Source organism: Maribacter arcticus, assembly GCF_900167935.1.
GTDB classification, from domain to species: Bacteria; Bacteroidota; Bacteroidia; order Flavobacteriales; family Flavobacteriaceae; genus Maribacter; species Maribacter arcticus.
The window spans coordinates 576,716-617,470 of sequence record NZ_FUYL01000001.1 but is presented as its reverse complement, the minus strand read 5'-3'; the positions used below and the strand labels follow the sequence as shown (position 1 = coordinate 617,470).

The 40,755-nt window shown below is 34.4% G+C and carries 34 protein-coding genes and 2 tRNA genes (1 of these 36 running past the window's edge); 13 read left to right on the top strand and 23 right to left on the bottom strand.

Translation table 11 applies throughout. From position 1 onward, the window contains the following. The first annotated feature begins 1,116 nt into the window (after positions 1-1,116). From thrS to rplT, 4 genes are all read left to right on the top strand, one after another. Positions 1,117-3,063 (top strand): threonine--tRNA ligase, encoded by a 1,947-nt coding sequence (thrS, locus tag B5X55_RS02850; protein WP_079511058.1) that lies wholly within the window; start codon positions 1,117-1,119, stop codon positions 3,061-3,063. Positions 3,064-3,086: 23 nt separating this feature from the next. Then, complete coding sequence (infC, locus tag B5X55_RS02845; protein ID WP_079511057.1) at positions 3,087-3,644, top strand: translation initiation factor IF-3; 558 nt, start codon at positions 3,087-3,089, stop codon at positions 3,642-3,644. A 109-nt stretch (positions 3,645-3,753) separates the two neighbouring features. Beyond that, a complete protein-coding gene (rpmI, locus tag B5X55_RS02840; RefSeq protein ID WP_027064530.1) occupies positions 3,754-3,951 on the top strand; it encodes a 50S ribosomal protein L35 in 198 nt (65 codons plus the stop codon). 96 nt (positions 3,952-4,047) lie between these two features. Continuing rightward, on the top strand, positions 4,048-4,392 hold the full coding sequence (rplT, locus tag B5X55_RS02835) for a 50S ribosomal protein L20 (RefSeq protein ID WP_073247486.1): 345 nt from the start codon (positions 4,048-4,050) through the stop codon (positions 4,390-4,392). Positions 4,393-4,427: 35 nt separating this feature from the next. On the opposite strand, the gene B5X55_RS02830 is transcribed toward rplT, so the two are convergent. Further along, positions 4,428-4,706: an EF-hand domain-containing protein gene (locus tag B5X55_RS02830; RefSeq protein WP_079511056.1), complete on the bottom strand. Its 279-nt coding sequence runs from the start codon at positions 4,704-4,706 to the stop codon at positions 4,428-4,430. 41 nt (positions 4,707-4,747) lie between these two features. Beyond that, positions 4,748-5,170: a secondary thiamine-phosphate synthase enzyme YjbQ gene (locus B5X55_RS02825; RefSeq protein WP_079511055.1), complete on the bottom strand. Its 423-nt coding sequence runs from the start codon at positions 5,168-5,170 to the stop codon at positions 4,748-4,750. Positions 5,171-5,261: 91 nt separating this feature from the next. On the opposite strand from B5X55_RS02825, the gene B5X55_RS02820 reads away from it, so the two are divergent. After that, on the top strand, positions 5,262-6,062 hold the full coding sequence (locus B5X55_RS02820) for an HAD family hydrolase (RefSeq protein WP_079511054.1): 801 nt from the start codon (positions 5,262-5,264) through the stop codon (positions 6,060-6,062). Positions 6,063-6,081: 19 nt separating this feature from the next. Here B5X55_RS02820 and B5X55_RS02815 read toward each other — a convergent pair whose 3' ends face one another. From B5X55_RS02815 to tgt, 10 genes are all read right to left on the bottom strand, one after another. Then, positions 6,082-6,612: a hypothetical protein gene (locus B5X55_RS02815; protein ID WP_143814385.1), complete on the bottom strand. Its 531-nt coding sequence runs from the start codon at positions 6,610-6,612 to the stop codon at positions 6,082-6,084. 150 nt (positions 6,613-6,762) lie between these two features. Beyond that, complete coding sequence (locus B5X55_RS02810; protein WP_159447516.1) at positions 6,763-8,763, bottom strand: thiol-activated cytolysin family protein; 2,001 nt, start codon at positions 8,761-8,763, stop codon at positions 6,763-6,765. Between the two features lie 131 nt (positions 8,764-8,894). Then, entirely contained in the window at positions 8,895-9,539 is a 645-nt protein-coding gene (locus B5X55_RS02805) for a response regulator (RefSeq protein ID WP_079511051.1), read from the bottom strand. Beyond that, entirely contained in the window at positions 9,540-11,702 is a 2,163-nt protein-coding gene (locus B5X55_RS02800) for a tetratricopeptide repeat-containing sensor histidine kinase (RefSeq protein WP_079511050.1), read from the bottom strand. Between the two features lie 353 nt (positions 11,703-12,055). After that, positions 12,056-13,318: an asparagine synthetase B gene (locus tag B5X55_RS02795; protein ID WP_079511049.1), complete on the bottom strand. Its 1,263-nt coding sequence runs from the start codon at positions 13,316-13,318 to the stop codon at positions 12,056-12,058. 173 nt (positions 13,319-13,491) lie between these two features. Further along, on the bottom strand, positions 13,492-15,042 hold the full coding sequence (gene dnaB, locus B5X55_RS02790; RefSeq protein WP_079511048.1) for a replicative DNA helicase: 1,551 nt from the start codon (positions 15,040-15,042) through the stop codon (positions 13,492-13,494). Positions 15,043-15,207: 165 nt separating this feature from the next. Beyond that, complete coding sequence (locus tag B5X55_RS02785; protein WP_079511047.1) at positions 15,208-16,161, bottom strand: acetyl-CoA carboxylase carboxyltransferase subunit alpha; 954 nt, start codon at positions 16,159-16,161, stop codon at positions 15,208-15,210. 49 nt (positions 16,162-16,210) lie between these two features. Beyond that, entirely contained in the window at positions 16,211-17,110 is a 900-nt protein-coding gene (locus tag B5X55_RS02780; protein WP_079511100.1) for a DMT family transporter, read from the bottom strand. Beyond that, entirely contained in the window at positions 17,097-18,179 is a 1,083-nt protein-coding gene (locus tag B5X55_RS02775; protein WP_079511046.1) for an LptF/LptG family permease, read from the bottom strand. The genes B5X55_RS02780 and B5X55_RS02775 overlap by 14 nt, the downstream gene beginning before the upstream one ends. Continuing rightward, a complete protein-coding gene (tgt, locus tag B5X55_RS02770; RefSeq protein ID WP_079511099.1) occupies positions 18,179-19,309 on the bottom strand; it encodes a tRNA guanosine(34) transglycosylase Tgt in 1,131 nt (376 codons plus the stop codon). Before tgt ends, B5X55_RS02775 begins: the two co-directional genes overlap by 1 nt. A 239-nt stretch (positions 19,310-19,548) precedes the next feature. Between tgt and B5X55_RS02765 the strand changes: the two genes are divergently transcribed. Further along, entirely contained in the window at positions 19,549-20,139 is a 591-nt protein-coding gene (locus tag B5X55_RS02765; RefSeq protein WP_079511045.1) for a porin family protein, read from the top strand. Between the two features lie 71 nt (positions 20,140-20,210). Here the strand turns inward: B5X55_RS02765 and B5X55_RS02760 are convergent, their stop codons facing one another. Beyond that, complete coding sequence (locus tag B5X55_RS02760; RefSeq protein WP_079511044.1) at positions 20,211-21,167, bottom strand: FKBP-type peptidyl-prolyl cis-trans isomerase; 957 nt, start codon at positions 21,165-21,167, stop codon at positions 20,211-20,213. Between the two features lie 77 nt (positions 21,168-21,244). Between B5X55_RS02760 and B5X55_RS02755 the strand changes: the two genes are divergently transcribed. Further along, entirely contained in the window at positions 21,245-21,670 is a 426-nt protein-coding gene (locus tag B5X55_RS02755; protein ID WP_079511043.1) for an Hsp15 family ribosome-associated heat shock protein, read from the top strand. Between the two features lie 48 nt (positions 21,671-21,718). Then, the gene (locus tag B5X55_RS02750; RefSeq protein WP_079511042.1) at positions 21,719-22,216 is read left to right on the top strand and encodes a phosphoribosyltransferase family protein; all 498 of its coding nucleotides are present in this window, start codon (positions 21,719-21,721) and stop codon (positions 22,214-22,216) included. On the opposite strand, the gene B5X55_RS02745 is transcribed toward B5X55_RS02750, so the two are convergent. Further along, positions 22,208-22,732, bottom strand: coding sequence for a shikimate kinase (locus B5X55_RS02745; protein ID WP_234999648.1), 525 nt, complete (start codon positions 22,730-22,732; stop codon positions 22,208-22,210). The two genes, B5X55_RS02750 and B5X55_RS02745, sit on opposite strands and share 9 nt — an antisense overlap. 132 nt (positions 22,733-22,864) lie before the next feature. Between B5X55_RS02745 and B5X55_RS02740 the strand changes: the two genes are divergently transcribed. Together B5X55_RS02740 and B5X55_RS02735 are read left to right on the top strand one after the other, a co-directional pair. Further along, positions 22,865-22,940 (top strand) — tRNA-Lys (locus B5X55_RS02740). A 101-nt stretch (positions 22,941-23,041) separates the two neighbouring features. Next, a tRNA-Lys gene (locus B5X55_RS02735) sits at positions 23,042-23,114 on the top strand. A gap of 61 nt (positions 23,115-23,175) precedes the next feature. Here B5X55_RS02735 and B5X55_RS02730 read toward each other — a convergent pair. The 3 genes from B5X55_RS02730 to B5X55_RS02720 all read right to left on the bottom strand — a co-directional run bounded on the left by B5X55_RS02730 (position 23,176) and on the right by B5X55_RS02720 (position 27,885). Next, positions 23,176-24,018 (bottom strand): universal stress protein, encoded by an 843-nt coding sequence (locus B5X55_RS02730; RefSeq protein WP_079511041.1) that lies wholly within the window; start codon positions 24,016-24,018, stop codon positions 23,176-23,178. 329 nt (positions 24,019-24,347) lie between these two features. Continuing rightward, positions 24,348-26,576, bottom strand: coding sequence for an FUSC family protein (locus B5X55_RS02725; RefSeq protein WP_079511040.1), 2,229 nt, complete (start codon positions 26,574-26,576; stop codon positions 24,348-24,350). Positions 26,577-26,718: 142 nt separating this feature from the next. Beyond that, positions 26,719-27,885: a glycosyltransferase gene (locus tag B5X55_RS02720; protein ID WP_079511039.1), complete on the bottom strand. Its 1,167-nt coding sequence runs from the start codon at positions 27,883-27,885 to the stop codon at positions 26,719-26,721. Positions 27,886-28,279: 394 nt separating this feature from the next. On the opposite strand from B5X55_RS02720, the gene B5X55_RS02715 reads away from it, so the two are divergent. Genes B5X55_RS02715 through B5X55_RS02705 form a run of 3 tightly spaced genes read left to right on the top strand, consistent with a single transcriptional unit; the run spans position 28,280 to position 34,149 of the window. Then, entirely contained in the window at positions 28,280-31,369 is a 3,090-nt protein-coding gene (locus tag B5X55_RS02715) for a putative glycosyltransferase family protein (protein WP_079511038.1), read from the top strand. A gap of 1 nt (position 31,370) precedes the next feature. Next, complete coding sequence (locus tag B5X55_RS02710) at positions 31,371-32,618, top strand: hypothetical protein (RefSeq protein ID WP_079511037.1); 1,248 nt, start codon at positions 31,371-31,373, stop codon at positions 32,616-32,618. Continuing rightward, a complete protein-coding gene (locus B5X55_RS02705) occupies positions 32,599-34,149 on the top strand; it encodes a cellulase family glycosylhydrolase (RefSeq protein ID WP_079511036.1) in 1,551 nt (516 codons plus the stop codon). The genes B5X55_RS02710 and B5X55_RS02705 overlap by 20 nt, the downstream gene beginning before the upstream one ends. 181 nt (positions 34,150-34,330) lie before the next feature. Here B5X55_RS02705 and B5X55_RS02700 read toward each other — a convergent pair whose 3' ends face one another. The 6 genes from B5X55_RS02700 to B5X55_RS19185 all read right to left on the bottom strand — a co-directional run. Further along, a complete protein-coding gene (locus tag B5X55_RS02700) occupies positions 34,331-35,560 on the bottom strand; it encodes a glycosyltransferase (protein WP_079511035.1) in 1,230 nt (409 codons plus the stop codon). 34 nt (positions 35,561-35,594) lie between these two features. After that, positions 35,595-36,878 carry an MATE family efflux transporter gene (locus tag B5X55_RS02695; protein ID WP_079511034.1) on the bottom strand — a complete coding sequence of 428 codons (1,284 nt, stop codon included), beginning with the start codon at positions 36,876-36,878 and terminating at the stop codon, positions 35,595-35,597. A gap of 37 nt (positions 36,879-36,915) precedes the next feature. Next, the gene (locus B5X55_RS02690; RefSeq protein WP_079511033.1) at positions 36,916-38,055 is read right to left on the bottom strand and encodes a response regulator; all 1,140 of its coding nucleotides are present in this window, start codon (positions 38,053-38,055) and stop codon (positions 36,916-36,918) included. A gap of 286 nt (positions 38,056-38,341) precedes the next feature. Beyond that, entirely contained in the window at positions 38,342-39,571 is a 1,230-nt protein-coding gene (locus B5X55_RS02685; RefSeq protein WP_079511032.1) for a glycosyltransferase, read from the bottom strand. A 264-nt stretch (positions 39,572-39,835) separates the two neighbouring features. Continuing rightward, complete coding sequence (locus B5X55_RS19190) at positions 39,836-40,612, bottom strand: oligosaccharide flippase family protein (RefSeq protein WP_317042667.1); 777 nt, start codon at positions 40,610-40,612, stop codon at positions 39,836-39,838. A 36-nt stretch (positions 40,613-40,648) separates the two neighbouring features. Continuing rightward, a protein-coding gene (locus tag B5X55_RS19185; RefSeq protein ID WP_317042666.1) for an MATE family efflux transporter crosses the window boundary here: on the bottom strand, positions 40,649-40,755 show its end. 328 nt of this gene lie beyond the right edge of the window; only the last 107 of its 435 coding nucleotides appear in the window; the start codon falls outside the window, past its right edge; the stop codon is at positions 40,649-40,651.

The following is a 40,755-nucleotide window of genomic DNA, read 5'->3' as shown; positions in this document are numbered from 1 at the left end:
AGCGTTCATCCTGAGCCAGGATCAAACTCTTCATCGTTGTTTTGTAAATATTCGTCCCAACGAAGTCTTAATTTCTCCCGGCCCCGACTCTCGATTCAATTCCTTATATATAATGACCGAATCACTCCAGTCAAATATTAAATTGTATGTTTCCTTAATTCTTGTTCCTCTCAAACAGGTCCTCACCTATTCTCGATTCTTATCTCCACAATATTTCAATGAACTTCTAAAAAAGTACCTAAATCTTACGACTTCCGGCCCTTCGTTTCCCCTAGGTGTTTCCCTAAGCGGCTGCAAATATACAACTGTTTTTTAACCTGACAACTTTTTAAGAAAAATAAATATTTCTTTTTTTAATCCGGTAAATCAACATCTATATGAACTTGCTCCCGACCCACGATTCCAATAACATCTTCCTCGTTTGCGGGGTGCAAATGTACACCCTATTTCTAAATACACAAACCCTTTACATAAAAAAAATACAATACTTTTTACAACATATCATACAACCCTGATTTTACGGAAGTTAACAAAGAGTAACTCGCGATTAAACAACAATTATATTTAACTATCAATAAATCAGTAGATTACGTGATTTTAAATAGCACTGAATATAGCAAAATACACATTACCAGTAACTTATATTTGACCTAGGAAAAGAAATTCCAGACTAATTAAATATAAAACACCTATAACATACCTTCATTACTACCCTCAATTATCAACTAAAAAAAATACAGTACATATCTTTAATACATCCATCCACATTTATAGCAAATTAAAAATCAATAGCCCAATTTTCAATTAGTAGAATATCGAACCCAACAGGCAATAAACAACTCACATAAACTTCTTCAAAATCAACAAGCATCATTGCGCAATACCGTAGCAGCATAGATACAACTACCAATCAGAATCTGCTCCCATTTTTACACCTATATATGTATTAACAAATCATTCAATAATTAACTCATAAGTTTTCGCTTATTAAAATATAAGAATCAATAGATAGCATCTTAGCTATACTTATCGAAACTATCGCTAAAACATAACACTATACTATTGCGGACATGAATACAACATAGTATCTTTGGCACCCGATAAGATTTACAGCATATGATCAAGATTACATTACCAGACGGCTCGATTAAGGAATTTGAGAAAGGGACAACACCTATAATGGTTGCAAAAAGCATTAGTGAAGGTTTAGCCCGAAATGTTATATCGGCAAAATTCAACAAAACAACTGTTGAAACTGTCACCCCTTTAGAGACCGATGGAAGTTTAATTCTTTATACATGGAATGACAAGGAAGGAAAAACAGCCTTTTGGCATTCTACCTCACATATTGTCGCTCAAGCTATAGAGGAACTTTATCCTGGTGTTAAATTAACGATAGGTCCTGCAATAGATAATGGATTCTATTATGATGTTGAATTGCCTGATGGTTCTATTTCTGATAAAGATTTTCCAACTATAGAAAAGAGAGCTTTAGAAATTGCTAGAGGCAAACATGATTATAAGCTTAGAGATGTATCAAAAGCAGATGCATTAAAATTTTATAAGGACCAAGGCAATGAATATAAGGTTGAGTTAATAGAAAATCTTGAAGATGGCACGATAACATTTTGTGACCATGACACGTTTACAGATCTTTGCCGTGGCGGACATATACCAAATACGGGAATCGTTAAGGCAATTAAAATATTAAGTGTTGCAGGTGCTTATTGGCGAGGAAACGAAAACAATGCACAACTAACCCGTGTTTATGGCATTTCATTTCCAAAGCAAAAAGAATTAACTGAATACTTAGAACTTTTAGAAGAAGCTAAGAAGCGTGACCATAGAAAATTAGGAAAAGAATTAGAATTATTTACTTTTTCCCAGAAAGTAGGTCAAGGCTTACCTCTGTGGCTACCTAAAGGAGCTGCACTGAGAGAACGTTTGGAACAATTTCTAAAAAAAGCCCAAAAGAAAGCTGGTTATGAAATGGTGATAACACCACATATTGGCCAAAAAGAATTGTACGTTACTTCTGGACATTACGAAAAGTATGGTGCAGATAGTTTTCAACCTATACATACACCTAAGGAGGGCGAGGAGTTTTTATTAAAGCCCATGAACTGCCCCCACCACTGTGAAATATATAATGCAAAACCGTTTAGCTACCGCGAGCTACCTAAACGATTTGCAGAGTTTGGTACCGTATATAGATATGAGCAAAGTGGTGAGCTACATGGACTAACTAGAGTACGGGGTTTTACGCAAGATGATGCGCACATATTTTGTACACCGGATCAACTCGACGAAGAGTTTAAAAACGTAATTGACCTATCACTATATGTATTAAGTTCATTAGGTTTCGATAATTTCACAGCACAAGTATCTGTTCGTGATTTAGAGAATCCTGATAAATATATTGGATCTGTAGAAAATTGGGAGAAAGCCGAGCAAGCTATTATAAATGCTGCTGAAGAAAAAGGTTTGGATTATGTTATAGAAAGTGGCGAAGCTGCATTTTATGGGCCTAAGTTAGATTTTATGGTAAAAGATGCTCTTGGAAGACAATGGCAACTAGGCACCATACAGGTAGATTACAATCTACCTGAACGCTTTGACTTAACATATAAAGGCAGTGATAACGAGCTACATAGACCAGTAATGATTCACCGTGCACCCTTTGGTAGTATGGAACGATTTATAGCTTTGTTACTAGAACATACAGGTGGTAATTTCCCCTTATGGCTTACCCCAGAACAGGTCATAATACTTCCAGTTAGTGAGAAACATGAAAAATATGCTGAAAAAGTTTTAAAATCCCTAGAAAATAACGAAATTCGCGCCCTTATCGATAGTAGAAACGAGACTATAGGTAAAAAAATACGTGAAGCGGAAATGAGCAAAATACCGTTCATGCTAATCGTAGGGGAAAGCGACGAAGCTGCTAACACCATTTCTGTGCGTAAACACGGAGGTGAAGATTTAGGAGCGATAAGCGTTACAACGTTTACGGACTTGGTCAACAAAGAAATAAATAGTACCTTAAAGTCGTTTAAAGAATAAAGTTTAACATAAAATATTAAGTCATAGCAATACGTAAAAGATTTAGACCACAACCTAGAAGGGAAAATAAGAATCCCCATAATATCAATGAAAAGATAACAGCCCCAAATGTTAGGTTGGTAGGTGACAATGTTGAAGTAGGTGTATATCCTTTTCCTCAGGCTCTTGAGAAAGCAGAAGAATTAGGTTTGGATTTGGTGGAGATTTCCCCAAAGGCAGACCCTCCTGTTTGTAAAATAATGGAGTATAAAAAGTTTTTATACGAACAGAAGAAAAGGGACAAGGCTATGAAAGCGAAAGCTTCCAAAGTCGTAGTTAAGGAAATTAGGTTTGGGCCTAATACCGATGATCATGATTATGATTTTAAAAAGAAACATGCTGAAAAGTTCCTTCAAGAAGGTGCGAAATTAAAAGCATATGTATTTTTTAAAGGACGGTCAATAGTTTACAAAGATCAAGGAGAAATTTTATTATTAAAATTAGCTTCAGAATTGGAGGAACTAGGAAAAGTAGAACAAATGCCTAAGTTGGAAGGAAAACGGATGACAATGTTCATTGCGCCTAAAACTAAAGGGAAATAACGATTTGGCTTCGTTCAGCGACCAATTCGTTTTATAAAATACTAAACGCTGCTTACAAATGTAAGCAGCGTTTAGCATGCAAAGTGAGATAATTAAATAAATTAGGAAAATGCCTAAACAGAAAACAAAATCCAGTGCCAAAAAGCGTTTTAAGCTTACAGGTACAGGTAAAATTAAAAGAAAGCACGCTTTTAAGAGTCACATCTTGACTAAAAAGTCTAAAAAGCGTAAGCTTAAGTTAACACATGATGGTTTAGTTCATCAAGCAGATGTTAACAGTATTAAAGAGCAGTTACGTTTAAAGTAACCTACTCTTTAACAAGGTAAAATTATTAACCATGGAGTTAGGCCAAAAAAGTTCCTTAAATTAAATAGGGCGCCTACTACAAAAAATTAGAAAAAAATGCCAAGATCAGTAAATGCAGTAGCTTCCAGAGCCAGAAGAAAAAAGGTGATGAAGCAAGCCAAAGGTTACTTTGGAAGACGTAAAAACGTTTGGACAGTAGCCAAGAATGCGGTTGAAAAAGCAATGTTATATGCTTATAGAGACCGTAGAAACAAGAAAAGAACTTTCCGTTCATTATGGATTACCCGTATTAATGCAGGTGCCAGACAACACGGAATGTCCTACTCTCAATTTATGGGTAAAGTAAAAGCTAAAAACATAGAACTTAATAGAAAAGTACTTGCAGATTTAGCAATGAACCACCCAGATGCCTTTAAGGCGGTTGTAGATCAGGTAAAATAAATTAATAACAATCTCACTTTTGAAAAATCCGATTCTTACGAATCGGATTTTTTAATTTTAGAAATTGCCAGTTTAAATTCTTCCCAATCAATTAGTTCATCAGCATTCTTATCATAACCTTCAATTAGCTTAGAAGAGACTACACCTCGAATAAAACCACTTATTTCAGCCTCTTTCAAAAGCTTAACTATTTCTGATTTTGTCAACTTTTGATCATGGTCTTCATCGAAAAAATTAAATGCCTTTTTAGGTGTTTCAAAATGATTTGTAATTAGTATCTGTATTTTATTTAAAATAGATTCTTCTGCAGTCATACTTTTTAAATTTATCAGTTATCTAAATTTAAATATAATATTTAAATTCCCCACGCAGTCAAAACCAGGTCTCTACCGGACGCGCAATTTCTATGTTCACATAGGTAAATTCCCTGCCAAATACCCATATTTAATTTGCCATTTGTAATCGGCACTTGAACGGATGCTCCCATTAAAGAAGCCTTTATATGAGCTGGCATATCATCTGCCCCTTCGTAATCATGCTTGTAATAGGGTTCGTTTTCAGGCACTAGGATATTCATGTGCGATTCAAAATCTTCCCTAACGGTGGGGTCCGCATTTTCATTAATGGTTAAACTGGCCGATGTATGCTTTATAAATACCTGTAGAAAGCCGTGTTGAACTTCCCTTATTTCAGGAATCATTCTTAAGATATGATCTGTAATTAAATGATAACCGCGTTTATACGATGGCAATGTCAATTCGGTTTGATACAATTTCATTTTCAGCAATTATTAATTAAAGGTAAAACTTTAGCGTTTACCGGTATAATTAAAGCCCATTGGAATACCTTTGTCGATTCAAAAATAGATTATGGATTTATCTAAAATAAAAATGGTAGTTACCGATATGGACGGAACTTTACTAAACTCCAACCATGAAGTAAGCAATCGTTTTTTTGAGCTTTTCAAAGAATTAAAAAAACGCAATATTCTTTTTGTTGCCGCAAGCGGAAGACAGTACAACAGCATTATAAATAAACTCCACTCCATTAAAGATGATATTCTTGTGATAGCCGAAAACGGAGGCTACGTGGTTCAGAAAGATGAAGAATTATTATCTACTCCCTTAGACATAAAAAATCGCCTCAAGGTACTTGATACGCTTAAAGGTGTTCCAAATATTCATACGGTGCTATGCGGAAAGAGGAATGCTTATCTCACCAACCAATCAGATAGGTTTATTGACCTATTAAAACAATATTATTCTGAATTTGAAATCGTAGCTGATTTAAATCAAGTTAATTCTGAAATCTTAAAAGTAGCCATTTATCATTTTGAGAGTTCTGAGCAATTCACTTATCCGGCCGTAAAGCATTTGGAAGACGATTTGAAGGTAAAAATCTCTGGTGCCAATTGGGTAGATATTTCAAGCCCCAACGCCAATAAAGGGTTTGCCTTAGAAAAAATGCAAGAACGCTTTGGTATTTCTTTTGAAGAAACTATGGTTTTTGGAGATTATAATAATGATTTAGAAATGCTAGGTAAGGCTAAATACAGTTTTGCCATGGCAAATGCGCATGCCAATGTTTTAGAAGTGGCCAACTACAAAACCACTAGTAATGATGATTTTGGGGTAGAACGAATTTTAGAGCAACTATTAAAAGTTAATTAGGTCTTGCTTTACTAAGCGTTTAAAATTGATAGGAAGCCCCCAATTGTGCCATGCCTTTATACCCAAAACCTAATTCTGCATAAGCCGCCAATTTTTTACCCACCCGAAAACCGAGTGCATTTATTTGAAAACTAAGATTGGTATCATATTGATCACTCGTAAAATAAGCCACCCCTATTCCAGAATACATTTGAAAGCTAGGCTTTGAAACATAACGGTAATCTGTTTCTACGGCAAAGGTGATATTCGTAAATTCGCGTTCTGTATCTTCTGCACCAAAAGCGACTAAAACATCATTTGTGTGTCCTGTAAGCGCTTCGTAACTAATAGCTGCACCAACCATAAAGCGGTCTTTAACCGCATATTTGTAGTTTAAACTAGCAATACCTTTACTCTCAATATCTTCAAAAAACATGGAGGCGTATTCGTATACGCTAAAGGCACCATAGCTCATGCTAATTTGATTACTACCTTTGGTTTGGGCCTGTATAGAATGTATACAAAAGGCCATAAACAAAAATAGTAAGCTAGTGATTTTTAGTATTTTCATGATTTTTTTGTTCGTTAAATAGGATAATTTCTTTGTTGAAGAAGTGCTCTAAAAAGAACCTTAGCTATAACACTAAGGCTCTTTATATAATATGCAAATAGTTCCCCCGAAAATTTACATACTAGTTTTAATCTAATTACGCTATATGCGTTAGTTTATAAAATAGGGGCCAGACCAAGCACCAGCCTTTTTAATGGCCATTTGATCACCAGCTACACTAAAATAAATATCACTTCTTGTATTCGCACCTGAGACAACAGTTGTTGCAGCGCCTACATTTGGAAGAATGGTTAACTCGTAATCTACTATTGATTCAGGATTACCCCAAAGCCATTGTGGTAGGTAATCGGCATTTTCGATTCTATCCCTAAGTGTAGCAGTATCGGTACCTCCATTTGAAAAATACCGTTGATCTGAAAGTTCATTGCTACTATGAGTATATTGAACTGCGGCCTCTACCCCATTTGCATCGAAAGGAAAGGAACCAACAAAAATTGTTGCATCTCCATAATAAAGGTTGGTAAAGAAAACTTTTGGCTTGCCATCAGAATCAAGTTCAATATCTCCAAATGAACCGGTTGGTGTGGTCAGGTTAGAATTTTCAGGGTCGTATCTAAATTTTAAAAATGAATTACCTTCCGTATTGAATAAATGTATTCTACCGTCCCTCCACCTGACTGCTGCCCCAATAGTGCCAGTTGTACTTACAATTGAAGCTATCGGTCCAAACGGGTCAGATACGTAATACTTAAACGGAGCATTTCCACCGCCAACTGTATAAAGGGCATATCTATCACCGGCTTTATTATAAACTACAATTGTAGTACCCTCTAACTGAAAAGCTGCTCCTATTCCGTCTTCAAAAACATCAACTAAACCTCTATAATTTGTAGGTGCTAATTCTCCTTTAAGTACACAAGTAACCTTGTCATACTCAGTAGCCAGTTTAACCCCAACCAAGATGGCCGGATCTTCTAAACTTCTAACCGTATAAGATAAAGGCACTCCAAGTGTTATATTTTTTGTTTCTTCTAACCGCTTTGTAATTTCGTTTGTAGTCCTTAAACCAGACATACCCTCTGAACCATCACCGCCATATGCAATAATTTTAACTTTTGTTTCTTTAAGTTGGTTAAAACTATTGATATGTCCTTCTGCCTCAACATTCGTTAATGCACCATTGTATTCTCCTTTTAATTTCAAATCCATTTCCGTTTTACTTGAAGTAGATTCAATTAACATATAGAAGATACGACCATAACTAACCGATGATATAAAAGTAGCTGGGTTATCTGGCTGTATGTATTTAGCCAGTTGTTCTGCAGTAACACTATCATCAAATACTTCTTCATAACTGTTTGGGAAATCGTATGTCATTGTGTAGAAAACTTGCTGTAATTTAACCAGCTTTCTATTATAGGTTTTATCAGTACTAAATGAAAAATTACCTTTCGTTTTAGTAGCAAAGGTTTCAACAGAAATCCCTATTTCTATAGCTAAGTGACTTTCTGAATCGATGTCAATTACTTCCATAGTCAGATTATCTGGAAATTCTAAATCTACTGCCTGAGCAATTATTTGGTTCATTCCATCGGTTATAGAACTTTTTTTCACTTCTTCAACATTATAGAACGATGTTGTATTTGCATTAACGAGGTCATAAGAAATTGTTCCGCCACCACGTTTTACGACTATTGGGAGAGGTGGAGCTTGATTAAGAGTTTTACCTTGAAGCAGATTACCTGGGTAAATTACTTCAGGATTAGAATTCAAAAGGTTAAAATCAGCAGTTCCGTCAAGGAGACTAACTCTTTGATTTGTACATATATATCGTTGTGTAATAATATCGGCCCCATCTTCTGAGGCAGTAGTTACATCATCTGATTTATCAACAGAGGTTCCTATTAGTTCTTCATTAAAAATTAACTCAGATTTTTTTTGCAATAAATTCTTGTTTCCACCATTGACGACTTCTGAAATGGTTAGTGCTATAGGTTCTTCTGGTGTATCAGCAATAGGATCTGTTGCTATAGGGTCATCTTTACCACAGGAAGCAATCAAGAGAAGGACCAAAAAGGCCCCAAAAAACAAAACTGACCTCATTCCCCAATTGGACGTAAATTTATTGCGTAAATTCTGTAACGTTTTCATATTTTTTTTGGTTGAATTCATATTCTTGCTTGTTACTATTAGTAACTAGTGCAAGGTATTTAACAACCGGCCATGCCAAAATACGTAGCATTATACAATTCTGCGTAAGGGTACGTAGTGGAAGGCAAGACCTATAGATTGGAAAGAAACTCTTTGTATTCTTTGGTCCAAATGACTAGGGCATCTGTTTCTGGAGAAAGATCTAGCTTGGCAATAATGTTAGAACGGTGTTTTTCTACCGTTCTGCTAGAGATACTTAAAAGCTCCCCTATCTCTTTTGAAGAGTTGCCCTGTGCCACCAAACGCAAAATGGTCCGCTCTGATGGGGAAAGCAATTTTATTTTCTGTAACTCTGGGGTAATCTCATTATCTATAACCTCATTAAAAACCGCACTAAAATAAGGCACCCCTTTACTTACACTCTGTATACAATGATGCAACTCTTTAAAAGGTTCGTCCTTTATAATGTAGCCCATAATATTCAAGAGCTTGGCTTTATGGATAAATCCTTTTTCCTTATAGGAGGTGAGGATAATAAATTTAGTTTCCATTTGCCTTTCTTTTACTTTTTGTATGACCTCAAGACCTGTCAACATGGGCATTTCCATATCTAAAATAGCAATAGAAGGATCTAATGCCATAATTTGCTCTAAGGCACTTGCACCGTTTACAGCGGTTCCGACTACCTTATAATTATACGTTTTTAATTCATCTAACAATCCTTTTAAAAGCATAGGATGATCATCTGCAACAAATAGGGTTATACTGTTACTCATTTATATGGGGATTTTAACCAAAATAGTGGTGCCTAGTTCTTTTGTACTCTGAATGGACAGTTTACCTTTTAAAATACGTACGCGTTCTGCCATGGTTTTTAAACCCAGGCTATTTTGTAAAATGCCTTTGTTCGTTTGAAATCCGCGACCATTATCTTTTATCAAAACTTCAACAACTTTTTCACGTTTGAGAATGTTCACAATCAAGGTTTTCGCATCAGCATGTTTTAGCGCATTATTCACCGATTCTTGAATTAACCTATAAAAATTCAAGGTATCTGCCTCATTAAAATTGGTGTTGATATCTTCTAATTCTACAGAAAAAAACATATCTGATTCACCATCTAAATCAAATAAAAGCTGCTCGATACTTGCCGTTAGCCCTAATTGCTTTAGCGTTGCAGGGTATAAGTCTCTTGAGATACTCCTCACTTCTTCTAAGGCCGCATTGGCGAGTGCTGATAATTCTTTTTGATCTAAATTTTGCGCTTTCTTTTTGATAAAAGTCAACTGTTGCCCAACACTATCATGGAGATCTTTGGACACCCGAGTACGCTCATTCTCTTGTGCTTCAATTAAGCCCTGGGTAAAAAGTTCTTGTTGTTTTATATCCTTTCTTGCCTTTTGCCTTGATTTAAGTGCTAAAACTAAACCAAATACAGCTAAAAGACCAATGCCGCCAAACCATAATATCTCGGTTTTTAGTTTATTCTGAGTACCTAAAAATACGATATCTCTTTCTTGTTCTTTAATTTGATAATCGCGCTTTTCAGTATCATATTGTATTTGCAATTCATTGAATCCAATAGCTTTTTGAATAGTAAATATGCTATCTTTTAAAGTATTATAAATCTGAAAATTATCTGCCGAACTTTTATAATTTTGAAGTGCATAATCACATTTCGATAGTAAAGAATAGGCCCATAGCTCTTTATTGACACTTTCATTCTTGGCTAAGCGAGCACCTTCTAAAGCAAATACTCTTGCCTTAGCGTAATCATTCATTCTAATATAGGTCTCCGCAATATCATTACAGGTATGCGCTGTGCTTCTATTTCTTTTCAGGGCTTTTTTAATTGCTAAAGCTTTGAATAGAAATTTTAAGGATTCTTTGTAATTCTTATCCTCTCTTAGGGTAGAGCCTATATTGCCTAATAAAATGGCTTGACTATCTTTTAAATCTATGATGTCAACATCAGTAGTGGAAAACTCTTCTATTTTTTTTAGACCAGAATGAAAATAACTAAGTGCTTTATTATATACTTTTTGTTTTTGATAGAGTGCTCCAAGATTTAAATAGGTAAGCACTAGCCCTTTATTATCTTTGTTTTTTTCTTGTAGCTTAAGCGCACGTTTAAAATTGTATTCAGCTACTTTGTAATCACCGGTTATCAAATAAATAGCACCTATCCTGGTTGATACTTCTATTATGCCATGTTCATCATTTAGTTCTTCATTTAATTTTAAAGCTTTAAAGTAGTACCCTAAACCCTTTTCAAAATCAGAAATACTTTTAAAAATATTTCCTAATTTAGAATAGCACTTTAAAATATAGGTGTTTAGGCCTTGTTTTTCAAATCTGTTTAGTGCCTCCTTCATAAATAGTATGGCTTGAGGAATATCATTTATTTGAAAGTAGTAATCACCTAAATGGTAATTGCCCAATGCAATTAAATAGGCTTCATCGAATTCATTTGCTAATTCGTACCCTTTCTTGAAATAAGTGTAAGCACTATCATTTTTCTTATTCTTTAAGAAAATACTGCCTGCGTCATAATATTCTTTTGTAGTTGTGGACGTTTGAGGTGGTTCATTTGTAATAACCAATACCTTATCAAAGTTTACCATTACAGTATCGCAATTCTCCTTAAAATAATCTACTATTCCAATAAGGCCATACCCATCTTCCACTCCCTTTTCTGTAAATCTTTTAATTTCTATAGCTAAGGTTTTGGCTATTTGTTTTTTAGCTAGGGTAGGGCTTGATGGTGTATCCTGAATGTTTAACTCATTAAACACTTTTACTTGTATCGTATTATGTGACTCAGCTTTTTCGCTAAGTTTAAAAATATTTTCTATTTTATCAATATATTGACTGATCTGACTATCATCAGATGGGAAACAACGTAATAGCAATAATGTAAAAAAAAGAAATTTTAACATAAGGCAAATTGCTTTCTTTTATTTTTGAAAATAAAATACTAAACTACTTTTTAATAGGTTAAATTTTCACCTTAAAGGCAATACAGAATCTGTGGACCCCAGAAAGTCAACTAGTTATAATTAGGTTTCTTATTTTGTGAAAATTGAGGTATTAAATCTAAAAGGCGATATCTACTTTAGAATACCCATTGGCTCTGATAAAGGTAAAGGAAATATTATGTATACCCGTATCAACTACAATGCAAATTGACATCATAATCCCTTCAGTTTTAATTTGAACTAATCACACCAAGGAAATAGACTAGAGCTATTGAGGATATTCTATAAATTAAAGTTAGTTTACGATATAGAATTTAGGTCTTTTGTTTCTTCTTTCTAGCAGCCGGAAAGAGTACATTGTTCAATATCAATCGATATCCAGGTGAGGTTGGGTGCAATTCCAATTCCGTTTTGGGGTCCCCTACTCTATGCTGATAATCTTCAGGGTCATGACCACCATAGAATGTAAAGAATCCTTTTCCTTTTATACCGTGTATATATCTAGCTTCTTCGTTGATTTTATTTTCACCTAATATCAAGACTGTCGGTTTAATTTCAGAGCGTGTAAAGGCTGTGGTCTGCCCCATGAAACCTTTTACTAATGACGTATGGTTTTGACATAACATAGTAGGCACAGGATCCCATTTTGCAGAAAAATCCATAAGAGAAAAGTAATCTGATTCTTTAGGTATATTGCCTCTTTTATTAGTCATATCAATGGAAGAAAACTCATATTTTAAAGGATTTCTTTCTAAAACAAAATCAGTAAAGGCAAAAGTTTTTCCGAAATCTAAACTTGCTTGATAATTAGGGTCAGAGGCATCTCCATCAAACATGGGTTCTACGATATCTACTCCATCAGCAGCTAAGGCAATATCAAAACTATCTGTTGCAGAACACATAGCAAACATAAACCCACCCCCTATCACATAATTCCTGATTTTTAATGCTACAGCTCTCTTTTCTTCTGATACTTTGTCAAAACCTAGTTTCTTAGCCAGTTTCTCTGCATTTTTCTTTCCTTCTATATACCAAGGTGCGGCTCTGTATGCGCCATAGAACTTTCCGTATTGACCTGTAAAATCTTCATGATGCAAATGCAACCAATCATATAATGCTAACTTATCACCTAAAACCTCTTCATCATATATAGTGGTATACGGAATCTCTGCATATGTTAATGCCATTGTTACGGCATCATCCCAAGGCTGGTTGTCTTTTGGTGAATAAACTGCAATTCTTGGAGCTTTCTCTAATATTACGGCATCTTGATTTTTAGAGGGACTACTTATGTCATCTAAAATTGAGTTTGCCTGTGCATCTGATAATATTTCAAAACTCACCCCTCTTATCTGACATTCTTTTCGAATACTTTCTCCATCTGGAAGTAAAAATGAGCCCCCACGATAATTAAGAAGCCATTGAACCTTTTGTTGTTTTGCTAAAACCCAATAGGTCATTCCGTATGCTTTCAAATGATTCTTTTGAGTATCTGCATCCATAGGTATAAGAATAGAAGATGCAAACATTTGTATTGAGCAAAAGAGAAAAAAGAATGATTTTATTATTTTAGACATATATAATATTCAAGGTATTGAATCAAAGATAGAGTAAAATCTTTGGTGTATAATTTGAGTAATCGTTAAAGCTATTGTAAAGTGAATAACGGTAAACAGGGGAAACCAATTCTTTTTAAACAAAAAAAAGTCCCCTTAAAAGGAGACTTTTAAATATTGATATTCATTGTATTTTAAAAAGGTACATCATTATCCTCCTCAAAATCTGGACTATTATTCATGCTACTGCCAAAGGCATCATCTGCGCTAGGTAAATTTTTAGTAGCAAAAGGGTTTTCTTCATTAGCGTTCATTTTCGACTGAAATTCGAATGGAGAATCGAAATCATCTAAGTTATCGAACTTACCTTGGTTACCGATAAACTTCAATCGTATATTTTCTAAACCACCATTTCTATGCTTTGCAACAATAAACTCTGCTTGACCTTGAGTTGGTGTGCGTTCTTCATCATCCCATTCCTCAATCTTATAATACTCTGGTCTATAGATAAATGATACAATATCTGCATCTTGCTCAATTGCTCCAGATTCCCTTAAATCCGAAAGAATAGGTCGCTTACTACCTCCACGGGTTTCAACCGCACGAGAAAGCTGAGATAATGCAATTACAGGTACACCTAATTCTTTTGCCAAGGCCTTTAGGTTTCTCGAAATTGTAGAAATCTCTTGTTCCCTGTTACCTCCTTTTTGACTACCACCTGCTGTCATCAACTGCAAATAATCAATCATAATCATTTTAATACCATGCTGTGAAGCAAGTCTTCTTGCTTTTGCACGTAAATCAAAAATAGAAAGTGACGGCGTATCATCTATGAACAAAGGTGCTTTCTCTAAAGATTTCACTTTAACGTTCAACTGCTCCCATTCATGTTTTTCAAGCTTACCTGTTCTTAATTTCTCAGAAGACAAACCGGTTTCTGATGAAATTAATCTTGTTATCAATTGAACTGATGACATCTCTAATGAAAAGAATGCCACAGGAATATTAGAATTTACAGCCATGTTTCTGGCCATAGACAAGGTTAAAGCTGTTTTACCCATACCAGGACGAGCTGCAACAATAATTAAATCACTAGGCTGCCAACCGGAGGTAAGTTTATCGACCTTATCAAATCCGGAAGGAATACCACTCATACCCTCTTTACCGGCAATTTCTTCAATTCGTTTTTTAGCCTGAATCACCAAATCTTGAGCTGTCTCCGCAGAACGTTTTAGGTTTCCTTGCGTTACATCATATAATTTTGCTTCAGCGGCATCTAGCAAGTCAAATACATCGGTTGCATCATCATAGGCATCCTCAATAATTTCACCTGAAATTTTGATTAAACTACGTTGAATATATTTTTGAAGAATAATACGTGCGTGAAACTCAATATGGGCAGATGACGCAACTTTTTGGGTAAGTTTTATTAAATAAAAATCACCTCCACAAACCTCTAATTTACCAGCTTTCTTTAATTGTGACGAAACGGTTAATAAATCCACTGGTTGCGACTCTTCGAAAAGAATAAAAATCGCTTCATAAATGAACCTATGGGCATCCTTATAAAAAACATCTGGATGCAAAATATCGATGACTTCATCTACACCCTTCTTATCTATCATCATTGCACCCAACACAACCTCTTCTAAATCAGTTGCTTGAGGTGGTATTTTACCTCTCTCAAGGTTTATAATAGTAGATTTATCAATCTTACGACCGACAAAAGGTTTCGTGTTCTCCATAGTACGAAAGTATACAATTAACCTTTAGTTAACCTCAAAAACATCGTTTACGATGTTCACAGTTGACTAAAATTACTTGTTAATAAATTACAAATTTCTGTTGATAACATAAAAAAAACCGAGAAAAAAATTCTCGGTATATTTTGAAATTGCCTAAAACGTAGATTAACCGTTGAATACACCCATTTGAGCATACTTATCCATACGTTGATTTACTAGTTCTTTTGGTGATAACTTTTGTAAATCCTCAAAATGAGAGGTAATTTTATTTTTAACGATTTCGAAGGTCTTCTCTCTATTGGCATGAGCACCACCCGCAGGTTCACGAACGATTTCATCGATAAGTTTTAACTTCTTCATATCGGTAGCTGTTAATTTAAGCGCCTCAGCAGCTTTTTCTTTATACTCCCAACTTCTCCATAAAATAGATGAACAAGATTCAGGAGATATTACAGAATACCATGTATTTTCTAACATTAGAACCTTATCACCTACACCTATGCCCAATGCACCGCCTGATGCACCTTCACCGATGATTACTACAATAATAGGCACTTTAAGACGAGTCATTTCTAGTATATTTCGAGCAATCGCTTCACCTTGTCCACGTTCCTCAGCCTCAATACCTGGGTATGCACCTGGTGTGTCAATTAAACAAACCACAGGCACTTGAAATTTTTCTGCAGATTTCATTAATCGCAAAGCCTTTCTATACCCCTCTGGGTTGGCCATACCAAAATTTCTATACTGCCTAGTCTTCGTATTGTAACCCTTTTGTTGACCAATGAACATATAGCTCTGATCTCCAATTTTACCCAAACCACCAATCATGGCTTTATCATCTTTTACCGTACGATCCCCATGTAGCTCTAAAAAAGTATCACCACATATGGCTTTAATATAGTCTAAGGTATAAGGTCTATTCGGATGTCTTGAAAGCTGAACTCTCTGCCAAGCGGTAAGGTTCTTATAAATTTCCTTTCTAGTATCGGTAAGTTTTTTCTCAATCTGCTTACAAGTCTCTGTAACGTCTACATCACTTTCCTCTCCAATTACCATACACTTGTCCAATTGCTCTTCCAATTCTTTAATAGGAAGTTCAAAATCCAAATATTCCATATTTCAATAAAGTTTCATTAGTTGCGGCTCAAAGATAAAACTTTAATACCTAAATCTTGGGTACCCTTTTTTTAATATTCTCTCTTTGTTTTAAAATACCGTTTGCAATGACCGTTGTGAGTATAATTAAAGCTCCCACATAAAACATAGGTTTCATTTTTTCTTCTGAACCGAATATGAACCAAGCTAATAGAATACCATAAACTGGCTCTAAATTGGTAGTAAGCATAACAGTATAAGGAGTTAAAACACGCATTATTTTAACCGAAGCAATAAATGCGTAGGCTGTACAAACTATTGCCAAAATTAACAAATAAACCCAGTCCATATTAGGTAGTGTAACCAAAGACATATTCCAATCCCCTTTTAAGATTAAAATAATCGATAAAAAAATCACTCCTACACCTAGTTCATAAAAAGAAATAATTGATGGCCTATGATTTTGTACTAGTTTACCATTAATCAAAGAAAATACAGCTGCTAAAAAAGCAGATATTAATGCTATACCCATACCAAATACATATTGGGTTTCTACTTTAAAAATTAGATATAGACCTGCAACCACTAATAAACCGAAAACTATTTCATAACCAATTACTTTGCGACCATACCAAAATGGCTCCATCAAAGCAGTAAAAAATGCACCCGTAGACATCATAGCCAAAGCCACAGAAACCGTAGATACCTTAATAGCCAAGAAAAAGGTAACCCAATGTAACGCTACCACTATACCGCCACCCAAAAGCCAGAAAAAAGTTTTTTTAGAAACCTTTAAACTGAATTTCGCAAAATAGATATACATAGAAATGAATACTGTTGCCAAACCCATTCGTATCCAAACCAATGGTAAAGAATCTATGGTTATCAGTTTTCCTAAAATAGCCGTAAAGCCCCAAATAAATACTATAAAATGCAAGTGTAGTAAATTGAGGATTCTATCTTTTTGCATTTTGAAGTAGATAAAATGCCAAACATCCAAAAACAACATTTGGAATAATTACTGCAAGCAAAGGAGAAAAACCGGATTGCTCTGCCAACGTACCAAATACCCTATCAAAAAAGATGAATACAAAAGCAATTAAAATACCAAAAGCTAAATTTGCTCCCATACCTCCTCTTCTTTTTACTGATGAAACAGAGACTGCTATAATGGTCAAAATAAAGGCAGTTAACGGCAACGCCCAACGCTTATACTTTACCAAAATATAGGTGTTAATATTAGATGCACCTTTTCTTTTTTGATCTTTAATAAAAGTGTCCAATTCAAAAAGGTTCTTCGTCTCAGCTACATAAGAAACAGGTGTTAAATCACTAATATCAAAGGCGAAAATAGTATCTAATCTTCTTTTACTTTCTATAATGGCAGTATCGCCAATTATTTTGCGCTTCTTATAAGAAGTTAACCTATAATTAGAATCCTTTTCAACCCAACGAATATTTGCTGCAGAGATTTTAAAGTCTAATTCATTATTCTCGTTAAATCTTTCGAAGGTGAAATTATGTCCCAATTGTCTTGCTGGATCAAAACTGCTAACGTAAATGAAATCGGTTTCATTAAGTTGATTGAATATATTATTGGTAACCCTATCTTGCTTTCCTTTCTTTAAGTATTTATACTTGAATTCATTAAAGCCTACACTAGCATTGGGAACAACAAACATGGTCATAAAAAACATCAGAACAGCAATCATTGTTGCTCCAATAATATATGGCCTTAGAAATCTACCATAAGAAACTCCCGAGCTCAAAATAGCCACAATTTCAGTGTTATTAGCCAATTTGGAGGTGAAGAATATTACAGATAAAAAAAGAAAAATAGGAAATAACAGGTTGCCTATGTAAATCGTAAAATTCACATAATACAATACTATTTCATTTAACGGCGCCTCGTTGTCAATCATCTTGCCAATCTGCTCTGCTAAATTCACCATGATCCCTATGGGAATAAATAGCAAAAGCATTAACGAAAATGTCGCTAGATACCGTTTTAATATGTATTTATCTATTATCGAAAGCATTATAGCCTTTTATCCATTTGTTTAACCATGATATCTTTCCATTGCCTAAAATCTCCAGCTAAAATATGCTTTCGTGCCTCACGAACAAGCCACATGTAAAACCCTAAGTTATGAATTGTAGCAATTTGTTTACCCAAATACTCATTGGCTGCAAATAAGTGTCTTAAATATGCTTTAGAATATTCACGATCTACAAAAGTAGTTCCCATTTCATCTAACTGCGAAAAATCGTCTTCCCACTTTTTATTCTTAATATTAATAGTACCATGGGCCGTAAACAACATTCCGTTTCTAGCATTTCTAGTAGGCATTACGCAATCGAACATATCGATACCTAAGGCAATATTCTCTAAAATATTAATCGGCGTACCAACACCCATTAAATATCTCGGTTTGTCTTCAGGTAAAATTTCACAAACTACTTCGGTCATCCCATACATTTCTTCTGCTGGCTCACCTACTGAGAGTCCTCCTATGGCATTACCTTCTGCACCAGTATTTGCAATGTATTCTGCTGATTGTCTTCTTAAATCTTTATAAGTAGACCCTTGAACAATTGGAAAAAAAGTTTGTTCAAAATCATATGTAAAAGGTGTTTTTTCTAGATGAGTAATACATCTATCTAACCATCTATGAGTCATATGCATTGACCTTTTCGCATAGTTATAATCACATGGGTAAGGTGTACATTCATCAAAAGCCATAATGATATCAGCACCAATAACACGCTGTATTTCCATTACATTCTCGGGTGTAAATAAATGCATAGAACCATCGATATGAGATTTGAACTTAACACCCTCTTCTTTTATCTTTCTATTTGCCGATAAGGAATACACCTGATAACCACCACTATCGGTAAGAATATTTCTATCCCATCCCATAAATTTATGGAGTCCGCCTGCTTTTCTTAATATTTCGGTTTTTGGCCGAAGAAAGAGATGGTAAGTATTCCCTAAAATAATATCAGGATTAATTTCTTCTTTCAATTCTTTCTGATGCACTCCTTTAACGGAGGCCACAGTGCCCACGGGCATAAAAATCGGAGTTTCTATAACTCCATGGTCAGTAACCACAGTTCCTGCTCTAGCTTTTGATTGTGCGTCTGTTGTATGTAATGTAAACTTCAAATTTTCTAAATCTAGTTGCAAATATAATGAACTGCTTGTGGGAAAAACTTAATAAAAACCAAAGATGTTACTGAAATTATTAAACCTAACTCCCCATTATAATATCTCAATAAAATGAAGATTAGCCCAAAAACAAACCTAAACAATAAAGGTGCAACCCCTACGTTTTGATGGTATAACGAGAAATGGAACCTTTGGTATTGTATTTACTGAATGTTCTACTTTAAAACAAAACAGACATGAAAAAAACAATTTTTGTAGCCTTTATGGCACTCTCAGGGCTATATGCTATGGCACAGGGCGATTCCAGTTTTGGAATTAAAGGAGGATTAAACTATAGTGCTAACGGTGATTATTTTGAATCCGCAAGTGATGTTGCCGAAAATCCAGATCGTAATATAGGGTATCACATAGGTTTTTTCGGAAAAATTGGAGCATCTAAAGTTTATGTAAGACCCGAGCTAGTTTTTACCAAGACCAAGTCTGACTATCAGAACAGTGAATTTGACATGAGTAAGTTAGATGTACCGATACTATTGGGTATAAATATTGTAGGCCCATTACATGTATTTGCAGGACCAGCATTTCAATACATTCTAGACACCAAGTTTGACGGTATAAAAATAAATGATGTTGAAAATGACTTTACCGTAGGAATGAACATTGGTGCAGGTGTAAATTTCGGTAAGCTAGGTGTTGATTTACGATATGAGCGTGGCTTTAGCAATAATGAAGCTACGTTTATAAATACTGATATAACTGATGTTGGACCAAGCAGAATAGACACAAGGCCAGACCAACTAATTTTAAGTTTATCATTGGCTCTTTAAACTTTGGTTCGAAAATAAAAAAACCTCTTAAAAATTTTTAAGAGGTTTTTTTATTTTGTCTAATTAATGATTTATAAATCGTTGTCAAGATGATCAGGAGTTCCGTCACCATCGGTATCTTTAAAACCAACAAAATTACCTTCAGCATCTAGCTCTATTTCATCAATAGTTAAAATACCGTCGTTGTCATCATCAGTATCATTAAAGTTCGCTAAATATACTCCGAATGATTCTGATTCATCATCGGTATTATCATCTAGTAAATTCCCATTATTATTTAGATCTTCTAAAATTGATGGAATACCATCGCCATCAAAATCTGAATCAGGTTCATATGCAAAGGCATCCACTTTAAAAATTATAGGCGAATATGCAGGTATTAACGTATTTGGTGAATTATTAAAATAACCTAACCCAGAAGGTATAAAAATTGCACCAACGCCATACCCTTCATAACTAACTGTACCATCTGCATTTTCAACAGGACCCATTCCTGTTTGGAGGTTTTTCATACCATTACCAAATCCTCTAACAACCGATGAAAGATTAAAGCGCACAGGTTGATTTGAAGAAGCATCGAATAATGTACCATCTATTAAAGAGCCTTCATATCTTAAAATCGAAAAATCACCAATAGTTGGCTTCCCTGCTTCCACTCCTTGTCTTACAACAAGGGTATAAAGCTTAACATCAATTACCTCGCCATCATCTCTACCGAAATCAGAAGATGTTACCGATATTACGTCAGTAATTAAATTAGAACTAGCAAAAAGTGACTGCTTACCACTATTATCACCTGCGATAGTATCAAATCTTATTCTGAAATCAAAACCTTCGGGTGGCGTTTCAAATTCATCCTTATTATAAAAATGTGTTTTAAGGAATTCAATAATCTCAGCATCATCTTCAATTACAACTTCACTTAACAACCTTGGAGGCACAACTTCGCCAATTGGATCATCATCCTTTTTACAAGAACTTAGTATAATTAACCCTGCTATTAATAAATAGGCATATTTCAATTTCATCAAAAATCTATTTTAAGCGCGCAAGATACAATTTTCCCCTATTTTTGTTTGGAACTTAACAAAGAATTGTAACCGTAATGCGCATAGATAAATTCTTGTGGAGCACACGTTATTTTAAAACTAGAAACATTGCATCTACGGCATGTAAAAAAGGCCATGCTAAAATAAATGGTCAAAAGGCAAAGCCAAGCAGAGAGGTTTACCCCATGGATGAAGTGATTATTCGCAAAAACCAGATAGATTATAAATTTACAGTTCTAGATATTCCCGCCAATCGTGTAGGGGCTAAATTAGTAGATATCTATCGAAAGGATACGACACCAAAAGAAGCATTTGAGCACAATGAGCTTTTACAACATTCTAAAGACTACTATCGTAAAAAAGGTGTCGGCAGACCTACCAAAAAAGATAGACGTGATATAGATGATTATTTAGAAGCCCCTTCTGAAAATAAAGATTTAGATAACAAAACTTCTGATAATAACAATAAAGAAGAGGAATAAGGCTAACTTTTAAAAACATAACTATCTTTATTCCTTTAAGAAAAACACATGGAACAGACCATACTTTCACATTTACAAATTCAACATAAAATTGAACGCATAGCCTATCAAATCTATGAAGCTAATGTTAATGAAGAAGAAATTATCATTGCAGGTATAGATGGTGGCGGATTACAATTTGCTAAAAAAATTGTTTCTAAACTTAAAAAAATTACCACAGCAAAAATTACTTTGTGCAAATTATCAATGGATAAAACCAATCCATTAAAAAGCGGCGTTAGCACATCTATGCCACAAGAAGAATTTATTGATAAATCTGTTGTTATCGTTGATGATGTGCTTAACTCAGGCACCACTCTAATATATGGTGTTCACCATTTTCTTAAAACTCCTTTAAAGCAACTCAAAACTGCAGTATTGGTTAACCGTAACCATAAAAAGTATCCGGTAAAGGCTGATTATAAAGGAATTTCTTTGTCTACTTCTTTACAAGAGCATGTAAACGTTCGTTTTGAAACTAAAAATGATAGGGTCTTTTTAGACTAATGAATTAATAATCTTCTCTGCAATTTCAGTGGGTGTATTTTTATTACCCTTAACTTTTTGATGCGCTTTATTATAAAAAAAACTTCTTTCGAATAAATGCTTACCAATAAACTCTTGCATTTCATCATCTTTTAAATGAGCGATCATAGGTCGGTGATTCTTCTCGAGTTTCAATCGTTCTGAAAGTTCATTAATTCCTATGTTTAAATAAAATGAGTTAACTGTTTTCTCATTTACCAGCTCCATATTATCTCCAAAACATGGAGTACCCCCACCTAAGGAAAGAACAAAATTGGTTTCAGTTAAAAAAATTTGCGAAAGATATTCTCGTTCCTTTTTTCTAAAATAGAGCTCTCCCCTATTTTCAAAAATTAAACCAACAGGCATATTTTCTTGTTGTTCTATATAATCATCTAAGTCTAAAAATTTAATATTTAAATGGTTAGCAACAATTTTGCCTATAGTTGTTTTACCACTTCCCATGTAACCTAGCAATACAATTTTCACATCTTTCATTTGTACAAAATTGAACTAAAATTAAAGGAATTCAAAAAAAAATAAATTTATCTTAAAAAGGGTTTGGATAATAAAGTAATCGACTTATATTTGCACCCGCATTGAGGGAATATTAGTTCTGAAAATGCTTTTGACCTGGTAGCTCAGTTGGTAGAGCATCTCCCTTTTAAGGAGAGGGTCCTGGGTTCGAGCCCCAGCCCGGTCACCATTTTATTAAAAGCCTCTTCGAAAAAACAAGAGGCTTTTTTATTTAAACTCGTGAGCTGATTTTTTTTTAAGATTACGGCTGTAATAGTTCTTTACAATTTTGACCTGGTAGCTCAGTTGGTAGAGCATCTCCCTTTTAAGGAGAGGGTCCTGGGTTCGAGCCCCAGCCCGGTCACTTTTTTAAAAAAAGCCTTCCCATAAACGGAAGGCTTTTTTAATACTATATTCAGATAGTTCTATAGTGCGCCTGCGTTAAGGCTCACCATTGGTATAGTTATTTTTGACTCCATCTTCTTAATCAAATCTTTATGGAAAAGCCTTTTTAGAAAGCCATTTTGTTCGCGTTCTAATAAAGCTATCATATCAGCATTTACAGTATCAATATAAACTCGTAAACCTTCATATATGTTATCGTTAATACTAACTTCAAAAGTCATGTTTGTGTAACTTGTCTTTTCGAATAACATCTCTTTAAACCATGCCATCTTATCGTTTACCGCATATTCGTCATTGTTGGTAATATGTACGACCTTAATAATGGCATCAAAAGGCTTAGCAATATCCAATAATTTTTTAATTGCTAAAAAATCGTCCTCTTCAAAGTCAGTAGCGTAAACCAATGTATTTATCTTTTGAAACGACTTTGCACTAGGTACAATAAAAAGCGGTGCAGCTACTTTTTCAATAAGTGCTTTGGCGATACTACCTGTAAATGACCCACGGGTTGTGTGTTCATCTTTCATTCCAATAATCAGCAAATCTGGAGACAAAGCCGCTGTTTCAGACAAAATTCCGTTAGTGACCGAATCATCTTCTCTTACTTCATATTTAATGACTACGTCGGTCTCATTATCTTTTAAGTTGTTAGAGCAATAATCCTTTAAAACAAGTAATTGTTCATCGTACGCATGCTCACTTAGATACTTCTTAGGGCGTATGGTCTTAACCGCAATTGGGGGAAGACTAAATATGTGTAGTACCGTAAGATTAGCCTTTAGAGTATCACTCAACATTAATGCATATTGAAGCGTATTAGTATCATGCTTTGAACAATCGGTGGCGTAGAGAATATTTTTCATCTTAAGTGTTTTTATAACGAAATGAAATTAGGGCTATATATCTTAGTTAAATATGACATAAATCATGAATAGCCATACATTGCCTATGATTTATACTCAATACTATTGTTCCTCATTTTAAAAATAGCCCATAATTTAAAGTACTTCATGTATAGGATTAAAAATACAGATACGCTGATTTTTGTACGTAAAGGAAATATAAATGATAATTAATGATTTTAGCTTAATCTTAGGGTATTACATGTTTGTTATATCTGAATTTTATAAAGGAAATCATCGCACGAGAATACAAAATTTCACTTAAATATAAGCGTTTAAAAACCACACTTTTATTTTAAATTAGAAGTAAGTTTTAGCATATTTGAACTCAACGAGATTAATAACCGTAATTGCTCTCTTACTAATTGTTCTTCTTGATGGTGACGCTTCATTTCAGTATTTTCTTGCTCACTAAAATTCACATCATTTGATTCGAGTTTCGGTAGCTGATTTTCAAATGAAGAAACATCTTCCACAAAGCATTTTTCATCTTTGGGTTTATCACTATCCAATGTTTGCAAAACCTTAGAAAGATTGTTATCTATTTTAGAAATAACAGCATTAAACTTATCAGAAGCATCGGTCGTATTTTGATGTTGTATATACATACTTAATGATGATAAGGACGATAGAAAATAATGGTTCAATTCTACCAACTCATAAATCTTATTTAGATTTTTCTGTTTAGAATGCGGTTCTTGTGTCATTCGCTGAAATGCCGAACTTAGGTTCGCTGTTTCGACAAAGGCACTCTTACGAGACAGTCTATAACTTGTTGACACTTGGCCTTTTCGATTATAAAAATCTGCAATTTGAAAAAGATACCCTTGGTTGGCGGCTACACTCTTGGCAACAATTTTCTCTATTTCTTCAAAACTCCAACTAGGCCATAAAAATAGAAATCCGATATAGGACAATCCGGCACCAACCAAGGTATCGAGAATTCTATATTGAATAACCAAGAAAACATTTGGCTGTAAAATACCGTAAACAAAAACAATTGTTAATGTGATAAAGGTTGCAGATGCTTTATAGTTCTTTTGAACCATAGATAAGGCTATTATAAGTGATACTAATGCCAAACCAACATAAACATACATGTCTTGAACTAAATACACTATTACGCCTGCTATTGCCCCTCCTATCAAAGTACCGATAGTTCTATCTTTAGAACGGGTTTTTGTTAGACCATAATTTGGTCTCATTATCAATATAATGGTCAATAATATCCAATACGGATTTTGAAATGAAAATACATTACCCAAAACAAAACCTATCATTAATGTAATAGCTAGTCGTAACGAATGTCTAAATATGGCTGACCTAAGAGTGAAATTTTGCAACAATATTTGCGGACTATAATCTTGTGAAATCAAAAACCGTTTTAATATCTTCTTATCGATAAATTCGTCTGATGCTACCTTATTATCACTTAATAACCACTTAATTCTTTTTAGTTTTTGGAACTGTTTTTCTTGATATTCCAATAAATTTTGAAACATAATGAAAGCTTCGTAAGCATTTGCTTTATCACTCTTACTTAAGTTTAAAAGCTTAGTTCGTATTTCATCAAAGCAAGTCGATAAAGAATCGTGTTCTGGAATCTGTTTTGGCTTATTTCCTACTACAGAAATTAACTGTAATTGATTTTCCATTTTAAAAATCAGATTTTGAAACAGCTGTGTAAATTCAGGAAAGCCCTCGAATTGCTCATCCATCTTGGGGTAATCTACAGGGTTGGCACCAGCAGTTTCAAGCATTTCTATGAGTTGAACCAAAACCAATAATCTTTTACCATTATAAACCGACCTTCCTGAGTTTTTACGAGATAGTATTAGTATTTCACGCAACATTTCGTGTTGTTCGGTCAATTCGCTTTGCAACACAAATAAGCTCGCCTGTAGCTTTTTTCGATTATTATTCCGGTCTATTAATTTACCTCGTATTTCAAGTAATTTACCCGTACGCCCAATAGTCTCATATAAAATTTCTTCGGTTTGTCCTTTTGGATTAATTGAATACCAAAACATCGATAATGCCAAATACCAAAGTCCGCCAAGACCAACCAAAAGAGAATACTCAAATATTTCTAATTCATCTGGAGTGTGCGCAAAACTCAAAACCAATGCCAACAAACCAGAAAAACCAATTAAAGAAGCTCTGAAACCGTACGAAGAAATAAGCGCTATGGCAAAACTTGTAACTCCTAATATAATCATAGAAAGCCAAGGCTGATAATGTAAATAGCCACCAATAAAACTGACGACCATAACTAAAGCAGCCGAAAGGAGAATACCTAATATTTTATGTTTTTGACTACCATGAACATCACTCGGAGAACTCCAAAATGCACCAAAGCCAATTGCCAAACCTATTTCAGTATGTTTTAACCACACGCCAAGTGCTATGGGTGTAACCACCGCAATTACCGTAATCAGTGATTTTGAGAAGTTAGTGCTTCCAAGAAAACGAACCAGTTCCTTAAAGTTAAGTGCGATAAATTGATAAATTTTGTTCAAGTCCAATAGTATCAATCACAAAGATACGCTTTGGTTGTAAGCGGTTATTTAAATTGACCTAAAGTAAAAAAAGTACCGAGGTATACAAACCTCAGCACTTTTAAAATACTTTTTGAAAGTTGAACCTAATATCTAAGTAATATTATCTGTAGTGAATTGCAATTTGGGCAAGTTGACCAACTATTTTTACTGAATCTTTAATAGATAGTTTAGAACCATCTGCATGTATCCATCTTTTTAACGGCTGCTCACAAATCATTTTTTTTACTTCTGTTTTACCAAAATACTTTTTCATTCGCATAAAAAGTTCTACATCGAATAGCCATTTGGTAACGAATTTTTTATTGAACATTTTAGAGGCTATTTCACGATCCATCACTTTGGCTCCGCACTGCGTATCTTTAAAAGGCATGCCTAAAATAGTTTGAATAATTAGATTGATAGTCATGCTAATTATTTTACGAGCAGACTCTTTAGTAATATCGGCTCCCATTCGAGAAATCCTAGACCCACTCACAATTTTAAAGTCAGAGCTTTCAATGGTTTTCACCAAATCATCAAAATCTCTAAAGTCAGTAGACAAATCTGCATCTAAAAAACCGATGTAATCAAGTTGTGCATCTTTTACCAAATGTAAAATACCTTGTCGCACTGCTTCTGCCTTACCACCATTTTGTTCACAATTATAAATACTAATATTTTGTGGATTCTCTTCTTTTAGTTTTTCAAGAACCGCAAGTGTATTATCTGTACTACCGTCATTTACAAAACAAAGATGATAACCGAGGTTTTTGTGAGCAAAGTCTTTAAATTCATTACTTAAAAGACGCTCCTCTTCATTATAGCATGGTATAACTACACCAACGCAATTTTTCTGCAACATTCGTGTGTCAGATTTTTTGGCTTCGTTAAGTTCCTTATTTTCAGGCGCTCCAATTATTCTTTTTATTCTAGCCGCCATTTCATCTAGGCTTAGTGGCTTTTTCATATAATCATTTACCCCTAAATCAAAATTTTTAATAATAAGGGCCTCATCTGTATTACCAGACATTACAAGTATAGGCGTATCATTATTCATGAATACCCGAATATATTTTACTACTTCTGTACCTGTACATGACACCAATTCCGTTCCAGACATTTCTGGCATATTCATATCTAATAACACCAAGTCGGGTTTAAAAGAATCGTATAGTTTTATTCCCGTTTCAATTGATACCGCAGTTCTTACTTCATAGCCTAATTCTGTTAATCTCTTTTCAACCGAAAGTAAAATAAGCTGTTGGTCATCGATAGCTAAGATTTTCATATGTTAGATTTAAGTGTGTTAATGGTTATTTATAGTTTACACAAACAAATTTACTTTTCCATTTCAAAGATTTTGAGTGTGTAAAGGTGGCTGACACTTTTCTGTAGATGAATGGATTTTTATGTTCGATAGCTGACTGCGAAGGAAATGAACAATAACCCTATCTTTGTATTGTTATATTTTCTTACAGAAATTGATAACTCTAAAAGATGAATGTCTTAGTAGAAATATATTTTTTGAAAGATTTGATGAATAAATAATAAACCGATTTAAAAATTTTAGAGCATACTATTGTAGGTATTCTATTATTAAATCATTGGCTGTTCGCTTTTTATTGTAATCTTCATCTCATATATTTAATACCTTTAGGTAGAATTTGATTCTAATATAAACTTTGGAAAAAAAAACCAATACCCTCTTAATATTAGCTTTGATTGTAGGGCTAGCTTTTCATGGTTCTGCGATTTTCTTTACGTTAGAGTCTACATATGATGCATTAATTCATTTGTTTTTTGCAGATCACTACGCGAATAGTTGGTTCGACCCATGGGAATATAGATGGTATACGGGCTTTACAGTGCAATCTTACCCTCCGTTAGTACATCAACTCATTGGTATACTCTCTTACATCGGTGGTCTAAAATTCGGCATGTATACCGTAGCATTAATTGCTATTATATTATTTATAACAGGAGCTTATAGGTACACCTTATTAATGACTGGCAGCAGAAGAATTGCTGGCTACGGTGCAGTCATGGCCGTTTTCTCATCTACGTTCGTAGAGACTTTACATATTTTCGGGCAGTTACCAAGTATTATGGCATTATCCATTCTTCTGCATTCTATGACAGAAATATACTTATGGATAAAAACTGGCAAAACACGGTACTTTATTACGTCTGTTACGATGCTGGCTGTCACGGTAACCTCGCATCATGTTACGCCTATTTTCGGTATGGTATTTTTTATAGCTCCATTAATAGGAATGGCTGTTATGGATGCCTCTCGAGAGCGCGTAAATTCATACAAAGAACTTACTTTTAAAGTATTCTGGAGCACCACATTACAGCATTTTTGGAAGATTGCGAAATTTGGAGGTAGTGCTATTTTTTTAATCGTTTTCTGTATTTTTCCTTATTGGTATAATTCTAAAAGAAACCCGATTACCCAAGTGGCTATTCCGCATGGGTCACGAGATAATTTCTTGGAAATCACCTCATCTGGTCTGGTCTTTTTCATAATTCCCTGGGGAGTATTTCTTTTTGTTCTGCCCTATTTCTTTTACAGGTATTTTAGTAAAAGGTATATATTCTTCGGATTATCTTTTGCACTACTTACTATTCTAGGAACTGGCGGTACTACCCCTATTCCACTTATGATGCTAGGCGAAACCGCTTTCAATATTCTTACTTTAGATAGGTTTACATTATGGGCAACTATTATGGCCCTCCCTATTTTTGCGGAATTCGCGTATAGAATGGTAGAAGGGGACTTAAAAGCCTTGATACAATCAAAATTCGGGGGAGTTTATCATAGGGTACTAGGTGGTTTAATTGCCGGTGGAATGTTGTTTATGGTCGTTTTCACGATGACATTGGGGTACTTTAGACCCTCACAGCCCGCTAAAATTAATATGCTGCCCATCGTTAACTTTTTAGGAGCAGATTCACATGATGCCTGGCGTTATTTACCCCTAGGTTTTGGCGACCAAATGGCCTGGCTTTCTGCTCAAACAGGGGCAATGACAGTCGATGGAAATTACCACTCAGCACGTCGTTTACCAGAACTTACAACCAGAGCCATTGAGCGTATAGAAAACTCCAAATTTCGGGGTGTAGAAGGTATAGGCTCGTTACAACAATTTTTAACCGTACCCGAAAAATATAATTTAAAATACATTTTCTCTAATGATAAGTTCTATGATCCCATACTTTACTATTGTGGCTGGCAACGATTACAGCAATTAGAAAACGGCATTATGGTTTGGGAGAAACTTAATGTGGCTCCTATACCTCAAATAATGCCTAAGCAAGATGTCCCTTCCATAATGAAAATCATGTGGGGTATAATACCATTATTAACAGTATTAATAGCCATTTTTGTTAATATTCAGATGATTTGGGTAAGACTATTAAAGTCTAGAAAAGTAAAAGAGCATTCTTTTATGAAACTAGAGCTACCCTATAATAAATTTCCATCCAAACTCTTAACCTTTTCGCATTGGTGGGCACTTGCTATGCTTATTTGTTTAGGGTATGGTATGTTTATATTTTATGTGAAAAACGTCACACAATTATCACCAAACAATGTGGTTGAGTCCTATTACGATGCCTTGGATTTTAAAGAATTTTCTAGGGCACATTCTTATATTGACCCAAAAGAAAATATTGACATCGCGCAGTATATGTTAGGGGTTTCGGTAACAGATGGCATATTAAGTTCATATGCCAAATTAGATTCTTTAGGTATTGAAATTTATGACAAGACAGAGAATAGCGCAAAAGCCAAGGTAGCCACCAGATGGATTACTCCGCTAGAAAATGTATTCAACAATGATTATCACGAGCTTATAAAAAGAAAAAATAAGTGGTATCTAAAATCGTCAAAAGTTGATAATGATATACCCCCAGACCAACTTTTTACAGCCAATAGCACCACCTATTACAATCACGGTAGAAGAAAAATCACTACGCAAGAAACCTATCACGAAGATGTATTAAAACAACCCGTTTTAGAAATTCTATCGGCTAAATTGGTGAAATACAAAGGGCAGTATAGTATAATTGGTGAGCTACAAAACGTAGACAACACTCCTGCAGATATTGTAATCAAGGCAACTCTTTACAATGACAATAATAAAGAACTAGCGAGTTACAATGCTAAACATCAAATTAAGCATAAATTAATGCCTAAAGAAACCACTACGTTTAAAATAAATTTTGAAGGCATTGCCTGGTCTTCTACTAAAGACACCTTACCGCCCACTTTTGATCCCGATCAGTTTACCCCTGTAAGTTTTGAAGAGCAACCAACAAAATTTAATTTACAATCTGCAGGAAATACTGCTAATACAGATTTATATAAGCATGTAGCCTTACAAGATTTAGAATACACCGAACAAGGTTTTAATGGTGTTTTATTTAATTCGGGGGTACAAGAAGTTACCATTCCTCAATTGATAATTTCTTACTACGATGAAGATAGTCAACTACTCTGGGTTGATCATAAATTTGTTACCGAAGGTGTTCGAATACAACGAAAACAATTTTTCAATTACAAACCTTTAGAACTCGATAGTTTAGAAATCATAAGCAGTAGCTTAGAAAATTGTTTTGTAAATGGTTTACCGAATAAAGCAATTGCCAATAAAATATTTCCTAATAGAAAAGTAATACATGAAAAGAAACAAACACAACCTTTTAAAGGTAAAGGCTATGAGTATTTGAAGTTTGAAATAAACAGTTATATAGGTAATCCTAAATAGTATGCGTATTAAAATCTTAATCATTTTAAGTCTTATACTACTTGGTTGTTCAAGCAAAAAAGAAGAGCAACCTAAGCAATTTATCTACCCGAAAATTGAACTTGTAGCAAACGTAAATAATAGTGTTGCAGGAGATGCTGTTGCTGTATCATTCAAAACAGATACTTCTATAAAAGACCTGAAACTACAAGTAAAGAATGCTTACGGAAACGTTGTGCTATCACCCGAGCACTCAGAAAACGAACTCATGGTTTTCAAAATCCCTAAAAACTTTACAAGAATTGCTGGACCATGCCGATGGAAGCTAATATTAAAAGGTCATACGTTACGTTATGGAAAATTTGATATTGCCACAAATGCCTATAAAGCCACCTATGTTGAGTCTTATTTTGGACCTCGAAGTGTTACCGCAGGTTACAATGATTATTCTATGTTAACCATATCACCAACTGATGCATACGATAACCCATTAGATAATGGAACAGAGGTGACCGTTAAACATCAATTTCAAGAAAATATAGACGAACTAAAAATCACTACTGAAAGCTTTTTTGCTTTTTACAATGTTAGATCAACCTTGCAATCGGGTAGAATATTGGTCTCATCAGAATGTAACGGTACGAACTCTAAAGAGCTTGCTACTATTGTTTACCCCTCTAATGCAACTGATTTTTCTATAAGCAGTTCTAGCGCTCATAATTTTGCCGACGGTAATCAAATAATAACCTTTACATCGGATATTATTAGAGATGAATTTGGCAATACGGTAACCAATGGCACGCTGGTAACCTTTATAATTAAAAATGAAAACGACTCTTATTTATACACTATTGGCACTACTATAAACGGTATTGCCGAAGCTAAAACTTTACACCCAGATAAAGCTTCTAAATGGGAAATACAGGCTTTCGTTACAGGCGCTGCTGAGAGTAATACTACTGAATTCGCATTTAAACCTGCAATTAAAGATTATCCTGTTCATTTTTCTAAAGGAAACAGAAACATCGATATTGGCCCGTTCGAAAGTTTTATGAAGCAGCTTATTCCCGATGGTCTTCTTTTACAGTTAGATATCTATGATGCCGACGGAGTATTTGTCGCATCTAAAAAAACAACAACCAAAAACGGAGTTTGTAGCATTTTCTTAGGTGAGCATTATCTTGCTGAAGGTGATTATATACTAAAATTAAATGCTGCAGGCATTACAAAAGAATTTACAAAGAACATACATGGCGATACAATTAAATAAAACATTATACAGAACAGTACTTATAGTCTCCTTTTTGGCTATAAATACACTCGTTTTATATGGTATTGGTGCTGCATGGGCTTTTATGAATACAGGAGCAGACAAAACTTCAATGTTGCATTTAGAAGTACCTATGGAAGATGTTTATAAGCCAAGTTTAGATTGGACAAACTTAGTCAACCCAGGGCGGCCAATGGAAGACCAAGCTTTGGGAGAAATTACCAATGATTATATGAACGCTTGGCATGTTCGCAATATCGCCTACAAAAAAAATGACCCTTATGGTATCGAAGATTTTTATACAGATAGCGCTAGGGTACGCCTATACGATAATATAGACCTCAACAAAAAAAACAATCACTGGTATAAGCGTACAACATTAAACCATAATTCTTCTTTAGATTTTTATACCGCAGACGGTACTATGGTAGTGTTCAAAGATTACAATGTAGAGGAATATCAAGAAATTTATGAAGGAGAAACACTACTCTCTAAAGAAAAGGATACTACCAGCTACCAAGTAATGATGCTTTTAGAAGATGGCTTTTGGCGCATAAGACATTTAAAAGAAATACCTACACCAATAGATACCTCTAAAACAGAACCACGAAACATTCAGGATAAACTAGAAAAAATTAAAAATACAAAAGGAATCAATTACTACCCTAAAGATTCCCCTTGGGATACCTTCGGGAAAAAATTCAACGATAGTATTATTAATCAAGATTTTAAAATCATTCAAGACATGGGTTTAAATACCATTCGAGTATTTATTCAATATGAAGATTTTGGAAAAAACAGAGTAGATTATAAAAAACTCGACCTACTTAAAATCCTTTTAGATAGCGCAGAAGAAAATAATTTAGATGTTCTAATAACGTTATTTGATTTCTACGGCGATTATGATGTCTCTAATTGGACGCTTACCCATAGGCATGCCGAAACTATTGTGAATGCTGTTAAGGACCACCCTGCTCTTTTAGGTTGGGATATAAAAAACGAACCCGATTTAGATTTTGAATCTCGTGGTCGCCTAAGTGTACTGAATTGGCTAGAACAAATGATTGAAAATATAAAAAAATGGGATAAAAATCACCCGGTTACCATAGGTTGGTCTACACCTGAAGCCGGCATAAACCTTGCAGACAAAGTAGATTTTGTGTCATTTCATTACTATAGAGATGTTCAAGACTTTAAAAAAGCGTACGACACCCTAAACGGTGCTGTACCAAACAAACCTAAAGTACTTCAAGAGTATGGAATGTCTTCATATAAGGGGTTATGGAATTTGTATAGAGGAGCAAATGAAGAAGGGCAACGAGACTATTACAATGAGATACAACCGATATTAAGGGATAACCATATTCCGTATATGTTTTGGACTTTATACGATTTTAAAAAAGTGCCTAGCTCTGTGGCAGGGAGCTTACCATGGAAAACTAAAAAACAGCATTTCTTTGGTTGCCTAGATTCCTTAGGAAATAAAAAACCGGCATACTTTGAATTAACAGTTAACAAAGAGAATAACTAAAAAGTTAACCACTCTAATTCAAATACTAGAAATTTAAAATGTACTATTCTTTGAACTCACTTATCAGAAAAAAACATAAGCAATAATTGAAAAGCAGGAAATTCAAAATCTTATTATCTACAACTAGCAAAACAAAAAAAGGCTGGTTAAAACCAGCCATAAACACTAACCATATCGATTCTTAATGAACCAATTTCTTCTCTATTGATGCAATATCTATATGAAATCCAGTCTCTTTCGATTTTTGAATGGCTTTAAAGTAATCTATATACATTTGGGTAATTGCAGACATTGGCAATGAACATGCCGCCTTATAATTTTGCTTCCCAAGTTGTATTCTATACGAATCATTAGTTAGAATTTTCTCAATTGCCGTTGCAAGCGATGACGTATCATGCGCATCAAAAAACTCTCCTTTATAACCTTCTTCTTCAACTAAAGTGCTCAAGTCACCCAAGTCTGGCAAAGCTACTGCATTACCGTAACTACCTGCTTGGTGTAAAACCCCTGAACTACCCGTTGTAGAGGTATATGGAAAAACAGTAACTGCACTTTCACCAAAAAGTTTCGGCACATCTTCCTCAGCAACATAACCTGTAAAACGTATTTGTGGCACATGGCTATATTTTTCTTTCATTTCGTCTAAATAACCAGGTGTATTAGGGCTATCGGTACCTGCAATAACAATTTCAATATCTTCATTGGATCTTGACCTAATTTCCTCTACAGCCTCTATCAGTATTTCTACCTTTTTATAGGTGCCGAACTTACCGAAAGCCATAACCTGTTTTGGGCCTACTGGTAATTTATAATCTGGCTCTGGTGGAGTTTCAAAAGCACCATGAGGAATTAATGCTACATTTTTAACCTTATATTTTTCTTCTAAAGTAGAAACGTATTTACTTATGGTAACCGCAAGTATATCAGATGCCAAAACAAAACGTGTTAGCGTAGTACCAATGAAATTATAAATACGCTGCAACACTTTATTATTTGTAAAGCCTGCATTTTCTAAATCGACTTTTTCAAGAATATTATGGAGTAATGAAATCGTTGGTATTCCCTTCACCTTACAGATAAAAGGAAGCATTAAGCCTAAGGCTGCTGGTACTTTCTTATCTCCGAATTTTAAAAACTGAAGGTTAAATAAAACGGCATCTGGCTTAGTTTGCGAAATAGTTTTACTAATATTAAATATGTTGGCGTAACTATTAAAACTCCAGCATTCTTTAACTGTAATCTTACAGCCGTTCTCCTCAAAATTTAAATCTTTTGGTTCTTCGGTACGATCAGTAATCAAGATAAGTTCAGTTACTTCTTCTTGAAGTCTAAAATGCTTAACCAAGTAATAACCATACTCAGTTAAGGTTACTTTACTCGGTGGGTATGCAGTGACAATTGCTAATTTCATTTTGGTTAAATTTTATTAAAATATTATATGACAGTTAAAGCGTGTTATTGCCAACCAAATCCATTTTTTTCTCACCCGTATCGGATGATGAATTTTTTATGATGAAAAATAATAGCTGCGCAACCAATAGTATAACCATTGCAATTATTTGCATATGCACTACGGTTTCAAGATTGTCATGGTATAGCATTATGAGTGCCACTTGTGAAAACCCTAATAACCCAGATAGTATTACAGGTGAATATTGATTTAACGACAGAAAGTAATACGCGAAAATATTAGAGACTGCAAATAATGATGTTGCCAATGCATATTTCCAAAGAAGGTGCGCTATTGATAAGTAAGCATCGCCAAACATTAAGGTGATTATCAAATTTGGAAATAAAAAGCAAACAAAAACTATGAAGGTTGATAAGCCACCAATAAAGAATACATATTTAAAAAGTATAGGTGCAGTAGGTTCTCCATCCTTTTGTTTTTGAATAACCGTTGGCATAAGTAACATAACAAACATCCAAGCAACAAAATAGACCACTCTACCTATTAAGGCTAAAGAAGAATATAGACCAGCATCTTTATCATTGAAATAATGTTTGACCAATAGAATATCACTATTGTTAATGATAATTTGCGTGAGTTCATAACCAGCGGTAAGCCCAATAAAAATCCAGACTTGTCTTAAATCTACAGAAGCTAGTTTACTTTTAGAAAAAACTTGAACTCCTTTAAAATCAGAAGGAAAAAGCCCGAATACAAAAGATAGCGCTATACCCGCTGCAATTAAAATTCCAGGTTCAAAAGGTACCAATAATAACAAAGCAAAAGTAAGTAGTAGCCTGCTCCACATCTCTGTTTGATAGGTAGCCGCTAATTTTCCGAAATCATGTCTGCCTTGAAATCTTCCTCTATTTACACTCATAACAAAGTACAAGGGTATGGCCACAGCAAAAATCATGAACATGTAATGATTCTGTGTATTAAACAGCTCTTGAAGGTTCTTTGAAAAAGCGAGTACAAGAATTCCTGTAAACACACCAAAAACCAATGCGTACCTATACATGGTATTCTTAAAAGCAATCCATGTTTCATCTGAAAACAACACTGCAAATTTAGTGGTGGCGAGCTGAAATGTCATCCCAACAAAAGATAATACCAATAACAATGTCACCAATAATGCCGCATCTGCAAATGCTTCAGGACCTAATAATCTGCCTAAAAGCAAATTGTATAAATAATTACCGCCATTAACCAGCAAGGCACTGCCCATAAACAAATGCTTAGGGGATACTTTCTTTAAAGCTACTTTTATTTTTGACATGAATTAGTTCTTATCTAGTTGATTTAAGTTTGAGTAATTACCTATAGACAAAGGCGATTTTTGCCAACTGACCAACAATTTTTACTGAATCTTTCATAGATAGTTTAGAACCATCGGCATGGATCCAACGTTTAAGAGGTTGCTCACAAATAAGTTTTTTAGCTTCGGTTTTACCATAATGTTTTCGCATTCTGATAAACATCTCTACATCGAACAACCATTTGGTAATAAAAGGCTTATCGAAAAGCAATGGTACTACAGAACGGTCCATAACTTTTGCACCACATTGGGTATCATTGAATGGCATTCTTAAGATGGTTCTAATGATAAGGTTAATAGTCATACTAATAATCTTACGTGCAGATTCTTTAGTAATGTCAGCTCCCATTCTACTCATTCTAGATCCACTAACTATTTTAAAATTAGATTGGTCTAGTGTTTCTACCAAATCATCAAAATCTCTAAAATCTGTAGATAAATCGGCATCTAAAAAGCCTATGTAGTCTAATTGCTCATCTTTTGCTAAATGTAACATACCTTGACGTACTGCTTCTGCCTTACCACCATTTTGTTCGCAATTATAAATACTGATATTGCTTTCACTACCTTTTTTTAATTTCTCTAACACCTCTAAAGTTTTATCGGTGCTACCATCGTTTACGAAACATAGGTGATACCCAAGATTCTTATGTGCGAAGTCTTTAAACTCAGTACTTAAAAGACGTTCTTCTTCATTATAACAAGGTATTACAACGCCTACACAATTTTTTTGCAACATTCTAGCATTATTAGAAACTTGCGAATCGTCACTAATAACAGGAGCACCAATAAGCCGTTTTATACGTGCCGCCATTTCGTCTAAACTTACAGGTTTCTTCATGTAATCATCAATGCCTAAAGTAAAGCCGTCCATGATGATGTTTTCTTCGGTATTACCAGACATTACCAAAACTGGAACAATTTTTCCCGAAACAGACTTAATGTGTTTTACCACCTCTAAACCAGACATGTCTGGCATATTAATATCAACAAGCACTAAATCAGGTTCGAAAGAATCGAACAGTTCTATTCCCTTTTGACCAGAATTAGCGGTCTTAACAGTATATCCTAATTCAGAAAGGCGTCTTTCAACCGATAAAAGAATAAGTTGTTGATCATCAATAGTTAGTATTTTCATGGCTTTATATAAGTAAGATTTAACCTACATATAACGAATTATTCAAGTAATATTGTAAGAGAAGTGTAAAATAGTTTCAAAATAGTTGTGCCCCTATCATCGATAACCTATTGATTTATAACCACTGATTCTTTAATATCTGGTATCCGCATTTGCAAAACATCGAAGAACCAAATATGCTTTACTAGTTAAATTTATTTACTATAATCAACATGTGATGTTTAAAAAATAAAGAGGGAGCAGCTAACCACACTACTCCCTCTTTCACTAAACCTAACCAAATAGTTTATAACATCAATTCTTTTTCAACAAGAGCTACATCTAACTTGAACCCATTAGACTTAGCCAATTGTAAAACTTTAAAATACTCTATGTACATTTTTGTAATATGTGACATGGGTAATGAGCATGCTGCATGATAGTTAGCTTTCGCTAAATATATTCTATAGGAATCGTGCAGTAAAATATTTTCAATAGCTATTGCTAATGACTCAACACTTTCAGGTTCAAAAAATTCACCTTTATATCCTTCTTCTTTAACCAATATACTTAGGTCTCCTAAATCTGGTAAAGCAACCGCCTTACCATAACTACCCGCTTGGTGCAATACACCAGAACTGCCGGTTGTTGAGGTATAAGGAAAAACGACTACAGTACTTTCACCAAAAATTACAGGAACATCTTCTTCGGCAACATAGCCAGTAAAACGAAGTTGTTCTACATGAGCATATTTCTTTTTCATCGCCTCTAAATAACCAGGTGTGTTAGGACTATCTGTACCTGCTATTACAATTTCTATGTTTTCATCAGTACGCTGTCTTACCAATTCGACAGCTTCAATCATAATCTCGACTTTTTTATACGTACCGAATTTTCCAAAAGCCATTACTTGTTTAGGTCCTTCCTTTAAATTATAATCTGGCTCTGGCGGGGTTTCAAATGAGCCATGAGGTATCAATGCTACATTTCTAGTATTATATTTGCTTTCTAAAATAGTCTGGTATTTACTAATGGTCACAGCAACAATATGAGAAGCCAATACAAACCTCGTTAACATATCACCTATTACACTATAGATCTTCTGTAATAACTTGTTTGAGGTGATGCCAGCATTCTCTAAATCGACCTGTTCTAAAATATTATGCAATAATGAAATGGTAGGTATACCTTTTAATTTGCACATAAATGGTAAAAGCAACCCAAGAGCAGCTGGTATTTTTTTATCTCCGAATTTCAAAAATTGAAGATTAAAAAGTATCGCATCGGGCTTAGTTTCATTGATAACACTATTTATTTTGAAGAGATTTGAATACTTGTTAAAAGCCCAACATTCCTTTACAGTAATCTTACACCCTTCTTCATTAAAAGCTAGATCCTTTTGACCTTCGGTTTTATCAGTAATTAAAATTATTTCAGTTACATCTTTTTGTAATCTAAAGTGCTTAACTAAGTGATATCCGTACTCTGTTAAAGTTACTTTACTAGGCGGGTAAGCTGTTACAATGGCTAATCTCATAGGTTAAAGTTTCACTATCTATTCGGTTATTTCTTGTTCAAATATCTTATTATGATGTAGCTTCATGAGGCTATATTGGTTGGATGAAGGTTTGCTGTAGACCAATGGAAGAAAAGGACAGGTAAACAATAATTCTTATGTCTAAAATTTTAGTAACTACATCTTAAGAATCTAATTAAGATAAAAAGGGCTATTATGAATTCTAAAAAAAAAAGGCTCGAAGACGGGAAATTTCCTAGGGCCACACTATCTAATACCTAGGTTTTAGATAGTCTTATTTAAAATGCTATTGTGTGCGAAATAAAGAAGTTGTGCAACGAGCAATGCAACCATTGCCACAATCTGAACCTGAACTACTATATATAAGGTACTATGGAAAAAGGTTATCATAACTATTTGAGAGATACCAAGCAAACCGGAAAGTATTACAGGAAAGTATTGATCCAAAGACAAAAAGTAATAGGCAAAAATATTAGAGATAGCGAATAATGAAGTTGCCAAGGCGTACTGCCACAAAAGAGGAGCCATAGAAATATATGCTTCACCGAACATTATTTGAATAATCAGTTCTGGAAAAACCGCACAACTGAATACGATTGCGATTGCCAATAAACCAATGTAACTAACATATTTAACTAATACAGGGGCTGTAGCTTCACCATTTTTCTGTTTTTGTACTACAGTAGGTAATAACAACATAACGAACATCCAAGCAATGAAATAAACTACGCGACCAATCATTGCCAAAGAGGAATAAAGACCTGCATCTACCGTATCAAAATAGTGTTTTACTAAAAGTACATCACTATTATTTATTACTATTTGAGTGAATTCATAACAGGCAGTCAATATTAAAAAGTTTACTGCTTTTTTCTTATTTACTTTCGATAACGAAATGGTTTTGGTTAAATTTTTAAGATTGATGTTGGTAGGAATCAATCCGAAGATAAAGGAAAGGGCTATACCCAATGATACTATAAAGGCAGGTTCTTTCGGGACCAACCAAAGTAGACCCAATGTTAATAATAATCTACTCCACATTTCTGTTTGATAGGTAATGGAAAGACTTTGATAATCTTACCCACCTTGATACTTACCGCGATTTACAGACATAAAAAAATACAACGGTACGGTTAAAGCAAATGTCTTGAACATTAAGGCAGATTGTGTGTGAAATATTTGTT

Excerpts from the sequence above, each read along its gene's own strand:
- B5X55_RS02810 (WP_159447516.1), bottom strand. The coding sequence starts at position 8,763 with ATGAAAACGTTACAGAATTTACGCAATAAATTTACGTCCAATTGGGGA.
- B5X55_RS02830 (WP_079511056.1), bottom strand. The coding sequence starts at position 4,706 with ATGACTGCAGAAGAATCTATTTTAAATAAAATACAGATACTAATTACA.
- rplT (WP_073247486.1), top strand. The coding sequence starts at position 4,048 with ATGCCAAGATCAGTAAATGCAGTAGCTTCCAGAGCCAGAAGAAAAAAG.
- B5X55_RS02815 (WP_143814385.1), bottom strand. The coding sequence starts at position 6,612 with ATGAAAATACTAAAAATCACTAGCTTACTATTTTTGTTTATGGCCTTT.
- B5X55_RS02760 (WP_079511044.1), bottom strand. The coding sequence starts at position 21,167 with ATGAAATTGAAATATGCCTATTTATTAATAGCAGGGTTAATTATACTA.
- B5X55_RS02785 (WP_079511047.1), bottom strand. The coding sequence starts at position 16,161 with ATGGAATATTTGGATTTTGAACTTCCTATTAAAGAATTGGAAGAGCAA.
- dnaB (WP_079511048.1), bottom strand. The coding sequence starts at position 15,042 with ATGGAGAACACGAAACCTTTTGTCGGTCGTAAGATTGATAAATCTACT.
- B5X55_RS02755 (WP_079511043.1), top strand. The coding sequence starts at position 21,245 with ATGCGCATAGATAAATTCTTGTGGAGCACACGTTATTTTAAAACTAGA.
- thrS (WP_079511058.1), top strand. The coding sequence starts at position 1,117 with ATGATCAAGATTACATTACCAGACGGCTCGATTAAGGAATTTGAGAAA.
- rpmI (WP_027064530.1), top strand. The coding sequence starts at position 3,754 with ATGCCTAAACAGAAAACAAAATCCAGTGCCAAAAAGCGTTTTAAGCTT.
- B5X55_RS02720 (WP_079511039.1), bottom strand. The coding sequence starts at position 27,885 with ATGAAAATCTTAGCTATCGATGACCAACAGCTTATTTTACTTTCGGTT.
- B5X55_RS02690 (WP_079511033.1), bottom strand. The coding sequence starts at position 38,055 with ATGAAAATACTAACTATTGATGATCAACAACTTATTCTTTTATCGGTT.
- B5X55_RS02700 (WP_079511035.1), bottom strand. The coding sequence starts at position 35,560 with ATGAAATTAGCAATTGTCACTGCATACCCACCGAGTAAAGTAACCTTA.
- B5X55_RS02820 (WP_079511054.1), top strand. The coding sequence starts at position 5,262 with ATGGATTTATCTAAAATAAAAATGGTAGTTACCGATATGGACGGAACT.
- B5X55_RS02710 (WP_079511037.1), top strand. The coding sequence starts at position 31,371 with ATGCGTATTAAAATCTTAATCATTTTAAGTCTTATACTACTTGGTTGT.
- B5X55_RS02730 (WP_079511041.1), bottom strand. The coding sequence starts at position 24,018 with ATGAAAAATATTCTCTACGCCACCGATTGTTCAAAGCATGATACTAAT.
- B5X55_RS19190 (WP_317042667.1), bottom strand. The coding sequence starts at position 40,612 with ATGTGGAGTAGATTATTATTAACATTGGGTCTACTTTGGTTGGTCCCG.
- B5X55_RS02800 (WP_079511050.1), bottom strand. The coding sequence starts at position 11,702 with ATGTTAAAATTTCTTTTTTTTACATTATTGCTATTACGTTGTTTCCCA.
- B5X55_RS02695 (WP_079511034.1), bottom strand. The coding sequence starts at position 36,878 with ATGTCAAAAATAAAAGTAGCTTTAAAGAAAGTATCCCCTAAGCATTTG.
- B5X55_RS02750 (WP_079511042.1), top strand. The coding sequence starts at position 21,719 with ATGGAACAGACCATACTTTCACATTTACAAATTCAACATAAAATTGAA.
- B5X55_RS02795 (WP_079511049.1), bottom strand. The coding sequence starts at position 13,318 with ATGTCTAAAATAATAAAATCATTCTTTTTTCTCTTTTGCTCAATACAA.
- B5X55_RS02685 (WP_079511032.1), bottom strand. The coding sequence starts at position 39,571 with ATGAGATTAGCCATTGTAACAGCTTACCCGCCTAGTAAAGTAACTTTA.
- B5X55_RS02765 (WP_079511045.1), top strand. The coding sequence starts at position 19,549 with ATGAAAAAAACAATTTTTGTAGCCTTTATGGCACTCTCAGGGCTATAT.
- B5X55_RS02745 (WP_234999648.1), bottom strand. The coding sequence starts at position 22,732 with ATGAAAGATGTGAAAATTGTATTGCTAGGTTACATGGGAAGTGGTAAA.
- B5X55_RS02780 (WP_079511100.1), bottom strand. The coding sequence starts at position 17,110 with ATGCAAAAAGATAGAATCCTCAATTTACTACACTTGCATTTTATAGTA.
- B5X55_RS02825 (WP_079511055.1), bottom strand. The coding sequence starts at position 5,170 with ATGAAATTGTATCAAACCGAATTGACATTGCCATCGTATAAACGCGGT.
- B5X55_RS02775 (WP_079511046.1), bottom strand. The coding sequence starts at position 18,179 with ATGCTTTCGATAATAGATAAATACATATTAAAACGGTATCTAGCGACA.
- B5X55_RS02805 (WP_079511051.1), bottom strand. The coding sequence starts at position 9,539 with ATGAGTAACAGTATAACCCTATTTGTTGCAGATGATCATCCTATGCTT.
- B5X55_RS02705 (WP_079511036.1), top strand. The coding sequence starts at position 32,599 with ATGGCGATACAATTAAATAAAACATTATACAGAACAGTACTTATAGTC.